Below are 55,647 nucleotides of genomic sequence, written 5' to 3'. Positions count from 1 at the left end.
CGCCGCTTCCGACCGCTTGTTTGTCGAGACCATGTGCCGGGTGCTTCACCTCAGGAATTTTCACAACATCGGCGTCGACGGGCTCGATCTGTTTTTCAACTACAATCCGTTGATCAACGACCATCCCGGGCGGGCGCTGGCCGAGATCCGGCTGATGACCAGGTATCTCGGCGATTTCGGCCTCGCGCCGGCCATGCTGGTCTGCGAAATCACCGAACAGGCGGCCGACGACGCGCTTCTGATCCGACTGGTGCGCGAAATGCGGCGCGACGGGATCCGCATCGCCATCGACGATTTCGGCACCGGCCACTCGACGGAGGAGCGGGTCAGCCTGCTCCATCCCGACATCGTCAAGATCGACGGCACCTGGTTCGCCGAGTTCTGCCGCCATGCCGCCGCCGAACGGTTCTTCCGCCCGCTGGTTTCGACCTTGCACGACCGCGGCGCCAAGGTGCTGGTCGAAGGCATCGAGCAGCCCACCCATCTGCGCGTCGCGCTCGAAGGCGGCGTCGACCTGCTGCAGGGATTTCTTCTCGCCCGCCCGGCGCTGGCCGGCACAATCTTCAACGAAGAGCCGCTCTCCGTCGACACGCTGCTTGGCAGGGATAGCAAGGTTGTGCCGCTGTTCGGCTAGGGCGCGTCGATATTCAGGTGAGGCCGGCCTGCAAACGGCAGCTTCCTGCGCTTCCGGTACTCACGTACCCAAATGTACGCTCCGTTCCGGTTCTCGGAACCCACCGTTTTCGACTCGGCCTGACCTGAATCTCGTCACGCCCTTGAACGCCCTCATGCGTTCACACATCAGCGGCGCTGATGGTCATGCCAAAACAAATCATTGGTTGAGGACGTCGCCGCAGCGATAATCGCGCCGGCAGAGGCAGCGCACGGGGCACGGCAATGATACTCTACAGCATGATCGACAGCGGCAATTGCTACAAGCCGCGGCTGCTGATGGCCAAGCTTGGCCTCGCCTTCACCAATGTCGAGGTGAGTTCGCATACGGGTGAGACGCGAAAAGCGGACTATATCGCCAAGAACCCGAACGCCATGGTGCCGCTGCTCGAGCTCGATGACGGCCGGCGGCTGGCCGAATCCAACGCCATCCTGCTCTATCTCGCCGAAGGCACGCGCTTCCTGCCGGCGGACAGGTACGAACGGGGACTGGCCTATCAATGGCTGTTCTTCGAGCAATACAGCCACGAGCCCTATATTGCCGTGCGCAGGGCGCTGCTGACCTTTCCCGAACGCGCCCGGGATGCGACGCCGGAGCGGCTGGCGGTGACGCTGGAGCGTGGCAACAAGGCGCTCGGTGTGATGAACAAACATCTGGAAACCAATGCGTTCTTCGCTGGCGGTGCCTACAGCGTCGCCGACATCGCGCTCTATGCCTATACGCATACGGCAGAGCAGGGCGGCTTCCAGCTTGATGCCTATCCAGCGGTGGCAGACTGGCTTGGGCGAGTGGAAGCGGATCCAGGGCATGTGCCGATGGACTGGGTGGGGTGAGCAACTTTGGAGATTGGCGAAAGCTTCGGCCGGAGCGTCCTTCTCCCCGTCTCTATACGGGGAGAAGATGGCGGCAGCCAGATGAGGGTTGGGCTTGGTTTGGCGATAGGCAATCTTGAGGCGTCGCGCTGCCCCTCATCGCCCTGCCGGACACTTCTCCCCGTGTAGGGACGGGGAGAAGGACGCTGTATCGCCGGTTTAGCCAATTGTCGGCGTCTCAACCCCAGACAAACAAAAAGGCGGGATAAATCCCGCCTTCCCATTTTCGGTAGCCTGATCGGGAGCGTCCGGTCCGGGCTGGCAGCTATCTGCTGATCCAGCTTTTCGGGTCTTTCCGCTCCGGCGCGCTTCTCGCGCGACTGTCAGTACATCCGTGACTTGCCGCGCGCCCCGGGCTCTCGCCCGGCGCGCGCCATTCGCAAAATCAGGCTGCCTTGCTCAGAGATCCGGCGGACGACTTGCCAGTGCGGCGGTCCTGCTCGATCTCGAAGTTGATCTTCTGGCCTTCGACCAGGGTCGACAGTCCAGCACGCTCGACAGCGGAGATGTGGACGAATACGTCCGCGCCGCCCGCGTCAGGCTGGATGAAGCCGAAGCCCTTGGTGGCGTTGAACCACTTGACCGTTCCAGTTGCCATTTAGATAGTCCTTCACATTTGCTTTAGATTGACCGGACCGAAGTCCAGCCGGTGTGCATCGAGATTTTGGAGATAGACGTCAGCAAACGCGATTATCGCGAGGCCCGGATCGATCGGCCGAAATATCAATGGAACGCATATAGGCTGCTTTCGCACGAAAAACAAGACTGCGTGAGAAGGCCGTGATCAGGATGCCGCCCAATGGCCGCCCCAATCGCGTGAGAGCGTCGCAACAGGATCGGGCCCCGGCGGTGTTCAATCCGGGAGGAGCTTGGGGGAGAGGACCATGAAAACCATTCTGCTTGCCGCCTGCCTGACGCTGGTGGCCGCCGAGGCGCAGGCGATCTCACGCTATGACCCAACGCGTATGAGCTGCGGGCGTGTGCAGTCGACGATCGCGCGGCAGGGCGCCGTCATCCTGCGTTACCAGTCGACGCGGGTGCCGGGCCTGCCGCTCTATGACCGCTATGTGCAGAGCGAGCAGTTCTGCACCATGGGCGATGTGAGAGCACGCGCCTACGTGCCGAGCGCCGACACCAGGTCCTGTCCGGTCTATACCTGCAAGCGGCCGGATTATGATCGGCATTTCCGCCGGCGCTTCTTCCATAACGACTAGAGCAACTCCAGGAAAAGCGCGTAGCGCTTTCCCCCAGGGAATTGCGTCAAAACAGAGAGATCGTTCAAAAGCCGAAGGAAACCTGCGCTGGTGGCGGCGGGCCGACGCGCACGCCTTCCATGGCCAGCATCTTCTCCTTGGTGTTCGAGCCGCCGGGTGCTGAGAAGCCGCCGATCTTGCCGCCGGCGGCAAGGATGCGATGGCAGGGAATGACCAGCGGCACCGGATTGGCGCCAAGGGCTGCACCGGTTTCGCGCGGCAGCCCGCCATGGCCGGCGCGTTTGGCCAGTTCTCCGTAGGTGGTGGTTTCGCCATAGCCGAGCTTTCGCGCCGCGTCGTAGATGGCAAGGCGGAAGTCGTCGATGCCGTCGAGATCGACGGGTACGCCTGTGAAGTCGACATCCTCACCGGCCGCATAGGCCTTGATCGAGGCGATCAGGTCGACGATCCATTGCGGCTGCGCGGTGGAGGCGGAAACGCCGGCATGGCGCATCAGCCGCCGTTCCACCGACTCGCGGCTGCGTTCGGGCAGGCAAAGCCGGATCAGGCCCTTTTTGCTCCAGGCGATGCCCATGAAGCCGATCACTGTTTCTAACACTGCGTGGCCGGCTGTGATCGAAGATGTCGTTTCCATGATGCGTTCCTTTCCGCAAAGTGGCGAAATCCGGCATTCGTCCCGGTACATATCCAGAACAATATGGCATCCCGGCCAGAGTCTCGCCACCCGAAAACCACCCGATGGCCCCGATTGCCGGTCGTGAATCGCTGGTGTAAGGAATTTCTTAATAACCCGACAAATCGGACCCGAGCGCGGCTTGCCAGCAAAACACACTCTTATCGCGATCGGCGTGTTCCTGGCTGCCGCCGGCATCAGCGGTTGCACGTCGACCTCGCAGATGAAACCCGCGCCTGCCCTGACCGAAACCGCGACTGCCGCCGGTGCTGACGCCGGCTTCACGATACCGCTGCCGGAGACGGTTTCCGTGCTGCCGGAATCATCGGGAATCGCACCCGTTCAGACGGCTGAATTGACGCCCGGACCGGCCACGCCGGCACCCGATGCCGCCGTCCAGCCGGCTGCCGCGACCGCCGCCTTCGCCGGATCGACCCCGGCAGCGCCGGCGGTACCCGCCATCATGACCGCCAATGCCTGGCAAGCGCCGCCGCCGGCGACCGCAGGCGAGACCGTCAAGACGGCCGAGACCTATACGACCGCCGGGCTCGTCATGCCCGCGACCGCCAAGGGCGACCGGAAGGTCGTGCCAGGCGTCCAGCAGGTCGCCTATATGGTGCCGCAGAACCCGGCTGCCCTCGTCCAGTTCCCGATGGCACCCGCGGAAGAAGAGCACGCGCCGGGCGTGCGTGGCGACGTCGAGCGGCTGATCGAGAAATACGCCGCCCTCTACCAGGTGCCGGTCGATCTGGTTCGCCATGTCGTCAACCGCGAGAGCACCTTCAACCCGAAAGCCTACAACAATGGCCATTGGGGGCTGATGCAGATCAAGCACGCGACGGCGCGCGGCATGGGCTATGACGGACCGGCCAAGGGCCTGTTCGACGCCGACACCAATTTGAAATACGCGGTCAAATATCTGCGTGGCGCCTGGCTGGTGTCCGGCGGCAACGCCAAGCGGGCCGACTGGCTCTACCAGACCGGCTACTATTTCGACGCCAAGCGCAAGGGCCTGCTCGAGGCGACCGGGCTTGGCCGCGACCGCCAGCGCAGCCGCCTGCAGCCCGACGCCTGAGCGCGATGCCTGAACCGCGGCCGCCGGCTCTGAACGATATCCGGCTGCGCAAGATCCTCGACGAGACGCTGGTTCCCGCGCACTGGCCGGAAGGCTTTGTGATGCGCTGCTTCGAGCCCGGTGATGCGCCGGCCCTGCATGCGCTCCTGACCGAAGTGTTCGACGACGGTGCCGACGGCCCGTTTGACGAGTGGTGGCCGCGCATATCAGGCGATCCCGAATTCGACCCGGCGCTGTGTTTCCTCGTCATCGACGCCAAGGGCCGGCTGGCGGCGGCCGCGCTGTGTTGGACGCGCGCCTTCGTCAAGGACCTCGCCGTCCATCCCGAGGCGCGCGGCAAGGGCATTGCCGAAGCGCTGATGTGGCACGCCTTCGCCACCTTTCGCGCACGCGGCGCTGACTATGTCGACCTGAAGACCAACACCGAAGAAAACGCCGTCGCAGTGCGGCTCTACGATCGGCTCGGCATGTTCGAGGTCGATTGGTACAGCTGAGCGGGGCGCTCAAATGTCCGGCGCGTTGCCGATCTTCCGCTTGAGGTCCAGCGCCCAGGCGCGGCCCTCGTCGCCGCCCCACAGCAGCCAGGCGATGTAGCCGGCCGACGGGTTTTGCTCATTGCCGTAGTTCCTGCCGCGCTTGTCGACCTCGTGGCGGGCGAAATAGCTGACCATGCGGCGGATGGTGGAGGGCGCGAGCTTTTCCCGGTTCTTCAGTTCGGTGGCGCGGGCCACGCCGATCTCGGTGCCGCCACGGCCGAATTCGCCGCGCAGGCGCAGCCCCTTGGCGGCATTGTCGGCCACCACTTGCGGGCAGCGCAGGTCGATCTCGTCGTCATCGTCGTTGTGCATTTTGTTCCCGGACTGCTGGCTTATCCTGTGGGGAGAATGCTGGGAAGAGAGCGAGGTTCCGCCACGAGGAATCGCCCGAGCGCTGCGCAAAAAAATGTCGGCACCGATCGCCGCCAAACGTCCTTGGGTCGCAGAGCAACCGCGCCGGGACGCCGGCGCCGCGACCGAAGGAGCCGATCATGATCACCTTTCCCAACGAATCCGCCAAATACCGCACCGCCCGCGAAAAACTGCTGCAGAAGGAAATCGGGCTGCGCCGCGCCATGGAAGAGGTTGCGGTCGCGCGGCGCGCGCTGCCGCCCGGTGGGCTAGTGCCGCAAGATTATGTGTTCGACGCACTGGGACCGGACGGCAAGCCCGGGAAGGTAAAACTGTCGGAGCTGTTTGCGCCCGGCAAGGATTCGCTCATCCTCTACAACATGATGTTTCCCCGCCACCCACGCGAGACGCGCGACGTGGCGACCAGCGGCGGCACGGCGAAGCTCGCACGGCTGGACCAGCCATGCCCGTCCTGCACAGCGCTGCTCGACCAAATCTACGGCGCGGTCGGCCATCTCGAAGCCGCCGGCTTCAACTTCGCCGTGGTGGCGAAAACCGCGCTCGAAAACCTGGTCACGCTCGGTCGCGACCGAGGCTGGCGCAACATGCGGCTGGTGTCTTCGGCCAACAACGGCTTCAAGCGCGACTACAATGCGGAGGCGGCCGACGGCGCACAGTCGCCGCTGCTGTCGGTGTTCCATCGCGACGCCGACGGCATCCGCCATTTCTGGAGTTCCGAACTGGATTTCGCGCCAACGGACCCAGGCCAGGATCCGCGTGGCGTCGGCACCTGCGAGCCGCTGTGGAACCTGATGGATTTCACGCCCGAGGGCCGGCCGAACTGGAACGAGCAACTGCAATATGGCGAGGCGTGCTGTCACTAGGAGGGCAGGGGCTCGTTCTGTACGGCGGGCGATCGCTTCAGGTTGGTTCGCACCTTCCGGACGCTGGCGCCGCCCCTCACCTGCCWGCCGGCATCCTCTCCCCGTAGAACGGGGAGAGGGGAGCTGTGATCGACGCTTTCGCCAATCGCCAGCGCTGCAGGAAGAGAGCCGACGTCGCGGCAGGCCCCTTTCTTGGGCGTGCCGCTGTCGCTGGTGACCAAAGCCGCCGGGCTGGTCTTCGTGTCCGGCACGCCGCCGCTCGATATCTCGACCGGCAGGCTGGTCAAGGGCGACATCGAAACGCAGACCGAGGCATCGCTGAAGGCGCTGAAGCATTGCCTGGAAGCGGCCGGCACCTCGCTGGACAACGTGGTGATGGTGCGCATCTACGCCGTCAATTCCGGCTTCTACAACGCCATCAACCGCGTCTATGCCAGGCATTTTCCCGAGAACCCACCATCGCGGACCTTCGTGCCGGTGGCGTCATGGCCGATGGAGTTCGATATCGAGATCGAATGTGTGGCGGTGGGCTGAGCCGAGCTCCCCTTCTCCCCTTGTGGGGCCCGAAGGGCGGGCGAGGCCCGTGACTCGCCCCGGGCGGTGTCGCCGAAGGCGACGGATGAGGGGTGTTCCAGGGAACGCCAACGTCTCACTCCGCTGGAGCACCCCTCATCCGTCTCGGCGCTATCGCGCCGATCCACCTTCTCCCCCAGGGGGAGAAGGTAAGGGCGTTCCCGGCGCCGCATCTGGGCAGGGGTGAGCGGCGTCAGTCCTGGACCATCGCTCCGCGCTGGCGTTCGGCTGGTGGCGCGATAAGGTCCCTGAAAACCCAGGGAGATTTGCCGTGAAGAAGGAAGTCATCGAAGTGCCTGTCATGTCGGCCAAGGTGCGGGCGCTCGGCCTTCCCTGTTCGACAGCGGTGAAGGCCAACGGCTTCGTGTTCATCTCGGCGACGCCGCCGGTGGACATGGTGACCGGCGAGATGGTGCGCGGCGACATCGAAACGCAGACCGAGGCGTCGCTGAAGGCGCTGAAACATTGCCTGGAAGCGGCCGGCACCTCGCTCGACAATGTGGTGATGGTGCGCATCTACGCCGTCAATTCCGGCTTCTACAACGCCATCAATCGGGTCTATGCGAAGTATTTTTCGATCAACCCGCCGGCGCGCAGCTTCGTGCCGGTGGCGTCATGGCCGATGGAGTTTGATATCGAGATCGAGTGCGTGGCGGTGGCGTGAGCGGCGCAGCGATTTGGAGTCCGACACCGCCTTCTGTCCGCCCATGGTGTTGAAGATGATCAGCACCTGACGGTTGCGGATGGCGTCTTCGATGTTGGGGCGGCTTTCCAGCACCTTGTTCTCGGCGACGACGCACCCCTTACAACATGATCGCCGTTTGCCTGCGCTGTGCGCCGGCGCTAGGCTGCCAATATTCACGGGCGGCCGCGGGTGGCGGCACGCGCCAAGGGCTGACCATGCTTGACGAGCCGGAGCAATGAGCACGAGCCCGCTACGTGTGGCAGTCATTGGCGGCGGCATCGGCGGCGCCGCCGCTGCTGCCGCCCTGCTTCAACGTGGCATGGACGTCCGTCTCTACGAGCAGGCTACGGCCCTGGCCGAGGTCGGCGTCGGCGTCGTGATCCAACCGAACGGTGTCCGGATGCTTCGGCGGCTCGGCCTCGGTGACGAGCTGATCCGCTCGGGCGCCAGATGGATCGACCCACAGTTTCGTCGCGCCGATGGATCCTATGCGGCTGCGATGTGGCCCCCCGAGCTTGCCAGCCAAATCGAGTTCTACGGCATGCACCGCGCCGATTTGCTGGCAATGTTCGTCGATCGGCTACCTGCCGATAGTGTGAAGACCGGCCACAGATGTATCGGCTTCGAACAGGACGATGAGCAGGCCGTCATCACTTTCGCCAATGGTTTGCGCACCACGGCCGACGTCGTGATCGCGGCTGACGGTATCCATTCTACCCTTCAGCAGTTCGTAGTTGCCCCGTCCGCCCCGCTCTATTCGGGATCGGTCGCCTATCGAGGGGTGATCCCGGCGGCTGGTGTCTCGTGGCCGCCGGGAGCGATGCGCAACTGGCTTGGTGCAGGCAAGCATTTTCTCGTCTATCCGGTGCGCGCCGGCCTGCTCATCAACTACGTCGGCTTTGTGACGACTGACGAGCCGATGAAGGAGTCATGGTCGGCACGGGGCGATCCCGCCGCCCTTGCCCGGGAGTTCGCCGGTTGGGACCCCATGGTCGAGACGGTCATTGCCCAACTGAAAACGACGTTTAGGTGGGGCCTGTTCGATCGTGAGCCGCTCGCAACCTGGACTCGCGGACGCCTGACCCTGCTGGGCGACGCCGCCCACCCAATGCTGCCGCATTTGGGACAAGGAGCCAATCAGGCCATCGAAGACGCGGTTGCCTTGGCGACGGTGCTGAGCCACGCAGACCGCAAGTCAGCCCCACGGGCGCTGCTGATTTACGAGCAGCTGCGGCGCGAGCGGACTGCCGGCGTCCAGCGCATGGCGCGCATGAACGGTGCTCGCTATGACGCATCCAGCGGCGACTTGCATGCCCGCGACCGCAAGCTTGACGCTCAGCCGCAGGAACGCGCCTGGGTCTGGAATTACGACGCCGATGCCGAAGCCATGGCAGCCGCGGCTTCGCTCTAGGCAAAGTACTCCTGCAGCGGCCTGACCTCGAGGCTCCCCGCCTTCAGCGCGGCAATCGCCTCCGCTACCGCGGCAGCGCCCGACAGCGTCGTGTAATACGGCACCTTCTGCATCAGCGTCGCGCGGCGGAGCGATTTTGAGTCCGACACCGCCTTCTGGCCATCAGTCGTGTTGAAGACGATCTGGACCTGGCGGTTGCGGATGGCGTCCTCGATGTGGGGGCGGCCTTCCAGCACCTTGTTGATCTTCTCGGCGACGACGCCGTTTTCGGCGAGGAAGCGGGCCGTGCCTGAGGTTGCCATCACCTTGAAGCCGAGACCTGCGAGGCGCTTCACCGCCGGCAATATGCCCTTCTTGTCCTCGTCGCGCACCGAGACGAACAGCGTGCCGGAGCGTGGCAGGTCGACGCCGGCGCCCAGCTGGCTCTTGGCGAAGGCCAGCGCGAAATCGCGGTCGAGGCCCATGACCTCGCCGGTCGAGCGCATTTCCGGGCCGAGCAAGATGTCGACGCCGGGGAAGCGGGCGAAGGGGAACACGGCTTCCTTGACCGCGATGTGGCCGGGGTTCCTGGGGTCGGGCATGGCGCCGTAATGGGCGAAGGCGTCTTCCAGCGTCTCGCCGGCCATGATGCGGGCGGCGATCTTGGCAATCGGCCGCCCGATGGTCTTGGCGACGAAGGGCACGGTGCGTGATGCGCGCGGGTTGACCTCCAGCACATAGACCGTGCCGTCCTTGATCGCATATTGCACGTTCATCAGGCCGCCGACATTGAGCGCGCGGGCGAGTGCCGCCGTCTGGCGCTCCAGCTCATCCACCAGCTCCGAAGGCAGCGAGTGCACCGGCAGCGAGCAGGCACTGTCGCCCGAATGGATGCCGGCCTCCTCGATGTGCTCCAATATGCCGGAGACGAAGGTTGCCTTGCCGTCGCAGAGGCAATCGACATCGACCTCGATGGCGCCCGAGAGATAGGTATCGAACAGCAGCGGGTTCTTGCCCAGGAGCGTGTTGATCTGGCCGGTCTTGTCGTTGGGGTATTTCTGCTTGATGTCCTCCGGCACCAGGCCGGGCACGGTGTCGAGCAGGTAGGATTGCAGCATGCCCTCGTCATGGATGATCTGCATGGCGCGGCCGCCGAGCACATAGGACGGGCGCACGACCAGCGGGAAGCCGAGCTCGCCTGCGACGAGGCGGGCCTGCTCGACCGAATAGGCGATGCCGTTCTTCGGCTGGCTGAGGCCGAGCTTGTGCAGCAGCTTCTGGAAGCGGTCGCGGTCTTCGGCGAGGTCGATCATGTCGGGCGAGGTGCCGAGGATTGGGATGCCGGCCTTCTCCAGCGCATCCGCCAGCTTCAGCGGCGTCTGGCCGCCGAACTGGACGATGACGCCGACCAGTTCGCCCGAGGCTTGTTCGGCGCGCAGGATCTCCAGCACGTCTTCCGCCGTCAGCGGCTCGAAATAGAGCCGGTCCGAGGTGTCGTAGTCGGTCGACACGGTCTCGGGGTTGCAGTTGATCATGATCGCCTCATAGCCGGCGTCGCGCAGCGCAAAGGCGGCGTGGCAGCAGCAATAGTCGAACTCGATGCCCTGGCCGATGCGGTTCGGCCCGCCGCCGAGGATGACGACCTTTTTGCGCGACGAGACCTGCGCCTCGTTGGCGAGGTGGCCGGCGAACGGCACTTCGTAGGTCGAGTACATGTAGGCGGTGGGCGAGGCGAACTCGGCGGCGCAGGTGTCGATGCGCTTGTAGACCGGGTGAACGTCGAGCTTTTCGCGGACCTTCGCGATCACTTCGATGTCGGTCCTGGTCAGCGATGCCAGGCGGGCGTCGGAAAAACCCATCGCCTTCAGCATGCGCAGATTGACGGCATCCCCGGGGATGCCGTGCTCGCGGATGCGGGCTTCCATGGCGACGATGCCGGCGATCTGCTCGAGGAACCACGGGTCGATCTTGCACATGGCGTGCACGTCTTCCAGCGAGGTGCCCATGCGGATCGCCTGCGCCACCATGCGCAGCCGGTCGGGCGTCGGCGTGCCCAGTGCGGCGCGGATGGCGTTGCGGTCGTCGGCATGGTTGGCGATCGCGGTCCCATGGCCGAGGCCGGGGATCTCGATCTCGTCCAAACCTGTCAGGCCGGTTTCGAGACCACGCAGCGCCTTCTGCAGCGATTCCTGGAACGTGCGGCCGATGGCCATGACTTCGCCGACCGACTTCATGGCGGTGGTCAGCACCGGCTCGGCGCCGGGGAATTTCTCGAAGGCAAAGCGCGGGATTTTTGTCACGACGTAATCGATCGACGGCTCGAACGAGGCCGGCGTGGCGCCGCCGGTGATGTCGTTCTCCAGCTCGTCCAGCGTGTAGCCGACGGCGAGTTTCGCCGCGATCTTGGCGATCGGGAAACCGGTCGCCTTGGAAGCCAGGGCGGAGCTGCGCGAGACGCGCGGGTTCATCTCGATCACCACCAGGCGGCCATCGGCCGGGTTGACGGCGAACTGCACGTTGGAGCCGCCGGTCTCGACGCCGATCTCGCGCAGCACCGCGATCGAGGCGTTGCGCATCATCTGATATTCTTTGTCGGTCAAGGTCAGGGCAGGGGCGACGGTGATCGAATCGCCGGTGTGCACGCCCATCGGGTCGATGTTCTCGATCGAGCAGACGATGATGCAATTGTCCGCCTTGTCGCGGACGACCTCCATCTCATACTCCTTCCAGCCGAGCACGCTTTCCTCGATCAGCACTTCGGTGGTCGGCGAGGCATCGAGGCCGGACTGGACGATCTCGTAGAATTCGGCGCGGTTGTAGGCGATGCCGCCGCCGGTGCCGCCCATGGTGAAGGACGGACGGATGATGGCCGGCAGGCCGACATGGTCGAGCGCCTGGGCGGCGATCGCCATGCCGTGGCTGATGTAGCGCTGCTTGCGGTCGCCTTCGCCGAGGTTCCAGCGGGTTTCCAACGCGTCGAGCGCGGCGTCGAGATCGGCCGGGGCTTCGGCCTTGACCGCGGCGCGCTCGGCCTCGTGCGTCTTGCGGTCGGTGTTCTTGACGTCGGTGGCGTTGGCCAGCATCGACTTCGGCGTTTCCAGCCCGATCTTCTTCATCGCCTCGCGAAACAGCGCGCGGTCCTCGGCCTTGTCGATCGCTGTGGCGTCAGCGCCGATCATCTCGACATTGTAACGGTCGAGCACGCCCATGCGGCGCAGCGACAGAGCGGTGTTGAGCGCGGTCTGGCCGCCCATGGTCGGCAGCAGCGCGTCGGGCCGCTCCTTGGCGATGATCTTGGCCACGACTTCCGGCGTGATCGGCTCGATATAGGTGGCGTCGGCCAGTTCCGGGTCGGTCATGATGGTGGCCGGGTTGGAATTGACCAGGATGACGCGAAAGCCCTCTTCCTTCAGCGCCTTGCAGGCCTGGGTACCGGAATAATCGAACTCGCAGGCCTGGCCGATGACGATGGGGCCGGCCCCGATGATCAGGATCGACTTGATGTCAGTGCGTCTTGGCATGGGCGATAAGTTCCGTTCGGCGGGCGGCTTGCACAAAAAACCGGGACGGGAAGACCCGGCCGGTTGTGCTCGCGATTCTGGTATCAGGCTAGGAGGGCCTTATAGGGAAGAGTTTTGCCCGATGTAACCCCGAAAATGAGGGGAGTAGGGGAGTAGGTAGAGTTTGGAGCGCGCTGCAAACATACTGCCTTACTGCCCTACTCCCTTACTCCCCTAAGACTAATCCCCCAGCGCCAGCTGATCCGTGATCTCGAAGCGTTCGGACACGCCGATGCGGATCATGTTCAGGCTGCCTTCACGGGTGAAGCGGAAGTCGCTCTGCCCGTCGGACCCGGCCGGCTTGCCGGCGACGAAGGAGATGACGCGGGTGCCGCCGTCGGGCCAGGTGACGGTGACGTCGGCATTGTCCGTGCCGGCGCGCATGACGCTGACCGCGCAGCGGGTCATCGGCTCGCCGACATAGCGGGCGCAGGGAATTTCATTGGTGGCGTGGTCAGATGGGGTGGCATGCTCAGATGGCGGCTCCAGCCGCGCGACGGCTTGTGAGTCAGGCGGCGGGGCAATGGATGCCGCGGCCGGCGGCTTTTCGATCTCGCCGGTCGTCGGGTTTTCCTGCACCGCGAAGGCCAGGCCGTAGGCATCCCGCATGGCCGTTTGGCCGATTTCGACGGCTGATTTCTGCGTGCTTTCGGCGCCAGCCTCCGGACCCGCGCCACCCAGACGCGCCGCCAGGTCGGGCGGCGGTGCGATCGGCGGCTGGGGCTTGGCGGGGTCGCCGGTTTGTGGTTTGTCCAGCGCCGATGCCTGATCGGCCTCATTGCCAGTGGAGGCGACCATCGGTGCGTCGGCCGGTCTTGCCTGGCCTTCGACATAGGGAGCCGGATTGAGGGGGATGAGGTAGCGCGCCGGCGCCCATCCGCTCAGCTTGTCCTTGCCCATGCTCTCGACCTTGCACCATTTGTTGCCGTTGACGTCGTTGCAGCCGAGATTGGTGACGCTTGCGCCTCCAGCCAGACGCGCTTCGACCGTGGCGACCGGCGATGCTGCTGTGCGGATATTGAGAAGGTCATCCGGCGCCAGGCCGGTGACGATGGAGATGACGAGATCCGGCGATTCTTCGGCCATGGCGGGGCCAACAGCCGGCCAGGCCGCCATCAGAAGCGGAGCCGCAATCAGCGCATGCAGGGTTGTTCGGAGCGTAACGGTGCGCCTCATCATTTGGCCGTGCGCTGATACTCAAAGACACCGTGCACGCGACGGATCGAGCCCGTCGCATGCCCGGCCGGTTTTATAAGCGACGACGCGCCGCCATGTAAGCCCGAAAATTCGAGCGAACCATGGTGCTGGGCGGACGGGAGAAACCCTGCTGCTCCTTGCGAAGCCCCAGCTGATCCCCTCGCCAGGTCAATCCTCCCGGCCTGGCTGAGGGCATTTCGTGTCTAGCCGCGGCGGCTTGGCGTTGCAAGTTTACGGGTCAGGGAGGCTGGCGGCATCAACGAGTTCAGCCCGGCATGAGCTACGCTCAGCCCGGCATGAACCCCGTCCTGAGCGCGTGGGCCCATTCCGGGCGTCCCGCCTGTTCGGCCTGTCTGGCCGCCGCCTCGCGGTTGTAATCGACGGCGATGGCCTCGAAGCGGTCGGGCTTGCCGGCGCTGCCTAAGGTAACGATGCCGTAGCGCGCATGCGGCGAGCCCTGCTCCGAGACATGCGCCGGTGGCGTCGCATCGTCATAGGCGGGGCAGCCGATGCTGCCGGGATTGAAGACGACCGGACCACCGGGAATGCGGATCAGCTCAGGCCGGTGGCTGTGGCCGCACAGAGCGATGCGGCAGGCGGGGTCGAGCGCCTTCAGCCGCCGTCGGATCGCCGCCAATGGCGCGCGCACCAGCTGGCCATCGGTGATCGCATCGAGCAGATATTTCTCGTCATGGTCGGGACGGGCGTGGAAGGCTATGATGCCGGGCGCGATCTCCAGCGTCAGCGGCTGCGCGAACAACGCCTCGCGCTGCGCCTGCGTCAGCCGCTGCTGCGCATAGGCGTCGGAAGGCCACATCTCGTCACTGGCCGGATCGGCGGCGACGCGGCGGTCGTGGTTGCCGCGCACCGTCGGCAGGTTGAGCGCCTCCAGCCGCGCAAACGTCTCGCGCGGCCACAGCGGGCCGGAAACGCTGTCGCCGAGATTGACGGTCAGGTCGGCGCCGCCGCGCTGCTTCAGATCGTCAAGCACGGCGTCCAGCGCCAGCACATTGCCATGGATATCTGCGAGGACGGCGATGCGCATCTTGGGTGGCTCCGAACGTGGGGCAGCGTTTTCTCTTTCCCCGCTATGCGGGGCGAGGAACCCAATTCCTGCAAGGGTCAGGCGGAAACTTCAAGATCGTGGCCACCGACCGCGGGCAGCGCGGGATCGTCTCCGGCGGCGGCGATGACACTGTCGAGCAGGCCGGGGAAGCGGGCGTCGAGGTCGGCGCGACGCAGCGTGATCATGCGGTTGGTGCCAACGACTTCGGCGCGGGTGACCCCGGCCTCGCGCAGTTTGGCCAGATGATAGCTCAGATTGGTCTTGGAGCCGAGGTCGAGGAACTGGCTGCAGTTCAGCGCCACGCCCTCCTTGCTGGCGAGATAGCGCACGATGGCGAGCCGCGTCGGGTCACCGAGCACGCCGAGCACGATCGGCAGGCTGATCTGGTCGGTATTGGGGTGTGGCAAGGTCATGGCTGGAAACTAAGCACAGTTCGGGCCGATTTCAACGCATCCATCCTGCTCTGCGCATACGCGCCGTTCTTCCGTTGCGATCCGTGCTGACCGACTGTGCTGACACAGGGCTGTCAGGAGGGTGCTGCTATTTTTCCCTGGCTTCATTGACATCATGCCCTGTCATGTCCAATTGTTCAATAACTTTTGAACTAAGGACACGCCCCATGGACAAACGCCTCTTTTGGCTTGCGCTCGGATCGTTCACGATCTCGACCGAAGGCTTCGTCATCTCCAGCCTTTTGCCGGACATCGCGGCGGACGCGGGCATCTCCATTCCGTTGGCCGGCACGCTGATCACCGCCTTTGCGCTCGCCTATGCGGTGGGCACGCCGATCCTGGCGACGCTGACCGGCGAATGGGACCGGCGCCGTGTCATCCTGTGGACGCTGGTGTTCTTCGTCATCGGCAACATTGCCGCCGCGTTGAGCTCCTCCTTCGAACTTCTGCTGATCGCACGCATCGTCATGGCGCTGTCGTCGGGCCTGTTCGCCGCGACCGCGCAAGGCACGGCGGTGGCGCTGGTTGATGACCATCACCGGGCCCGCGCCATTGCCGTCGTCGTCGGTGGCACCACGGTGGCCGTCGCGGTCGGCGCGCCGCTTGGCGCTCTGGTCGCTGCCTTCGCCGGCTGGCGCGGCACGTTCTACGCCATTGCCGGCCTTGGCGCGCTTGCCGGCGCGATCCTTTGGTACCGGCTGCCGCGCGGCATCGTCGGCACCAGGCTGCCCCTGAAGCGCAGGCTGGCAGCGGCGCTGCGGCCCGGCGTGATGCCGATCCTCCTGACGACGCTTCTGGCGCTGACCGGCGCCTTCACCGTCTTTGCCTATGTCGCGCCGCTCGCCATCGAGGGCGGCGGGCTCAGCCAGATCGCGCTGCCCGGCATGCTGCTCGCCTTCGGTGTCGGCGCCGTCATCGGCAACATCGCCGGCGGCCAGGCAGCCGACCGTTTTGGCGCTACGCGCACCGTCGGCTGGTCGCTGACGCTGAGTGCGGCCATGCTGGTGATGCTGTCGGTCATCCCGACCTTCCTGCCGCCCCACATTGCCGGGCCGGCGCTGATGGCGATGATGGTGCCGTGGGGCATCGTCGGCTGGGCGTTCCCGCCGGCGCAGGCCAGCCGTATCATCAAGCTGGCGCCCGACGCCGCGCCGATCGTGCTGTCGCTCAACGGCTCGGCGCTCTATCTCGGCGTGGCGCTGGGCGCCGTGGTCGGGGGCGCCGTGCTGCGCTACGGCGCGCCGGCCGATCTCGGCCTGGTCGCCGCAGCCTTCCCGATCATCGGGCTCGGCATCGTGCTGGCCGGTCGCTGGGCGGCGCGGCCGGTTGCCATGCCGGCTGAGTAGTCTTCTCGGAAGCCCGTCGGCTGCCTTAGCTGGCCGGCGGCAGCTCGAAATCCAGCGCGGCGATGTCATCCAGCGCAGCGCGCAGTTTTGCCGCCTGATCCTTGCCGACCACGTCCTCGAAACGCTGCTGGGCGACGTGCCACAGCTTCATCGCCTCATCGAGTTTGACCAGACCCTGCGGCGTCAGCCGCACGCGCTTGATGCGGCGGTCGTCCGGATCGGCGAAAGTCTCGACATAGCCGTCGCGGATCAGTGGCTTCAGCGTGTGGCCAAGCGCCGACAGGTCCATGATCAGGGACGCGGCAATGGCACCCATCGCCGGCTCGTTGCCGATATGGATCTGGTAAAGCAGGCCCTGCTGCGTGGCCTTGAGGCCCGAAGGCGCAAGCACATCATCATAATACTGGCCGAGCTTGCGTGCCGCGCGACGCAGCATGGCGTTGTTGCACAGCGTCAGGCCGGGTAGGGCATCTTTTGACATGTTTTTCTCTCGGCTCTTTCTCTCGGCGACGGCTGCATCACGCCCGACCGCTTACCCCTAAATAATCTCAGTCCCGATCATTGACAAGATAGTGGCATATGCCTATTTCAAGGATAGTGGTATATGCCACTAAATGAAATCAGATGGCTTTGGCGGCAAGGCAAGGGCAGTTGCCCACGGTGCCGGCGGCAAAAGTCGAAGCGAAGCAATCAGTCGAAGAAGGAACAGGACAATGAGTGGACAGAGCAACAAGGGCACGGCGGTGGTCACCGGAGCTTCGGCGGGCATCGGTGCGGTCTATGCGGATCGGCTGGCAGGGCAGGGCTATGACCTGCTGCTGGTGGCGCGGCGCGCCGACCGGCTCGAGGAACTGGCGGAGAAGCTGCGCTATGCCTACGGCCGCAAGGTCAGCGTGATCAGCGCCGATCTCGCCGACGACAATGATGTCCGCCGCGTCGAGCAGGCGATCGCCGCCGACGACAGCGTGACGGTGCTGGTCAACAATGCCGGCATTGGCGGCCAGCAGGTGGTGGCGACAGCCGATGCCGACGCCGTCGAGCGCATGATCAAGGTCAATGTCATCGCCTTGACGCGGCTGACCCGTGCCGTGCTGCCAGGTCTGGTGGCGCGCAACCGTGGCGCCATCGTCAACATCGCCTCGGTGCTTGCCTTCGACACCTCGTTCGGCGGCATCTACAGCGGCACCAAGGCTTATGTCGTCAACTTCACCGAAGCCCTGCAGCGCGAAGTTGCGGGTACGCAGGTGAAAGCGCAGGTGGTGCTGCCAGGCGCGACCCGGACCGATTTCTGGGAGATCGCCGGCAGCGATATCGATAGCCTTCCGCAGGAGATCGTCATGACGGCGGACGATCTGGTCGATGCCGCACTTGTCGGCCTGGCCAAGGGCGAAACGGTTACCGTGCCGGGGCTTGCCGACGCCACCAAGCTGGACACTTTCCTCGGCGCGCGCCAAGCCTTCTACGGCAGCCTGCATGCCAACAAGCCGGCGGCACGCTACGCGGCTTGAGCCCGTGTGTGGCGGTTGGCGTTCAGGCCGACCGCCACATTGGAATGGTCGAGGCGGCAAGCACCAGCGCCAGCACGATGTTGAGCGCGCGCCATTGCCATTCTGTCTTGAGCAGCCGGGCAAGCAGCATCCCGGCCACGCACCAAAGCGACAGCGAGGCAGCTGCTGCCAAGCCGAAGGTGGCGCCTAGCAGCAGCGCAAGCTGCAGCGGGCCGCTGGCCAAGGCCGCGAACGAGGCTGCCGCGCCTAGCCCCATCGCCCAGCCCTTGGGGTTCATCCATTGAATGCCGGCACCGCCGAGAAAGCTGTTCGGACTGGCCATGGTGACGTCCAGGTTGGGCGGTCCGCTGCGACCGATCTTGATCGCCAGCCAGACGAGATAGAGCGAGCCGACGACCTTCATCGCCAGTTGCAATGAGGGCACCGCAAGCAGCAGGCCGGCGAGCCCGCCAGCGGCCGCTCCCGTCACCGTGGCGAGGCCGGCGGCGCTGCCGACCAGCAAAGGGACCGAACGGCGAAAGCCGAATTGCGCGCCGGACGCCGTCGACAAGGTCGTGGCGATGCCGGGCGTGGTCGTGGCAACGATCGCAAACAGGACGAGGGGGATGATCGGCTCGAGCATGCGGCTTCCTTTGAAGCGTGTCGACACGCTTCAAGTTTTTGTTTCTGCATTTCGTTCTCCCAAAACCGCTGCGCACTTTTGGGCGACATGCATTGTCGGACACCGCCATCCTAGCCGCGCATGAACTTCAGTAAATGCAATGTTTGCTATGCTTGGCATTAGCAGACATAATGCGGTTATGATCCGAAATCTCGACATGGCGCTGATCCGCACCTTCATCACCGTCGCCGACAAGGCCAGCATGACGGCGGCTGCCAATGCGCTGCACCTGACGCAAGGCGCCGTCAGCCAGCAGGTCAAGCGGCTGGAGGAGGCGCTCGGCGCCAGCCTGTTCGAGCGCGATCGGCGCGGCCTCAGGCTGACGCGCGCCGGTGAGCGGCTGTTCGGCAAGGGCAAGCGGCTGCTGGCCTTGAATGACGAGATCTGGACCGACATGGCGGGTACCCCGGTGGCCGGCCAGGTGCGGCTCGGCGTGCCCTACGATCTTGTCGGCACCCTGCTGGCGCCGGTGCTGAAGCGCTATGCCGAGACCTATCCCCAGGTCGAGATATCGCTGATCTGTGCCTCATCACCGGAGATCGCCGCTGCCCTCGCGGCCGGCACCATCGACCTTGCGGTGATCGAGGAACGGGTCGGCCCGTCGGCCGGCGAGTGCCTGGCCATAGACCGGCTGGTCTGGGTCGGCGCCAAGGGCGGCGTTGCCCGTGCCAAGCGGCCGCTGCCGGTTTCGATCGTTGCCGACACCTGCGCCTTCCGGCCGGCGGTGCTGTCGGCGCTCAGTGAGCACGGGCTGGAATGGCGCACCGTGTTCGAGAACGGCAACATCGACGCGACGACGGCGACAGTGCGTTCCGATCTCGCCGTCACCACATGGCTGGCCTCCACCGTGCCGGCCGATCTCGACATATTGCCGTTCGGTTCAGGCCTGCCGCCGCTGCCGAGTTTTGCCATCAATCTGCATTTGCCGAGGCACGGTGTCGGACCCGCGGCACAGGAATTCGCGCGGCATATCCGTGAAGGGTTGGCGCGGCGGCTGGTGGCGGCTTGAAACCAGATCCAGCTACTTCCAGTTCTTGCGCCGCTCGATCTCTGCCTTGGACGGCTTTTCCGGCGCGAACGATCCGGTCTTGATCTCGCCGCCACGCTCATAGGTCGCCATGATGACGCCGGTGCTGGAGGCCTGCGAGCGGGTCAGCTTCAAGGCGGAAGGCATGGTGCCGTTGCCGAACAGCCGCTTGCCCTTGCCCAGCACCAGCGGGAAGATCAGCAGGCCGATCTCGTCGATCAGGTCATTGGCGAGCAGGGTCTGGATCAGGTCGCTCGAACCCTGGATGAGCAGGTCCGAGCCGTCTTGCTCCTTCAGTTTGCGCAGCGTTGCCACGACGTCGTCGCCCAGCGATTGGCTGTTGTTCCAGGTCAGCGTGTCGTGCCGGTGCGTCGCCACATATTTGGTGACGGCGTTGAAGCTTTCGGCGATCGGATCGTTGTCCTGGTACGGCCAGTGTGCTGCGAAGATGTCGTAGGTCTTGCGGCCGAGCAGCAGGTCGAAGGGCTTGGTGAAGGTCTCGCCCATGAACGCGCCCATGGCGTCGTCCCAGTAATGGAACGTCCAGCCGCCGAATCTGAAGCCGCCGGCCGGATCCTCTTCCGGACCGCCTGGGGCTTGCATGACGCCATCGAGGCTGACGAATGTCGCGGCGATGATCTTTCTCATTCCAATGCTCCGGTTTCTTCAATCCACGCCGTCGCGGCTGGACTTCAGCCCAAGGACGCGCGGATCGCCGCCCGTCCGACACCGCTGGCAAGATTTTGACAGGTCCGCCATCGATGCGTCACCTGCGAGACCTGGCATCGAGGACGCGCGAGGAGAACCAGACCTCACCGAAGATCGCCGTGGCGGTGCGGTCCGGCAGCTTGTCCGACGTCAGCCAGATCGAGCGGCTGCGCGCGGCCTGGTCGCGCGTCGGGATCTTCGCCGCAGGGTCTGCAACCGAGGCGCCGACACATGGAATGAACCATGAGCGCATGAAGGGGTCGCAGGCGAAGCCTTTTTCTGTGCGGGTCACCATCACTGCCAGCGGGACGCGCTCGGCCGGGCGCCAGGGAAAGATCATGCGACCGCCCGCCCGCAACGCCTTCAGCCATCCCACCGGTGGCGCGGCGACGCCGGCATTGACGTAGATGATGTCGGATGGCGGCAAGGGCGACGTCACGGCATCGCCATGGACGACGGTTACATTGCCATAGGTTTCGAGATTTTGTCGTGCGAGCTCGGCCAGGTTTTTGTCGAGTTCGAAAGCGGTGACGGTGCCGCCGGGCGAAACCAGTTTGGCCAGCGCCGCAGTGTAGTAGCCGGTGCCGGCGCCGATGTGGCAAACGGCTTCGCCGGGTTTGGGCGCAAGTTTGCCGATCCACATGGCGTGCAGGAACGGCTCGCCATTGTTGATGCCCTTGTCGCTGTCGAGCGCCACCAGCACGTTCTGGTAGATGTGAGCCGGATCCGCGCTCGGCGTCGTGATCTTGCCGTTGCCGGCGATGATCGTCCACGGCCCAGGACCGAGGAAGGCTTCGCGCGGCACCTCGGCGAAGACCGCCTCCAGGCGCGGATCGGGCGAGCCGGCATTAGCGGCCATCAGCCTCGCGTAGAACTTCCTGGCGTCTTCGATCCCGGTCATGACGCGGGAGAAGATAGCGCGGATTGCCGATTTGTCGCCGGACTATCTCTCAGCAGAGCAGTCGATGTCGCGTCTCAGCCGACCCCGAACATGGTGTCGTAGAGCAGCTTGAAGTTGAGCACCAGGATGATCGCGGCGACCACCCAGGCCAGTGCCGCGACGCCGCGCGGAATGGCGAGGTTGCCCATCTTCTTCCTGTCGGAGACGAACTGCACCAGCGGGACAACCGCGAAGGGCAGCTGCATCGACAGGATCACCTGGCTGAACACCAGCAACTGGCCGGTGCCTTTTTCGCCATAGAGCGCGGTGACGATCACCACCGGGATGATGGCGAGCCCGCGCGTCAACAGGCGGCGTGCCCAGTTGGGGATGCGCAGGCGCAGGAAACCTTCCATGACGATCTGGCCGGCCAGCGTCGCCGTCACAGTCGAGTTCAGGCCGGAAGCCAGCAGCGCGACGGCGAACAGGATCGAGGCGATGCCGAGGCCCAGCAGCGGCGACAGCAGCTCGAAGGCCTGGCCGATCTCGGCGACATCCTGGTGGCCAGTGTCGTGGAAGGCGACCGCCGACACGATCAGGATCGAGGCGTTGACGAACAAGGCGAGCATCAGGGCGATGGTCGAGTCCGTCGTCGCCCATTTGATGGCGTCGCGCTTGCCCTTGTCGGTGCGCTCATAGGCGCGGGTCTGCACGATCGAGGAGTGCAGATAGAGATTGTGCGGCATGACGGTGGCGCCGATGATGCCGATGGCGATGTAGAGCATTGCCGGATTGGTGACGATCTCGGACGACGGAATGAACATGGCATGTAGGATCGAGCCGGCCGGCGGGGCGGCGACAAAGATCTGGATGGCAAAGCAGCTGAAGATGATGATCAGGAGCGCGATGACGAAGGCTTCGAGATAGCGAAAACCCTTGTTCATCAACAGAAGCACGAGAAAGGCATCGAGCGCCGTGAGCACGGCGCCGCCGATCAGCGGAATGCCGAACAGAAGCTGCAGCGCGATCGCGGTGCCGATGACTTCGGCCAGGTCGCAAGCAATGATGGCCAGTTCGCACGCGATCCACAGCATGAAATTGACGGGGCGCGGATAGTAGGCGCGGCAGGCCTGGGCGAGGTCGCGGCCGGTGGCGATGCCGAGGCGGGCAGCCAGCGCCTGCAGCAGGATCGCCATCAGGTTAGAGAGCATGATGATGAAGAGCAGCGTGTAGCCAAACTGCGCGCCACCGGCGAGGTCGGTCGCCCAGTTGCCCGGATCCATATAGCCGACCGAGACCATGTAGCCGGGGCCCATGAAGGCGAACAGCCGGCGGAACCAGACGCCCGAATTCGGAACCGCGATGGAAGAATTGACCTCGCGCAGGCTGGGCTGGTCGTCCTCCTCGGGCCTGGCGAACCGCCAAGTGGATTGGGAGGCTGTGGCTTCGACTTCAGACATGAGGGGCTTTCCGCGAGACGTGTCGATGTTGCCCTAGGCTATGCCATGGCTCAACATTATGCAATATGCTATATTTCATTGTCGGTGCTTTTTGTTCGGGCCGTGACCTGGCGCGGGAACGGTCGCCGACAACGCAGGTTGCGCCTGTGGCGGAATGCAAATAAACGGCCTGAAGAATCAGAGCCCGTGCTATGAATGCATGGACGGCTAAACTCCCAGGAGGGGCGCGCATTGGCGCTGAAGAACAGACCGGTCCCGCGCGAAAAGCCGCTGCCTGACGCCGACGTCCATTCGGAAGGGTTCAGGCACACGCGCGAAGCGCGCCGCAGCGCGTTGGTCGAGGATTATGTCGAGCTGATCGCCGACCTGATCGAAGACGGCAACGAGGCGCGTCAGGTCGATATCGCCGCACGGCTCGGCGTCGCCCAGCCGACGGTGGCCAAGATGCTGACCAGGCTGTGCGCCGACGGCCTGGTGTCCAGAAAACCCTATCGCGGCGTGTTCCTGACCGATGCCGGCCGCAAGGTCGCGGTGGAGAGCCGCATCCGCCACCAGACGGTGGAAGCCTTCCTGCGCTCGCTCGGCGTCAGCGCCGAGACCGCGCGCATCGATGCCGAGGGCATCGAGCACCATGTCAGCGCCGAGACGCTCGAAGCGTTTCGCAAGGCGATGACGGCGGCGCGCTGAGCTGCGTCAGCGCCGCGTTTCCCGAACGACGAAGCCGCGCGGGAACCACCTGATGTTACGCACGTTGCTCCTCACACCGCGCGATTGACGTGCGCGCCAAAGGGAGGAAGCGATGGGCGTTGAACAGGCACCGACCGCAAAGGGCAAGCAGGCGGCCAAGGGACTGAAGCAGGCGGCGGCCAAGGATGAGCGCAAGACCGAGGCCGAGACCGGTCATCCGCTGAAGAAGGGCGCCGCGCGTTTCGAGGAGCGCTCGAAGAGCTCCGATGGCAAGAGCGCCGGCGCCAAGCAGAGGGATTAGGCGCCCGCCGGGCAGACATCGGCAATTGTCGGCGAAAGCCGTTTGCTGAGAGGTAGCAACGGCGCCTTCGTTGTGGCAGCACCGCTTGTCCCTAGGCTATGGCCCGGGCGTTCGAGCCCTTTGAACGGACCACTGGGTCTATCAATTTGCCTGCGGCAAAACCGGGCTCTCACTCCCTGACATCTTGCACCCAGCTTCTGGGGTGGCCGTCGACGCGGAACTGGAAGATGAAATACGGCGGGATGCAGGTGCCTTCGCCGGCTTTTGCTTCCGTCAGGTCGTCATAGCCGGCGGTGCAGATATAATCCTCGCGGCAGGGGTGCGCCTTGTCGCATGCACGCAGGCCGGCGGTCTTGGTGAATTCCTTGGTGCAGAATTTGTGGTCCTTGCCCGACGCAATGCAGTCGTTGAATCCGGTTTTGGCCAACCGGCCGCACGTCGCCTCGTCGGGAAGCTTGTCGCAGCTCGCCTTGCGCAGCATGCCGCCGGGAAAGCCGCCGGTCTTCTGCTGCGGATTGTCGTAGCGCTGGCGTGCGGCGCCATAGCCGGCGAGCTTGACCGTCGGCTTCTTGTCCCGCGCCGGATCGATGGCGCATGCCTTGGCGGTGGCCGGTGACAGCCGGCAATACCGGTCGTTGCCCCATGTCGACATTTTTATCTCGCCGAACTCGACGGGGTCACCGACCGCCGTCCCGGCCTCGCTGACGCAGGTGCCGAACCCTGGATGGATGGCGCTTTCATGGACGCCGGCGCAGCGCAGGCCTTCGCCGCAGCTCCAGTCCTTGAAGCTCAAATCCTCGCCGCGATAGCAGATCGAGCCCCAGCCATTGTAGAGGTCCGTGCCCTTCAGCGCCTCGGTGTATTTCTGGTCCGGACGGGCGGCAAAGCCACGCGTGAAATCCGGATGGCCGCCGGCGGCGAACTGCTCGACGATGGCGAGTCGACGCGGCAGGTCGGCAAAGAACACGGCGGAGCCCGGCACGAAGACGGCGTTGCGGCGCGGCTCGCTGGCCGGGTCGGCGCCGGTGTAGTGGAAGCCGGCAATGCCATGCGTCTGGTGGCAGCCGGTGCAGGTCATCTCATTGAGCCGCAATTCGAAGCCAGCCACCGACTTGACGGAGGAGAGCGTGTTGCCCCTGGCAACGTAGTCCTTCAGCGCCTTGTCGATATCGGCGTCGTCGACCAGCCCGTAGGCGATGTTGTTCTGCGACCGGCTCAGGCCGCCGGGTGCTACGGAGACGGCGCTCTTGGCCAAGAACTTTTCGTCGATGACCAGCCGCCCATGATCGAGGTCGTAGATGTTGCGGTCGGTGAGCAGCCACTTGGCGAAGGACGGCTTGTCGGCCAGCACGATCGCCCGGTCGATCTGGTTCTCCATTTTCGATTCGTAGAAGCTCGAGGTGGCCGGATTCCATTTGAAGATCTTCAGCAGATATTCGGCGTGGCCGCCGAAATCGCGACGCGTCGAGGCCGATAGCCTGAGCACCTGCATGTTGAGTTCGAGCCGCATGATCTGTGACGAGTTCAGCATGGCGCCGGAGAGCGGCCCTTCGTCGGAGCGCAGCCACGCCGCCAACTGGTCGGGCGGCAGATCCTTCTGCCCGGCGGCAAGCCAGCGCTTGGCGATTTCGGCGCAGGACACGTCGGTAGCGCTCGGCAAATCCCTTGAAGCGCGGGCCTGGGCCCGCGTGGGCTTGGCGTTGAACACCAGGCTCATGGTCAGCGGCAGGCGCGAGGAAATGCGCTGGCCGGCCTTTCCCTTCAGCGGCTTTTCCGCGACCGAATAGTGGAAGCGATAGATCAGCCGGATCTCGCCGCATTCGGTGTGGCCGAGATAGCCGCGATCCATGCGGTTGACGACGCCGGTCAGGTCGAGCGTCGAGCCGTCGTCGTCGATGTATTTCGGATTGAATTTCTGGCTGGTGTCGGTCGACCTGGCCATGGCCGCGACATAGGGGTCGGGACTGGTCTTCGGTTCGTCGGCGATCTCAAGCTTGACGGTGTCGCGGACGGTGGCCAGCGCCGGCACCGAAAACAGGCCGCGATTGTCGACCTCGCGGGTAAGGCCGAGTGCCGGACCGAGCAGGCGGCTGATCGACAGGCCGCCACGCTCCAGTGCCTGCAAAGTGGCTGGATCGGTGACGGCGACACTGGAATCGAGCGTCACCGCGCCGGCACTGGCGAGACCAAGGCAGAGCAGGGCCGCGAGCAGCGACACGAATTCACCGATCGTCTTCAAGCCTCGCGTACCCCCTCCGTTTGCAGTGATGCTACAGGCCTTCCGTGGTCTGGGCCAGAGCAGCGAGGCGGCCATATCGGCAGGGGTGCAGTCTCGAAAAATGCTGTGACTTGGTGCAACCATTGGGATAATTGTTTGTTGGGTTGAACCGGCCATGCCGGAACAATGGGGAAGTTCGCAGCGCGAGGAGTTGCCATGCTCTGGAGAGGCCGTCGTCAGAGTGACAATATCGAGGACGACCGCAGCGACAGCGGCGGCGGGCTCGGCGGCGGCAGCCCCGGTCAGTTCCGCATTCCGATTGGTGGTCGCGCCGGGGGCGGCGGCAGCATCTTCCTCGTCATCCTGGTGGTGCTGGCCGGATGGTATTTCGGCTTTGATCCGTCGACGATCCTGGGTGGCGGCGACGGCGGCCTGCTGCCGGGCGGCGGCGGGCAGATCACCGACGACAGCGGCGGCCAGGACAGCGGCGCGGGTGCGCCCGCCAACGACGAGATGAAGCAGTTCGTCGCCACCGTGCTGGCCGAGACCGAAGACACCTGGACCGGCATCTTCAAATCGCAGGGCCTGACCTACGAAGACCCGAAGCTGGTGCTGTTCAGCGGCCAGGTCCGCTCGGCCTGCGGCTTTGCCTCCGCAGCAGCCGGACCCTTCTATTGCCCCGGCGACCACAAGGTCTATCTCGACATGACCTTCTTCCAGCAGCTCGACCAGCAGTTCGGCGCCTCGGGCGAGTTCGCCCGGGCTTACGTTGTCGCGCATGAGGTTGGCCACCATGTGCAGAACCTGACCGGCATCATGTCTAAGTTCAACCAGATGCGGCAAGGCATGAGCGAAGCCGATGCCAACCAACTGTCGGTTCGCATCGAGCTTCAGGCCGATTGCTTCGCCGGTGTGTGGGCACATTACACCGCGCAGAAAGGCATATTGGAGCAGGGCGACATAGAGAGCGCGCTGAACGCCGCCAAGCAGATCGGCGACGACACGCTGCAGAAGAAGACGCAAGGCTATGTCGTGCCGGAAAGCTTCAACCATGGCACCTCGCAGCAGCGGCAAACCTGGCTGGCGCGCGGCTACAAGAGCGGCAAGCTTTCGGATTGCAACACGCTGAGCGGCCCGATCTGAGAGACCGTTTTCCGAGATCGACCTGACGGCGAACCGCCGTCAGGGGATGTCAGGATGAAAATATCAAGCCTGTTCCCTTATTGTTCCGGGCGACAAGCTCGCCTATAAGGTGCGTCCGCCTGCGCCCCAGGGCGAGCAGAGGAGCTTGACCCTTTATGATCGACCCCAAAACCGCCAGATGGGGCCTTGCGCTCGTCTTCACGACGCTGCTGCTCGATATCATCGGCTTCGGCATGATCATGCCGGTGCTGCCGGCCTATCTCAGGGAGTTGACCGGCGTCAGCATCAGCGGAGCGGCGATCGAGGGCGGTTGGCTGTTCTTCGTCTATGCGGCGATGCAGTTCTTCTTTGGGCCCATCATGGGTGGCTTGAGCGACCGTTTTGGACGGCGGCCGATCCTGCTCGCCTCGGTGCTGACCTTTTCCATAGACAACCTGATCTGCGCCGTCGCCTGGTCCTTCCCGATGCTGTTCATCGGGCGCGTGCTGGCCGGCATTTCCGGCGCTAGCTATTCGACCACATCCGCCTTCATCGCCGACATCTCCAACGATGAGAACCGGGCGAAGAATTTCGGCCTGCTCGGCATCGCTTTTGGCGTCGGCTTCGTCATCGGGCCGGTTCTGGGCGGCCTGCTCGGTACGTTCGGGCCGCGCGTACCGTTCTATTTCGCCGCTGGGCTGGCTTTCGTGAACTTCCTGATTGCGCTGTTCCTGTTGCCGGAAACGCTCGACGACAAGCATCGCCGCCGCTTCGAGTGGAAACGCGCGAACCCGGTTGGGACGCTCCTGCAGATGCGCCAATACAAAGGCATCGGCTGGATCGGGCTTGTCTTCTTCCTGATGACGCTCGGGCATATGATGTATCCGGCGGTATGGTCCTTCGTCTCCAACTACCGCTATGGCTGGAGCGAGCAGCAGATCGGCTTTTCGCTCGGCGCCTTCGGCCTGTGCGGGGCGATCGTCATGGCGACGGTGCTGCCGCGCGTGATCCCCAGGCTTGGCGAGTGGAAGACGGCAGCCATCGGCCTTGCCTTCACGGCGCTCAGCGCCTTCGGCTACGCCTTCGCGTCGCAAGGCTGGATGATCTATGCGGTGATCGTCGTCGGCTGTCTGGAAGCGCTGGCCGACCCGCCGCTGAGGAGCCTCGCCGCCGCCAAGGTGCCGCCTTCGGCGCAAGGCGAACTGCAAGGCGCGATGACCTCGATCTTTTCGATCACCTCGATCATCACACCGCTGCTCTATACGGCGATCTTTTCTTGGTTCACCGGGCCGAGCGCGCCCGTGACCTTCGGCGGCGCGCCCTATCTGGTTGGCGCGTTTTTCCTGACGCTGGCACTCATCGTCTTCGTCACCAAGGTGGCAAAGCCGGTGGCGGTCAGAAACGTCACCACCAGCGTGGCGGAAGATGGAGCGCAGATATGAGCGACGACGGGCGCGTGAGGCGCGCGCCGCTTCCGGTTAAGCCCGCTCCGCCAGCAATTCTTCGCCGCGCTTTTCGCGGATCAGATTGACGAAGCGGCGGAACAGATAGTGCGAATCCTGCGGGCCGGGCGAGGCCTCGGGATGATGCTGGACCGAGAACACCGGACGGCCGGTCAGCGTGATGCCGCAATTCGAGCCGTCGAACAGCGAGACATGGGTTTCCTCGACGCCTGATGGCAGCGAGTCCGCATCGACGGCAAAGCCGTGGTTCATGGAGACGATCTCGACCTTGCCGGTGGTGTGGTCCTTGACCGGATGGTTGGCGCCGTGATGGCCCTGATGCATCTTGGCGGTCTTGCCGCCCAGCGCCAGCGCCAGCATCTGGTGGCCAAGGCAGATGCCGAACACCGGGATGTCGGTCTTCAGCAGGTCCCGGATGACTGGTACGGCATAGTCGCCGGTGGCTTCGGGATCGCCGGGGCCGTTGGAGAGGAAGATGCCGTCGGGCTGCATGGCAAGGATTTCTTCAGCGCCGGTCTTGGCCGGCACCACGGTGACCTTGGCGCCGAGGCCGGCGAGCAGGCGCAAGATGTTGCGCTTGACGCCGTAGTCGATGGCAACGATATGCATCGAAGGCTCGGCCTGTTCGCCAAAGCCTTCGTTCCAGACCCATGGCGTCTCGCGCCAGACCGAGGACTGACCTGACGTGACTTCCTTGGCGAGATCGAGCCCGATCAGGCCAGACCACGCGGCGGCGCGCTGCTTCAGGTCGTCGAGGTCGAAGACGCCGTCGGGCGCATGCGCAATGACTGCGTTGGGCATCCCCTTTTCACGGATCAGCGCGGTGAGCGCGCGGGTGTCGATGCCCGACAGGGCGACGATGCCGCGCTTCTTCAGCCATTGGTCGAGACCGGTACCGGCGCGGTAGTTGGACGGGTTGGTGACATCGGCCTTGAACACGGCACCGACAGCGCCGGCGCGTGCAACCGGATTGAGATCCTCGATGTCCTCTTCATTGGTGCCGATGTTGCCGATATGCGGGAAGGTGAAAGTGACGATCTGGCCGGCATAGGATGGGTCGGTGAGGATTTCCTGGTAGCCGGTCAGCGCCGTGTTGAAGCAGACTTCGGCGACGGCGGAGCCGGTGGCGCCCAGGCCGCGACCCTCGATGACGGTGCCGTCGGCCAGCACCAGAAGGGCGGTCGGCCTTTCGGTTGCCCAAGCGGGGGTCATCTCGGCCATGGCGGCGCTCCTATCAGTCTGCACGCTGCAATCGGCCTGGCGGACCATCTGCGCGGCAAATAGCGCGAAGCGGCGATTTCGCGGCTTCCACGCAGTCAAGCTTCAGTTCATGCAAGGCCCAGTACATAGGGGAAGGGCGCAAAGCGGTCAATGATCATGCGCAATCCCGCTCCGATTTATTTCATCTAGCAATATCAGTGGCTTGCCTGGCAATATCAGGGTTTGCGTTGGCCTGTCCCCGGCGCTATTGTCCGCGCCGATCGAAGGAGAAAGCACCATGCGTGGCAAAATCGCCGAATCCCTGAAGAGCGCGATGAAGGCGCAGGACAAGCACCGGCTGCCGACATTGCGGCTGATCCAGGCGGCCATCCACGACCGCGACATCGCCAATCGTGGCGCCGGCAAGGGCCCGGCCGGCGATGAGGAAATCCTGCAGATCCTGGCCAAGATGGTGAAGCAGCGCGAGGAATCGGCCAAGGCCTTCGACGATGGCAAGCGGCCGGAACTGGCCGCGCAGGAGCGCGGCGAGATGGAGATCATCCGCGCCTTCCTGCCAACGCAGTTGGATGATGCCGCGGTGGCCGTGGCCGCGCGCGAGGCGATCGCGGCGACGGGTGCGGCCAGCCAGAAGGACATGGGCAAGGTGATCGCCGCGCTGAAGCAGAAATATGCCGGCCAGATGGATTTCGGCAAGGCGAGCGGCATCGTCAAGGGCCTGCTGCAGTAGGCTTGCCGCCCATCGCTAACCGGGGCTTGCGACCGTCAGCGGTTGCCAATTCGGCCTGACCGTTCACCAATGCCTTCGACAACGATGCGGATCAGGTGCCTGATCTCGTCTTGCCTGAAAGGCTCTCCCGGGAGCGCCGAAAGCATCGCCTGGCTGGGCGGCAGCCTATCCGGGTGCGGAATTCAAGACCCCTTGCAGATCGGCAGTGGCTGGGGCGGTGGTGCCGGATGATCCGTCTTGTATTGGGCGATGATCGGCTCGAGGGTTTTTCTCGGCCAGAATTTCGGCGCGCCGATTTCCTTCAGGCAGGATGCGTTCCAGTAGGGCATACCGCCCGACTGCGAACGGTGTGCCACTACCGCGGCAATGTCGCGTGATTCCGGATAGATGTAGAGCGTCGTCGGGTTGTCCTTCACCATCGAGATGATCTGCCGCGCATCCGCCGGCGACCAGCTGGTGCAGCCATTGCTGCGACCGCCAGGATAGTCCACCAGCTTGCCGAACGGCACCAAACCGTCATGATCGGCATATGAGCTGTTCGGATTTTTGCGCATGCACTGGGCGCGCAGCACCTGCGCCGCATGGCCGCCGATCACCCGCTGCCTGGCATTGGCAGCTTCGCCTTCGCCGTCGAACTGTATGAAGGTGCGCAGGAAAGCCGCGTCCTGCTTCGCACCGGTGCGATAAAAGCCTTTGAACGAAGTTTTCGCCTCGCGGGTCATATAGGCGCCGCCTGCGGTCAGTTCCGAATCCATGGCATTGCCGAAGTTCTTCGAGCATCGCCTGCCATTTGAAAAATCGACAGTGCCTCTGAGGTTGCGGCCGCCGCCGTGACCCGACGGAATTGCGCGAAACGACTGGCTGGCTTCGCAGATGACATAATACCGGCGCCCGAGCACGCCATTGCCGAGATCGCCGGGTCGTGTCGCGTCCATGGCGAAATAGCAGGGGTTTCTGACCGCACCTTGCGCCACCTTTTTCAGGTAAAGCGCGCGGGCCCGCTCCAGGACCACTTGCGAGATCTGACCATCGCTGTCGCCGACATGGGCCTGCAACCAGGCGGGAACATCGGGAAGCGCGGCCAACGACCGCGCCGACACTGTCAAAGCGATCACAGCAAGGAGGAGGCTGGCGACGACACCTAGAGGGACAGATCTCAACCGCACCTGATCAACTCTCCCACCCGTTCGCAATTCCTTGCGGTGTTGCCGCCGCGAATCGATCATAAATCGCCTCGCGCCAATCGGCGAAACACATCTTGTTTAGCAGGCCGCCCAAGCGGTGTTTTGAAAATGGTCAGGCAATCCGCAAGCTAACCACGCGAAGCCGGAAACCAAGGCGCGTTTGTCAGGCGGTTGCCGTCAGGTTCAGCAGGTGCGCAATCGGTGTCGGATTGTGCTGTGCGCGCAGTGCGTCGGCCGACTGCCGAACGACTTCCGAAATCCGCAGCAGCTGTTTGGCGATCGGGCTGGTCTTGCGCCAGACCATGCCGATCGTCCGCGAGGGCTGGGGGCTCCTGAAGCGCGCAATGGAGACCGACGCGGAGCGCGTCTCCACCGGCACGGCCATTTCCGGGATCAAGGTGACGCCGATGCCGGCGCTGACCATCTGGACCAGGGTCGACAGCGAGCTGCCGTCCAGCAACTCGCGTGGCCGTGCTGAATGCATGTTGCAGAAGGAGAGTGCCTGGTCGCGGAAACAATGGCCTTCTTCCAGCAGAAGCAGCCGCATTTCACGCAGCATTTCGCGATTGGGCACCGGCTTTCCCTCGTCTTCGCCGGGCCGGACCAGGACGAAGGCCTCGGCAAACAGCACGATTTCCGTCAGCGACGGTTCGGACACCGGCAAGGCAACGATGGCCGCATCGAGCCGACCGTCCGCCAGTTCCTGGATCAGCTTCTGCGTCTGCGTCTCGCGCACATGGATATCGAGGCCATCATGCATGCTCGAGAGCTTGCCAATGATCGTCGGCAGGAGGTAGGGCGCGATCGTCGGGATGACGCCGATGCGGAGCCGGCCGACCAGCCTGTCGCGCGAGGAACGCGCGAGATCGGCGAGTTCGTCCACCGAACGCAGGATGTCGCGGACGCGCAAGGCAAATTCTTCGCCGAAATTGGTCAGCCGGACCTGTCTAGCGCCTCTTTCGAAAAGCTCCGTGCCCAGCGTTTCCTCCAGTTCCCTGATTTGCACCGAAATGGCAGGCTGGGAGATCGCGCAGGCGTCGGCCGCGCGCCCGAAGTGGTTGTGCCGCGCCAACGCCTCGAAATAGCGCAGCTGCTTCAGCGTCAGGTTTGTCATAATGTCACCTTATCGCTGTAATCAGGAAATCCAACTTAAATTAATCGCGCAGCTTTGCTATAGGAGCTGCAAGGGAGATGAGGAGCAGCCGGGACGGCTTCGTCCGGGGCGTGCCCGCAGCGACAGGAACATCCAAGATATTCGGTCGCGTATCTGGCATACGGTCATGCGCCAGCCATGAAACGGACCGCTTCCAGGGACATCCTTTGTCCTTGTTCACGCAGCAGTTGAAACAGCTCAACACAGCCACGATCGGAGAAAAACATGGACGCACAAACAGACGACCCCAGCACGGGCAAATGCCCGGTCGTGCACACAGCCGTCGGCAGGGTCAACCGCGACTGGTGGCCGAATCAGCTCAATGTCCAGATTCTCCACCAGCAGTCGCCGCTGTCCGATCCGATGGGTGAGGCGTTCGACTATGCCGAGGAATTCAAGAGCCTCGACCTCGACGCCGTGATCAAGGACCTGCATGCGCTGATGACGGACTCGCAGGAGTGGTGGCCGGCCGATTTCGGCCATTACGGGCCGCTGTTCATCCGCATGGCGTGGCACAGCGCCGGCACCTACCGCATCGCCGACGGTCGCGGCGGCGCCGGTGCCGGCCAGCAGCGTTTCGCGCCGCTGAACAGCTGGCCGGACAACGTCAACCTCGACAAGGCCCGCCGGCTGTTGTGGCCGATCAAGCAGAAGTACGGCCGCAAGATCTCCTGGGCCGACCTTCTGATCCTGACCGGCAACGTCGCGCTGGAATCGATGGGCTTCAAGACCTTCGGCTTCGCCGGCGGCCGCGCCGACGTGTGGGAGCCCGAGGAGGACATCTATTGGGGTCCGGAAGGCAAGTGGCTGGCCGACGAGCGCTACAGCGGCGACCGCGATCTCCAGGATCCGCTCGGTGCCGTGCAGATGGGCCTGATCTACGTCAACCCGGAAGGACCGAACGGCAAGCCTGATCCGCTGGCCTCGGCGCGCGATATCAGAGACACCTTCGCGCGCATGGCCATGAACGATGAGGAAACCGTCGCGCTGATCGCCGGCGGCCACACCTTCGGCAAGACCCATGGTGCCGGCGATGCGACGCTGGTCGGCGTGGAGCCGGAAGGTGCCGACATCGAGCAGCAGGGCCTTGGCTGGGCGAGCACGTTCGGCACCGGCAAGGGCGGCGACGCCATCGGCAGCGGCCTGGAAGTCACCTGGACGACGACGCCGACGAAGTGGAGCAACAACTTCTTCGACAATCTGTTCGGCTTCGAATGGGAGTTGACCAAGAGCCCCGCCGGGGCGCACCAGTGGACGCCGAAGGGCGGCGCGGGTGCGGGCAGCGTGCCGGATGCGCACAACGCCGGAAAGCGCCACGCGCCCTCCATGCTGACCACCGACCTCGCTTTGCGGTTCGATCCTTCCTACGAGGCGATCTCGCGGCGCTTCCATGAGAACCCGGCTCAGTTCGCCGACGCATTTGCGCGCGCCTGGTACAAGCTGACCCACCGCGACATGGGCCCGCTGGTTCGTTATCTCGGCCCGTTGGTTCCAAAAGAGGAACTGCCCTGGCAGGACGTCATTCCGGCGGTCGATCATGTGCTGATCGACGAAGAGGACGCTGCAGCACTGAAGGCCGAGATCCTGGCGTCCGGCCTGTCGGTGTCGCAGCTGGTGTCGGCGGCGTGGGCGTCGGCCTCGACCTTCCGTGGCTCCGACAAGCGCGGCGGCGCCAATGGCGCGCGCATCCGCCTTGCGCCGCAGAAGGACTGGGCCGTCAACCAGCCGGCGGAACTCGCCAAGGTGCTCGACAAGCTCGAAGCGATCCGCAAAGCGTTCAACGCTTCGCAGACCGGCAGCAAGAAGGTCTCGCTTGCCGACCTGATCGTTCTCGGCGGCGGTGCCGCCGTCGAGAAGGCTGCGAAGGACGCTGGCCACAGCGTCGACGTTCCCTTCTGGCCGGGCCGCATGGATGCCTCGCAGGAGCAGACGGACATCCACTCCTTCGCACCGCTGGAACCGACCGTTGACGGTTTCCGCAACTATGTCAGCGGCAAGCAACGGCTGACCGTCGAGGAGGCGCTGGTCGACCGCGCGCAACTGCTGACGCTGACGGCGCCGGAGATGACGGTTCTCGTCGGCGGCCTGCGCGTTCTCGGCGCCAATGCCGGGCAGTCGAAGCACGGTGTCTTCACCAAGCTGCCGGAAACGCTGAGCAACGACTTCTTCGTCAACCTGCTCGACATGGGCACGGAGTGGAAGGCGACCTCGGACGCCAAGGACGTGTTCGAAGGCCGCGACCGCAAGACCGGTGAAGTCAAGTGGACCGGCACCCGTGCCGACCTCATCTTCGGCTCGCATTCGCAGCTGCGCGCGCTGGCCGAAGTTTATGCGACCGCAGACGCCAAGGCGAAATTCGCCAGGGATTTCGTGGTGGCATGGACCAAGGTGATGAACGCCGACCGTTTTGATATCGCCTGAGCTCGGCAAAAGGCACTGGCGCGGCCTGGGAATGGTTGCGCCAGAGCGTCGGTTCCTCCCAAGGGATAAGACCAGGGCCGCGTTTCCAGCGATGGGAATGCGGCCTTGTCGCAAGAGGGTGCGCCCTGGTGGACCGTGCCTTCCCAGGCAATGCTGCTATTTTACAGGCGCAGCTCTTCCGCCGGTGCACCATGGTCGAACTCGTCAAACCCGCGCTTGAACATTTGCCATCCTACAAGGCGGCGCTCGAGCGCGGCTGGTCGCCGGACAATGTGCGGCTCGAGCGAGCGACGCGCGAGCAGCTTGCGGCCATCGAAAAGGATCCGGTGGCCTTTCTCGCCGACCTCGATGACCCCCTGGCCAAGGGCGGCCCTATAACCTTGCCCGACGGCAGAAAGGTGCCGCGCCTGCCGGGCTTTCGGCGCTGGATCTGGGACGGCGAAGCTTCAGGTTCGATCGGCTTTCGCTGGCAGCCAGGTACGGCTGCGCTACCGCCGCATGTGCTCGGCCATATCGGCTATGCGGTGGTGCCGTGGAAGCGACGGCGTGGCTACGCCACCGAGGCGCTGCGGCTGATGCTGGACGAGGCGAGGGCGGTCGGCTTGCCTTATGTCGAGATCACCACCAAGCCGGGCAATCCGGCGTCGCACAAGGTGATCCTGACCAATGGCGGCAAGCTGGTCGAGCGTTTCTTCGAGGATGCCGCCTATGGCGGAGCGGAAAGCCTGCGGTTCCGGATCGAGCTGTAGCGGGCGCGCGAGCCCTCCTCACCCGTGCTCGTCGGCGCACAGCGCGTGGTCGGACAAGGCGCGGATGACGTAGCAGTCGCCGACCGTATTGCCGTGGCAGCAAGACGCGATGCGTTCGAGTTCGGCCTCCAGCCGCTGCAGCTGGGCAATCTTTTCCCGCACCGAGATCAGTTGCTCCCCGGCGATCCGGTCGGCATGGCCGCATGGCTGCTCGGGGTGGCCGCTCAATTCGATGAGCGAGCGGATATCCTCGACGGCGAAGCCGAGGTCGCGGGCGTGACGGATGAAGGCCAGCCGCTCGAGCTCCTGCCGGCCATAGCGGCGCTGGTTGCCTTCCGAACGCTCGGGTGCGGCAACCAGGCCCATCTGCTCGTAGTAGCGGATGGTCGGCACCTTAACCCGGGTGCGGCGGGAGAGATCGCCGATCGAAAACATGATTTTGCCTCTTGAAGCTCTAGTGACTAGAGCAATTACAGTGTCCGACATCAGGGTTCAAGACCCACGCGGCGGCACGCCACGCGGGCAAGGCAGACAGGTGAAGCGATGACGGCGCCCCTCAAGCAACCAAGTATCAGGCAGACACGGTTCAAGATCGACGGCATGGACTGCGCCTCCTGCGCGGCCAAGATCGATACGGCGGTGCGCCGTCTCGATGGCGTCGCCGACGTCTCGGTTTCGGTGACCGGCGCCAGCATGACGGTCAGCCACGGCGGCGTACTGCTCGAAGACAAGGTGCTTCAGCAGGTGACGCGGCTTGGCTACGCCATCGCCAGGGCGGAAGCCAAGATCGACGGGCGCGCTTCAGTGGCCAAGGCACATGATCATGCTGATCACGATCATGAAGGCCACGACCATGGCGGCGAGCCGGTCGGCGAGCGGACCGTCGGTTCCGCCCATCTCCACCGCGATGCCGAGCCGGGGCAACCGTGGTGGCGCAGCCGCCGCGCTGCGCTGACGCTGGCCGGTGCTGCAGCGCTTCTTGCCGCCTACGGCATCGGCCATCTGTTCCCGGCGGTCGAGCGCGGGGTTTTCCTGGCCGCGCTGCTGGTCGGCCTGGTGCCGATCGCCCGGCGTGCGCTGATGGCGGCACTGGCCGGCACGCCGTTCTCGATCGAGATGCTGATGACCATCGCCGCCGGCGGTGCGGTGATGATCGGAGCCACCGAGGAAGCCGCCGCCGTGGTTGTGCTGTTCCTGATCGGCGAAATGCTGGAAGGCGTCGCTGCCGGCCGGGCACGGGCCAGCATCCAGGGCCTTGCCGACCTGGTGCCGAAGACGGCAATTGTCGAGCGTGCAGGCGGCACGGTCGAAGTCCCCGCCGAAGACCTTGCCGTCGGCGACGTGATCGTAGTGCGGCCAGGTGATCGTATCCCGGCCGATGGCGAGATCGTCGAGGGAGCGAGCGCTATCGACGAAGCACCTGTGACCGGCGAGAGCACGCCGAAGCGCAAGGGTGTCTCGGACGGTGTCTTCGCCGGCACGATCAGCACCGACGGCGTGCTCAAGGTTCGGGTGACGGCTGCCGCGTCGGACAACACAATCGCTCGGGTGGTGCGGCTGGTGGAGGAAGCGCAGGAAGCCAAGGCGCCGACCGAGCGCTTCATCGATCGCTTCTCACGGTACTATACGCCTGCTGTGCTGGTGGTTGGGGCGCTGGTGGCGCTGCTGCCGCCGCTGGTTGCCGGCGGCGACTGGAACGAATGGATCTACAAAGGCCTGGCGATCCTTTTGATCGGCTGCCCCTGCGCGCTGGTCATCTCGACGCCGGCGGCGATCGCCGCGGGCCTGGCGACCGGCGCGCGGCATGGCCTGTTGATGAAGGGCGGTGCCGTGCTGGAAGGCTTTCGCCGGATCACCGCCGTCGCCTTCGACAAGACCGGTACGCTGACCGCGGGCAAACCGGTGGTTACCGACATCGTGGCCTATGGGCTCGACGAACGCACCGTGCTGGCGCTGGCGGCAGCACTTGAGCAGGGCTCCAGCCATCCCCTGGCGGTGGCGATACTGGACAAGGCCAAGGCCGCCAAGGCGCCGGTGCCGCCGGCCCTGGCCGCGAAGGCGATTTCAGGCAAGGGCGTCGAGGGCAGCGTCGGCGGCGTCGCGGTCTTCCTCGGCTCCGGTCAGGCGGCGGGCGAACGTGCTGCGATGACCGAGGCGCAGCGGCTTGCTATCGACAGCCTCAACGGCCAGGGCAAGACCGTCTCGGTGCTGGTGGCCGATGGCGTGGTGGCCGGGCTGATCGCCATGCGCGACGAGCCGCGGCCGGATGCGGCGGCCGGCATTGCGGCGCTAAAGGCCGAAGGCATCCGCGCTGTGATGCTGACCGGCGACAACCGACGCACGGCCGAAGCCATCGCCGCTTCGCTCGGCATCGAGGCGCGGGCTGAGCTCTTGCCTCAGGACAAGCTGCGCATCGTCGGCGAATTGCAGCGCGGGGGGCTGAGGGTGGCCAAGGTTGGCGACGGCATCAACGACGCACCGGCGCTCGCCGCCGCGGACATCGGCATCGCCATGGGCGGCGGCACCGATGTGGCGCTGGAAACGGCCGATGCGGCGATCCTGCATGGCCGGGTCATGGATGTCGTGCGGATGGTGCGACTGTCGCGGGCGGTGATGGCCAACATCGGCCAGAACATCACCGTGGCGCTCGGGCTGAAGGCGGTGTTCCTGGTCACCACCATTGCCGGCATCACCGGCCTGTGGCCGGCGATCCTGGCCGACACCGGCGCCACCGTGCTGGTCACCGCCAACGCCATGCGCCTGCTGCGCTGGCGCGGCTGACGCGCTTTTGTCTTGTGCTCTACTCGGCTGGGGCCGTGAGCGGCGGCGTGGCGTTGCTGCGTCCTTCCCAGACATAAGACGCGAGCGCCACCGCAATGGCGACCAGCATGGCGATGGCGCCAAGCAGCGGCAGGCTGCGGTAGCCGTAGCCAGCATTCAGCATCGCCGAGCCCAGCGATGCCGCAAGCGCGATGCCGACATTGAAGCCGGATGGAATGAGCGACGAAGCGAGATTGGACGCATCGGCGGTCCAGGCCAGGATACGGGTCTGGATCGGCGTGCCGATGGCGAAGTTGAGACCGCCCCAGACGACAATCGCCACAACCATCGGCAAGGGGTAGGGGCTGACGGCATAGATCACAGCCAGCGTCACCGCCTGCAGGGCTAGCATGGTGATCAGCGACGGCATCAGCTTCCAGTCGGAGAGCTTGCCGCCGAGGAAGACGCCGAGCGTGGCGCCGACGCCGTTGAGCAGCAGCACCCACGGCACCAGGCTTTCATCTAGGCCGGTGATTTCGAGCAATGTCGGCGTGATGTAGGTGAACAGGCCGAACTGGCCGATCATCAGCATCAGCATTAGGATCAGCGAAGTCCAGACCTGCTGGCGCGCCAGTACGCGAACTTCGCGCGCCAGGCCGGCGGGCTTGACCTGATATCCGGTGGTGCGCGGCAAAAGGGCTGCCATGGCAAGCGTTGCCGCGACACCCAGCGCACCCATCACCCAGAAGGTCGCGCGCCAGCCCCAGATGTTGCCGATCGCGGTGCCGGCCGGCACGCCGATCACGTTGGAGACGGTAAGCCCCGACAGAATGACGGCGACCGCCATGCCGCGCTGGTCCTCGCGCACGAGACCGACCGCCACGACCATGGCGACGCCGAAATAGGCGCCATGCGCTATCGCAACGGCAATGCGCAGCAACAGCATTGAGGTGAAATCGGGCGCCAGAGCGCAGGCCGCCTGGCCGATGGTGAAGGCGACGGCAAGGCCGAGCAGCAAGCTCTTGCGCGGCAGCGACTTGGTGGCGAGCGCCAGCAGCGGACCGCCGATGGCGATGCCGCAGGCATAGCCCGAGACGAGATAGCCGGCCGATGGAACCGAGACGCCAAGCCCCTCCGCAACCTGCGGCAGCACGCCGGCGATGACGAATTCGGTGGTGCCGAAAGCGAAGGCGGCAATGAACAGGGCGATGAGCGGAAGCGACATGGGAAGGCCCTAGCTGGAACGGCCTCAAACCACGGATGGGCGTTGCGGGCAATCCAGAAATCTTTGTCGCCACTTTAGGTTTTCTTGAGTGGAACGTGCGGGCGTGGAACGGCCGATCTCCCTCGCGGGGAGACCGGCAGGGTCAACCTCCGCTCGCCTTAAGCCGCGATCCAGTGAGGAGACCGCGCTCTTCGAGCACCGGATAGGCCATCGACGCCAAAAGCGAATTGATCTGCTTCAGGTCGCGGATGGTGTCGAGATGGATCGAGCTGGTCTCGACGCTCTTGGCGGTGCCGTCGCGCAGCCGCACGAAATGGCTGGCGCTGGTTTCCTTCTCGCGGTCGCGCAGCTGGTCCTTTTCCAGCACCAGCTGGCGGGCGGTCTCGGGATCGCGTGATACCAGCACGTTGAAGGCGAGCCGAGCATTGGCCAGCACCGAAGCGTGGAAAGCGCACAGTTCGCGCCAGCCCTCGGGAGTAAACTCCAACCCGCGCTCGAGCTTCTTCTTCACATGCACCAGCATGTTGCGCACGATGATGTCGCCGACCTGCTCCAGCTTGACGCAGGCGCCGATCAACTCCTGGCAGCGCAGCGCCTCGTCCTCGGTCAGCGGGTTCCTGGTAAGCTTGGCCAGATAGAGCTTGATCGCCGCGTGCTTGCGGTCGACGCGGTCGTCGAGTGCCGCCAGCGCCTTGATCTTGTCGGCATCGGCGCTCTCGTACAGCTCGATGATGCGCTTGAGCATGATCTCGACGGTCTCGCAGACCCGCACCACCTCGCGCGTGGCATTGGCCAATGCCTGGCTTGGAACGTCCAGCGCGCTCTCGTTGAGCGCGGAAAGCTCGACGACATCGAGTGTGGCAGCCGGCGCCGGTTTGGTGCCGAGTGCCACGATCTTCTCCGAGGCGCGGTAGACGAACCCGGCCAGCGGCAGGCCGGCGAGAAGGATCAGCACATTGAACAGGATGTGAGCGTTGACGATCTGGTCCGCCGCCGTCGCGCCAAGGAAGGCGACGTGCGGCCTGAAGGTCATGAACAGGATCAGCACGACCAACGAGCCAAGCCCGCGCATCAGGAGATTGCCGATCGGCACGACGCGCACGGCAGGCCCGGCCGAACGGGTCAGCATCGGCGCGATGATCGAGGATCCGAGGTTGACGCCGAGGATGAGGACGACGCCGAGTTCCGGCGTGATCAGGCCACGGCCGGCCAGCGTCGCCATCAACAGAACCGCCGCGATACTCGACTGGAACAGCCAGGTGATCAGCGCCGCCAGCAGATATGCGGTAATGGAATCGCTGGAGAAGTAATTGATGATAACCGGCATGAGCTGGCTGTTGCGCAGCGGCTCCGATGCCTGGCCGATCATTTCCAGCGACAGGATCAAAAGGCCGATACCGACCAGAATGCGGCCGGACTGGCGCCAGTCGCGCCGCTCGGTGGCCATGAACATCACCGTGCCGGTGATCAGGCAGAGCGGCACCAGCAGGGTGAGATCGAAGGTCAGCAGCTTGACCACCAGCGCCGAGCCGATTTCCGCACCGCGCACGGCAAGCTGCCCTGCGGCGCCCGAGACGATGCCAGAGCCGGCGAAGGAGCCGACCAGCAGTGTGACGGCGGTGGAGCTTTGCAGGGCGATGGCGAGGCCGGTGCCGGCCAGCACCGCCATGATCGGATTGCGCATGGTGGCGCGCAGACGGTGGCGCAGCACGTCGCCATAGGCACGCTCGACGCCGGTTTTCACCATGCGGGTGGCAAACAGCATCAGCGCCACGGCGCCGGCCAGATGCAGTAGGACGACGGAACCGCTCATGTCGCCTTCCGCATGCGGACAACGGGGTGCGCGATGCGATCAGCGCGGCGATCAGTGGGGGAAACGAGGGTGCGAATCATGTTCATAGCAGTGACCAGAATGACGATATTACATTAGCCGGGTAATAAAATCTTGTCGATTTCAAGGGCCGTTGCGCCGCGACAGGCGGTGTCGGAAAATGGACGGACGCGCAAATGGTTGCATTGCGAGGCTGCTGTGTCGCTGCGGATCGCGCACGTTTGGTTGCGATCTTTGCGAGGATGTTCAACTCTCCTAAATAAGCTAAGGAATTCATTACGCAATTGTAATGCAGGTGTTCAGTTTCGGTTCATCGGTGGGTCACTATCCCTTGGGCATCGACAACCAAGGAGACTTCCAATGAAACGCATTGTCCTTTCCGCTCTCGCTTTCTCGATGCTGGCCGCCACGTCGCTCGCCGGCCAGGCCGCGCCGATGAATGCGCCGAACGCCCCGCAGTCGACCTACAGCCAGGTCGACTGGCAAAAGCCCGGCAAGCACGTCGACGTCAGGAAGCGTGTCGTGAAGAAGAAGATCGTCGTGAAGCGCAGCCATTGGCGCAATGGCCAGAAGTATTCCGGTTGGAGGCAGCACCGGCCGATCCGCGACTATGGCCGCTATGGCCTGCATCGCCCCGGCCGCGGCCAGGAGTGGATCCGCGTCGGCAACGACTATGTGCTTGTCGGCGTCCTCTCCGGCGTCATTTTCGGCGCGCTTGCCGGGCAGTAAGTCCCGTCTGGGCCAGCATCCTGCTGGAGGTGAAAGAAAGGCGACCCGCTACGGCCGCCTTTTTGCCCTGTGGAAACCGGGCATCGTCCGCATTAGGGGTCGTCGGATTCCGCGGGCATGATTATATGGTGGGGAAACGAGTTTCCCGATGCGCTTTCCGCCCGCCTTCCTCGACGAGATACGCGACCGCGTGCCGATTTCATCGGTGATCGGCCAGCGCGTCGCGTGGGACAGGAAGAAGACCAACGCGCCGCGCGGCGATTATTGGGCCTGCTGCCCGTTCCATGGCGAGAAGAGCCCATCCTTCCACTGCGAAGACAAGAAGGGCCGCTACCATTGTTTCGGCTGCTCGGTTTCGGGCGATCATTTCAAGTTCCTCACCGAACTCGACGGCATGAGCTTTCCCGAAGCGGTCGAGAAGGTCGCCGACATGGCCGGCGTGCCGATGCCGGTTCGCGATGCGCAGGAGGAGCGGCGCGAAAAGGAACGCGCCAGCCTGACGGACGTCATGGAGATGGCGACCGCCTTCTTCCAGGAGCGCCTACAGGGGCCGGAGGGCGCGAAAGCCCGCGCTTATCTGCGCGATCGTGGGCTGACACCGGCGACGCAGCAATCGTTCCGGCTCGGCTTCGCGCCCGACAGCCGCAATGCGCTGAAGGAGCATCTCGCCGCCAGGGGTGTTCCCAAAGCCGATATCGAGGCCTGCGGGCTGGTGCGGCATGGCGACGACATTCCGGTCTCCTATGACTGGTTCCGCGACCGCATCATGTTCCCGATCCCGGATTCGCGTGGCAAGATCATTGCTTTCGGGGGCCGCGCGCTGGCGCCGGATGCGCTGGCCAAATACATGAACTCGCCCGACACAGAGCTCTTCCACAAGGGCAACGTGCTCTACAATTTCGCCCGCGCCCGCAAGGCGCTTGCCAAGGGCGGCACGGTCATTGCCGTCGAAGGCTATATGGACGTGATCGCGCTGGCGCAGGCCGGCTTCGAGAATGTCGTGGCGCCGCTGGGCACGGCGCTCACCGAAAACCAGCTCGAGCTGTTGTGGCGCATGGCCGGCGAGCCGGTGTTGTGCTTCGACGGTGACAAGGCCGGCCTGAAGGCTGCCTGGCGGGCCGCCGACATGGCGCTGCCGGCGGTGCAGGCAGGGCGCTCGGCGCGCTTTGCACTGCTGCCGGAAGGCAAGGATCCCGACGACCTGGTCAAGGCCGAAGGGCCGGACGCTTTCCGTTCCGTGCTGGCCGATGCGCGGCCGCTGGCCGACCTTCTGTGGATGCGCGAAACGGCCGGCGGCGTCTTCGACACGCCGGAGCGGCGGGCCGAGCTCGAAAAGACGTTGCGCGAACTGACCAGCCGCATCCGCGACGAAAGCCTTCGCTATCACTATCAACAGGAAATGCGCGAGCGCGTGCTGAGCTTCTTCGGCGCGCAGCGCGGTACAAGGCAAGGCCGCCAGGATGGGCGCCCGGGCCAAGGCAAGGCGCCGCCGCCGGGCGGACAATTCGCCAAGGCCGGCGGCGGACGCACGCCGATCACCGAGAGCCTCGGCCGCTCGGCGCTGGTCAAGCGCGGCAGCGAGGGGATGTCGATGCGCGAGGCGACGATCATCGTCGCGCTGGTCAACCATCCGGTGCTGATCGACGAGAATTTCGCACATATCGAGTTTCTCGATCTCGCCAACTCCGATCTGAGGCGGCTGCACGCCGCCATCCTCGACGCGATGGCGCATGACATGGCCAACGACCGTCAGGCCGTGGTGGCAATGATCGAGCGCGCCGGCTGCGCCGAGATCTGGGAGCGGGCGGTCGGGCTGATCCGGCGAATGCGGCATTGGCCGGCGCTGGAAACCGCAGCCCTCGAGGATGCCCGCGACGCTTTCAGCCAGGCCCTGCACTTGCAGCGCAGCGCGCGCACCTTACATAAGGAGCTGAAACAGGCGGAAGCGGCGCTCGCCACCGATCCCACAGATGAAAACTATCGGCACCTGATCGAAATTCAGGCGCAATTTCAGGATGTACAAGCGACGGAAGCGCTGATCGAAGGATTCGGTGTATCCTCGGGCAGGGCCGGGCGGGCTTAAAGCATGATCCCGAAAAGTGGGAACGGTTTTTCGGACAAACGGAAACCGTTTGTCCAGAGATCGTGCTTCCACCAAAAGAAAGACAGAGCCTTTGCCGGCCGATAGGGCAGGACGGGCTCGGCAAGAGAGTGAAATGTGAAAGCGCTGTTGCGCGTCCAAATGGCGCTTGGCGGGGCTAAGTCGGGTAATTGATTCGCTTTTTTCATGCGAATCATGCGAGAGGCGCTTGACCTTCCGGCAGAATGGCGGAATCAGGACGATTCGAAACGTTAACCCGCACCCGCGTCGACGGGAAATAAACGATGTGAGGTACTGGTCACTGGACAGGCAAGCTGCCTGCCACAGATATCAGGGTTAATCTGGACTTAACGAGAGATGCAGTTACTGGCCCGGTGAAGCGCGACTCATAAGCGAGTGCATCCGATTTGACTGGTCCGACAGCTTACGCGGCTTTGATGTTCGGCCGCTAGGAGAAGATAAAGACTATGGCGACAAAGGAAAAGGAAGAGGTCGAAACCGAACGCGAAGGTGCCACCGATGGCCCTCTGCTCGACCTTTCCGATGATGCTGTCAAGAAGATGATCAAGGCCGCCAAGAAGCGCGGCTATGTCACCATGGACGAGCTGAATTCGGTGCTGCCCTCCGAGGAAGTGACCTCAGAGCAGATCGAGGACACCATGGCGATGCTGTCCGACATGGGCATCAACGTGGTCGAGGACGACGAGCAGGGCGAAGAGCCCGAGGCCGCAGACACTGCGGCTGATGCCGAGGAAGACGCCAACGAGCTGGCCGAGCAGACCGGCACCGCCGTTGCTGCCACCACCACCAAGAAAGAGCCGACCGACCGCACCGACGATCCGGTGCGCATGTATCTGCGCGAGATGGGCTCGGTCGAGCTTTTGTCGCGCGAGGGCGAAATCGCCATCGCCAAGCGCATCGAGGCCGGCCGCGAGACGATGATCGCGGGCCTGTGCGAAAGCCCGCTGACCTTCCAGGCCATCATCATCTGGCGCGATGAGCTCAACGAATCCAAGATCCTGCTGCGCGAGATCATCGATCTCGAAGCCACCTATGCCGGCCCCGAGGCCAAGCAGGCGCCGGTGGTGGAGCGCATTGAGGAAGCCAAGGTCGAGGACAAGCCGCGCCGTTCGCGCGACGAGGAAGACGACGTCACCAATGTCGGCGCCGACACGCGCGGGCTGGTCGATGACGACGAGGAAGACGAGGACGAGGCCAGCCTGTCGCTGGCGGCGATGGAAGCGGAACTCCGCCCCCAGGTGATGGAGACGCTCGACGTCATCGCCGACACCTACAAGAAGCTGCGCAAGCTGCAGGACCAGCAGGTCGAGAACCGGCTGGCCGCGGCCGGCACGCTGTCGCCCAGCCAGGACCGCCGGCTGAAGGAGCTGAAGGACCAGCTGATCAAGGCGGTGAAGTCGCTGTCGCTCAACACGGCGCGCATCGAGGCGCTGGTCGAGCAGCTCTACGACATCAACAAGCGCCTGGTGCAGAACGAGGGCAAGCTGCTGCGGCTCGCCGAAAGCTACGGCGTGCGCCGCGAGGAATTCCTGAAGGAATATCAGGGCTCGGAGCTCGACCCGAACTGGACGCGCGCGATCGGCAACCTGACCTCGCGCGGCTGGAAGGAATTCACCAAGAACGAGAAGGACGCCATCCGCGACCTGCGCGCCGAAATCCAGCATCTGGCCACCGAAACGGCGATCTCGATCCTGGAATTCCGCAAGATCGTCAATCAGGTGCAGAAGGGCGAGCGCGAAGCCGCGATCGCCAAGAAGGAAATGGTCGAGGCCAATCTGCGTCTCGTCATCTCCATCGCCAAGAAATACACCAATCGCGGCCTGCAGTTCCTCGACCTGATCCAGGAAGGCAATATCGGCCTGATGAAGGCGGTCGACAAATTCGAATACCGCCGCGGCTACAAGTTCTCGACCTACGCGACATGGTGGATCCGGCAGGCGATCACGCGTTCGATCGCCGACCAGGCGCGCACCATCCGTATTCCGGTGCACATGATCGAGACGATCAACAAGATCGTGCGCACCTCGCGCCAGATGCTGCACGAGATCGGCCGTGAGCCGACGCCGGAAGAGCTGGCCGAAAAACTCGCCATGCCGCTCGAAAAAGTGCGCAAGGTGCTGAAGATCGCCAAGGAGCCGATCTCACTCGAAACGCCGGTCGGCGACGAGGAGGATTCGCACCTAGGCGATTTCATCGAGGACAAGATGGCGATCCTGCCGATCGACGCGGCGATCCAGGCCAATCTGCGCGAGACCACCACCCGCGTGCTGGCCTCGCTGACGCCGCGCGAGGAGCGCGTGCTGCGCATGCGCTTCGGCATTGGCATGAACACCGACCATACGCTGGAAGAGGTCGGCCAGCAGTTCTCGGTCACCCGCGAGCGCATCCGCCAGATCGAAGCCAAGGCGCTCAGGAAACTGAAGCATCCAAGCCGTAGCCGGAAGCTCAGGAGCTTCTTGGACAGCTGAGCAGGGACGGCGTCGTCGCCGGCCAGCTCAATTGACGCCGATACCGATGCCTGCTGCGGTGTGCTCTTCGAAGGGCATCAACGCCGCGAAGGCCTGGGGCGTCCGCCCGTTGTCGATCTACCACAACGGCACGTTCAGCCGCGTCCCCTTGACGATGATGCCGCCCCGGTCGCCGATCTCTATCGAGCCATAACGCTGCCTGAAGCACTCGGGCAGCGGTCGGTCGCCCGGCACTGACAACCACAAACGCAGCATATGGCGCCGCTTGTCCGGGTCTGGCCAATCCCGAAAGCCGCTGCGGTCGTGAAGCAGCGAATGATTGTAGACGAACTGCATGTCGCCGGGCCGCAGGCGCATCGACAGGTTTAGTCTGGGATCATTGGCAAGGCTGTCGAAGAGATCCAGCGCTTCGATATGTGTGGTGCTGAGCCGCATGGCATCCGGAAAGCGTTGCGCGCTGTCGATGTACTGGCGCTGATAGATGCCGGTCAGCAATCCCGCATGCCAGTTGAGAACCGGGATTTCGAAGTAGGGTTTTTCCCCTTCCGGTATCTCGCCGCGCCGGTCGGTGGCGATCGGATCAAACAGCAGGCGGGTGAGATCAGGCCGCTTCCTGCGCATCACGTTGTAGATCGTCGCTGTGCTCACCAGCAGGGACTCGCCGCCTTGCATGGCATCGCGCCGGCAGAGCAGACCGACGACATCGGCGGAGTCGGTGTGAAACGTCTGGCGCTCAGAGGTCTGGTAGATGCGCGTCGTGGCGTCCCTGGCGTCGGCGCCTATGTCGCGGACGTGGCCGAGGATATGGCCCTGGGCATTCTGGGATCGTGCGCTTCCCAGATGCGCGCCAATCCCGCAGAAAATCGTTGCCGCCCTTTGCGCTGAATATCTCTCGACCGGGAGACCGCGAAGCACCTCGAAGCCAATGCCGGCGATCAGTTTTTCGCGAAGGGCGGCAAGATGGCCGACAAGCCGGGGCAAGGGGAAGTCAGCCTTGGTCAGGTTGCCGATGTCCTGCGAGCGGGCGAGAAAGCCGGTTGCCGCCAACTCCAGTTCCGCGACGTCGCGCGCATCCAGTTCGACCAGCCAACGCTCAGGATGTTTCGCCATGTCCTCGCCGGTCCATGCGGCAGGACTCTCGATCGATTCCGGCGGCAGGTCGATGGTTTCGCGCATGAAGCTCTCCGGCGGCTGGATCGGTCTCGGTTGCCGGCCGGGGATTTCCGCCAGATCGACGGCCACGACCGAGATTGCCGCAATCGGGCGGGTTTTAAAACCGGCTTTCCCCGGTCGGTGCGCCGACCGTCTTACGGCCGTCGCTTTGCCGCCGCCTCGCGAGGCTCGTCTTTACCCAGCAACAGGGCGTCGGCGCGGTAGTCCTTGCAGGATGTTCGCTGCGGGAGGATAATTTCGACGTCGGATGCATTTTCTGGGCGACAAACCCGGATGCCCGCCCCGGCGAAGCCGCCGTGCTCCGTGGCCCGGAGGGAGGTGTGCATGACAAGCTATATCGTGCTGATGAACTGGACGGAACAGGGCGCCAGAAATGTGCGCGATTCACCGAAGCGACTCGACGCCGCCAGGAAGCAGCTGGGAGACATGGGCGGATCGTTCAAGGCGTTCTACCTGACCATGGGTGAATACGACATGGTGGCCGTGGTTGAAGCGCCCGACGACGCGGTCCTGGCTCGCTTCTCGCTGATGCTGGCGGCGGCCGGCAACATCAGGACGCGGACGCTGAAAGCCTTCCCCGAATTTGCCTACCGCGAGATCATCACCTCGCTCGGGTAGTGCTCTCAGAACAGCGCCGAGGCTGAAGCGCTTCAGGTCCTTGTGTAATGCATGTCGCCCAAATCCGCTGCGCAGTTTTGGGCGACATGCACTAGGATGGGGCCATGTCCGAACCGAATTCACATGCGCATCTGTGGCCCGGCGTGCCGCTCGCTCTTGGCTCCGCCATCCTGTTCGGCGCTGCGCCGCCGCTGTGCAAGCTGCTGCTCGACAGCGTCAATCCCTTCATGCTGGCCGGTCTGCTCTATCTCGGCGCCGGCGCCGGGCTGGCCCTCTATCGCTCGGCTCGCGGCGGCGGCGGCGGCGAGGCGCAACTGACCGCCAGGGACATACCATGGCTGCTGCTGGCGATCGGCGCCGGCGGCATCGTCGCGCCGGTGCTGCTGATGTTCGGCCTCGGCCTCAACACCGCATCCAGTTCCGCGCTGCTGCTTAATCTCGAAGGGTTGGCGACGATGGCGATCGCCTGGCTCGTCTACCGCGAGAATGTCGACCGCCGGCTGCTCCTGGGCGCCTTCGCCATCGTGGCCGGCGCCGTTCTGCTGTCGTGGCAAGGTGAGGGCGTTGCCTTCAACCTTGGTGCCGTGCTCGTCGCCGCGGCGTGCCTGGCGTGGGGGCTGGACAACAATTTCACACGCAAGATCTCGGCCACCGACCCGGTGGTGATCGCCATGCTCAAAGGGCTGGTGGCTGGTGTCGTCAATGTCGGGTTGGCGCTCGCCGGCGGGGCTTCGTTTCCGCCAGCGTCGATCGTCGCAGTCACCGCGGCCGTCGGCTTCTTTGTCATCGGGGTCAGCCTGGTGATGTTCATCGTGGCGCTGCGTCATCTCGGCACGGCACGGACAGGGGCGTATTACTCGCTCGCCCCCTTTATCGGCGCGCTGCTGGCAATCGTCGTCCTGGGTGACGCCGTCACGCTCAAGCTTGCGGTTGCCGGGCTTCTGATGGCCTTCGGACTCTGGCTGCATCTGTCGGAACGCCATGAGCACGAGCACGACCACGAGGAACTGGAACACGAGCACAGCCATGTGCATGACGAGCACCACCAGCACCGTCATGACGGACCGGTGAGCGAGCCGCATTCGCACTGGCACCGGCATGCGCCCATGCGCCACCGGCATCCGCATTATCCCGACCTGCACCACAGGCATGGCCACGGTTGAGCATGATCCCAGGAAACAGGTACCGGTTTTTGGAGGAATCATGCCCGAGCAACGGGCCAAGCCTTTGCTGACCGTCTGGTACAACACACGCTGCCCGGTTTGCGATGCCGGTATCAGCCGGCAAAAGCGGCGGCTGATCGAAGCGGTCAAGGCCGGGCGGATCGCGTTTCGCGACATCAATCTTGAACCGGCAGCACTTGCTCGATTTGGTGCGTCGCTTGAGGATGTCCGCCGCCGGCTGCACGCCACCGACGCCGACGGCCGACTGCTGGTCGGTGCCGATGTCGCGATTGCCGTGTGGCTGATAACGCCGGGCGAGGGCTGGCTGGCGACGGTGTTAGGCAATCCGGTCGCCTTGCCGTTGACGCGCTTTGCCTATGATCAGTTCGCCGACCTGCTCTACGCCTGGAACCGGCGCAACGGCCGCTGGTAGCGGTTCCTCGTCGGTGACCGGGGCGAATGGAGGTCCCGAACCATTTGCGGACCTCCCTTCGCCAGGCCCTATCGGCCGGCCGGCTCGCAGAGTGCGCCGACGATGCGGCGCACCATCGGCAGCACCAGCAGCAGCGTTGGAAACGCCACCAGCCAGGACAAACCCCAGGCCGTCATCCAGATCGTCGGCAGGCCGGGGTGGAAACCGAGGCTTTTCAGCGTCGAGATGAATGAGACAATGAAGGTCATCAACAGCGACAGCACCAGCGGGCTGAGGATGGCAGCATAGCGCGCAGGCAGCTTCCTGCGCCGATTTCTTGCAGTCATTTTGGGAGTTTCCCTGAAGTGTCCGGTCCGTCGCATTTGGCATCCATTCGCCGGTTTTCGGCGCAATTGCCCGGAAGGACCGGGGTTGGATGCGTTGCCTGACGTCAGACGCTTACGGAGCAGCCGTGGCGCTCGCGGGCCTTCTAGCGGCGCGTTCCGGCAAAAGCAAGCCTCTGGCGCGGCATTCAGATACATCGTAAGATATATCTTGACTCCAGCGATTGGTGCGCCTAGTTAAGATATATCGTAAGATAGAACTCAAGGAGCAATCAATGCACAAGCAATTCGGGCACAATCATTTCGGCGAGCGCATATTCATGCACATGGCCGGCAAGTTCGGCGGCCGTGGCGGCGGCTTTGGCCCGTTCGGCCATGGCGGTCGTGGCGGCGGACGCGGCGGGCCGGGCGACATGTTCCGCGCCGGGCGCATGCTGGCCGACGGCGATCTCAAGCTGATCACGCTGTCGCTGCTGGCCGAGGCACCGCGCCACGGCTACGACATCATCAAGGCGCTTGAAGAGCGCACCAGCGGCATCTACAGCCCGAGCCCGGGCGTGGTCTACCCAACGCTGACCTTCCTGGAAGAAGCCGGCTATGCCGCTTCCGCGGCCGACGGCAACAAGAAGGTGTTTTCGATCACCGAAGCCGGGCAGGCGCATCTCAACGACAACCGCGAGATGATCGACGGCGTGCTCGACCACCTCGAGCGCTTCGGCCGCAAGATGGCCAAGGCGCGCGACTGGTTCGGCTGGAACGACGAGCGCGAAGAGGGCGGGCGTCGCGGCGGTCGTGGTGGCCGCTCGGAAGCGCGCGACGAATTCCGCGCCGTGCGTCACCGGCTGCGTGCGGCTCTCGGCGATTTCGTCGATGCCCCGGCCGACAAGCAGGCCGAGGCGATCGCCATTCTCGAAGGTGCCGCCGAGGCGCTGGAAGCGCTGTCGCGCGGCTGAGGCCGCCCGTCCAGTACCGCCAAAAGCCAGAACAGACAAAAGCTCGGGAACCCCCGGGCTTTTTGTCATTTCGATTGACCGGCTGCGGCAGGCTGACGAGATCGATCTGCCAGCCGACGTCTTCATCAGGGGGCTGGAATGCGGCGGCACATTCGCGCATTCTGGAACGACAGCGTCGTGAATCGCGAACAGGGCAGGCCGCGATTGCAGGGCGAACAGGGAGATTTGAGCGATGTCTTTTCTAAAACGTCTTTTCGGTGGCGGTGGCGAAGCCGAGGCAGGTGAACCAAAAAGTGCAGCGCCGGCCAAGCAGGTCGAGCACAAGGGGTTCCTGATCAGCGCCACGCCCTACAAGGCCGAGGGCCAGTACCAGACCTGCGGCGTCGTCTCCAAGGAGGTCGATGGCGTCGTCAAGGAGCACAAATTCATCCGTGCCGACCGCTTCGCCGGGCTCGACGACGCCGTCGACATCTCGATCAAGAAGGGCATCCAGCTGGTGGACGAGCAGGGCGAGCGGATCTTCCGATAGGGCAGGACCGGTCGAGGCGACGATCGTCGGCTTTGCGCCAGCTGGTTGACCTTTACTTCCCCTACGCGGGGCTGCCTTTGACCGCTCTATTGAGTTCCTGTTCCAGGTCGACCAGTTCCTTGCCGCCGGCCATCAGATTGAGCAACTGATCGCGATCAATTTCGCTTTTCGCGTAGGTGCCGGTGCATCTGCCGCGCTTCAACAAGGTAAAGCGGTCGCCGACCACATAGGCGTGATGAACGTTGTGGGAAATGAAGATGACGCCGATGCCGCGCGCCTTGGACTGGACGATGAGCTTCAGGACGACAGATGCCTGATGGACCCCCAGCGCCGATGTCGGCTCATCCAGGATCAGCACCTTGGCGCCGAAATAAACGGCGCGGGCGATGGCCAGGCACTGCCGTTCCCCGCCCGAAAGCGTGCCGACAGGCTGTTCCGGATCGCGCAGCTGGATGCCCATCGCCGACAATTCGTCATACGCGGTGCGGTTGGCGAACTCGGCGTCAAACTGGCTGATCGGGCCGAACTTGCGCATTGGCTCGCGCCCGAGAAAAAAGTTTCGCGCCACGCTCATGAGCGGCACCAAAGCCAAGTCCTGATAGACCGTTGCGATGCCGCTGTTGCGCGTATCGGCCGGTGACGCAAACCTCGTCGGCTTGCCCTGGACGCGGATTTCACCCTCGTCTGGCGCGTAGACGCCGGACAGCGTCTTGATCAGCGTCGACTTGCCCGCGCCGTTGTCGCCGAGCAGGCAATGGACTTCGCCCGGACATACGTCGAACGACACATCCTTCAGCGCAACGACCGATCCGAAATACTTGCTGACCGACTTCAGTTCGACATAGGGCTCGGCCATCACCGGCTCCTCATGGCGCGGTTGCGCACATAGCTGTTGAACAGCACGGCGATGACCATCATGGCGCCCATGAACAGCTTGAACCAGTCCGTGTCTATGCCGGTGTAGAAGATGCCCATCTGCACCACGCCGAAGATCAATGCGCCGAACATGGCGCCGACGGCCGATCCGTAGCCGCCGGTGAGCAGCGTGCCGCCGATGACGACGGCTATGATGGCCTCGAATTCCTTCTGGGTGCCGCGCAGCGTGTCGGCCGAGCCGGTGACCAGGACCTGGATCGCAGCAAAGAGCGCGGCCGCCATGGCCGTCATGACGAACAGCGTGATCTTGGTGCGCGCCACCGGTACACCGAGGTTGCGCGCGGCGTTGGCTTCACCGCCGGCGGCGAAGATCCAGTTGCCGAAGCGGCTGCGCGTCAGCAACCAGGTGCAGATCAAGGTCAATGCGATCCACCAGACGATCGACACCGGAATGCCGGAAATCGACGGCAGTCCGTCCGCCCGCTTGCCGACCAGGCCGATGTCCGAAAGCCAGGCGATCAGGCCGGAAAACACCTGGCCTGAAAACAGGCTGTTGAGAGGATCGTTCAACGCCAGTTCATGCACGCCCGAAACCTGGGTCCGCCCGGATATGCCGCGGGTGAGACCGAGCGTCAGGCCGCGCAGCATGAACAGGCTTCCGAGCGTCACGATGAAGGAGGGCAGCCCGGTCTTGACGACGGCGAGCCCGTTGAGCGCACCGATACCGCCGCAAACAGCGAAGGAAAACAGCAGCGAAAGCCAGATGGGCCAGCCCCAGAATACGGAAGGGATCGCGATCAGGATCCCGGCAAAGCCAATCATCGAGCCTACCGACAGGTCGAACTCGCCCGCGATCATCAACAGGGCCACGGGTGCGGCGAGAATGCCAAGCTGGGCCGAGACCTCGAGGAAATTGATGATCCCCTTGGCACTGAAAAGTCCCGTATTTCCCGCCGTGATGGCGAAGAACACAAAGACCAGAACGGTCCCGGCCGCCGCGCCAAGTTCCGGCCTGCTCAACAGGCGGCTCAGGCGGGAGACGGACCGGATCCGCTCGTCGCGAACCTCTGCAGCCATGGATGCGTTACCTTCATCGGTGAAAGCGGCCGGGCCGGAGCCCGGCCGCCAGCGGTTAACGCTTGCCCTGTTTTGCCAGATCGATGACCGAGGCGGCAGTATCCTTGGTGACGAAACCGGGGCCAGTCGGATAGTCGGCGATCGGCATGATCTTGTACTTCTTCCAAAGGTCGAACATCGCGACCGGGATATAGCCCATGGCATATTGCTGGGCGTCGATGCCCCACTCCATCTTGCCGGCAACAACGGCCTGCAGGATGGTGGGAGACAGATCGAACGTGCCGGTTTTCACCTTGCCCGCGAGGCCCATTTCATCGAGCGCGGCCAGCGTTGGTTCGGCACCGCTGGCGCCGACAGCGAGAATGAACTGCGTATCGGCATGGGCGGTCATATAGGCGATCATGCGGTTCTTCATTTCGGTCGGGTCGATGACGCCGTTCATCACCGGAACATCGACGCCCAGCCCCTTGGCAAAGCCCGCGCAGCGATCGTCAAGGCTGGAATTGCCCACCTCGTGATTGGCGCAGACCGCCTTGGTGAGGCCGAGTGCCTTGATGCGCTCGCCGGCCATGACGCCCGCCTGAAATTCGTCCTGTCCCATGAACAGCAGGCCGCCAAGATCATGAGTCAGCTTCGAGCCGCCGGAGTCGATGACGATGACCGGGATGCCGGCGGCAACGGCATTCTTGACCGGACCTGAAAGGGCCGCGGCGTCGGGGATCGAAACAACCATCCCATCGGGCTTCGAGGCTGTAATGGCGTCGATCATTTGCGCCATCTTGGCCATGTCGAATGTTTCGGGCGCCAGATATTCGGCCTTGACGCCCAGGGTCTTGGCCGCATCGTCCATGCCGTTCTTCACGACCGACCAGTAGGGGTCGCCGCTCTGGCCATGGGTTACAAACACCACGTGCGTATCATCGGCGGCCGCAAGACTGGTGGCCGCCGCCATCATCGTGACGCCGGCCAGCAGGCCGAGCGCAGGCTTTATTAACTTCGCAAGCGAAAACATAACAACCTCCTGTTTGTTTTCCGCCGCCGCAGTTACGGTCGGCAGTCCAGTTGCCCCTTCAAGGTGTGTTGTTATTCCATGACCTGAATCTTCGCACACCTCTGTCCAGTTTCATTCATCAGCACTGGTTCCTTGGAGACCAAATAGTGGCCTCGATCATTCCCTGACAGTAAATCCGGCTTCCCCAGCCATGCGCGACAAATTCCGGAATCCCATCGTCGCATAGGTCAGCGGGTTGGCCTTGCTGGGATCCTGCTCGGCCTCGACGACCAGCCAGCCGCTGTAGCCGTTGTCGGCAAGCACGCGCAAAATGGCCGG

At 64.2% G+C, this 55,647-nt stretch carries 53 protein-coding genes (2 of these 53 only partly in view); 28 read left to right on the top strand and 25 right to left on the bottom strand.

Features of this window, described 5'->3' with window-relative positions; translation table 11 throughout:
• Both AC1D08_RS20895 and AC1D08_RS20890 read left to right on the top strand, forming a co-directional pair.
• A protein-coding gene (locus AC1D08_RS20895; protein ID WP_457152237.1) for an EAL domain-containing protein crosses the window boundary here: on the top strand, positions 1–634 show its 3' portion. 215 nt of this gene lie to the left of the window's left edge; the window shows 634 of its 849 coding nt (coding positions 216–849); its start codon lies beyond the left edge, outside the window; it ends in the stop codon at positions 632–634.
• A gap of 263 nt (positions 635–897) precedes the next feature.
• Entirely contained in the window at positions 898–1,506 is a 609-nt protein-coding gene (locus tag AC1D08_RS20890) for a glutathione S-transferase family protein (protein WP_457153707.1), read from the top strand.
• A gap of 424 nt (positions 1,507–1,930) precedes the next feature.
• Here the strand turns inward: AC1D08_RS20890 and AC1D08_RS20885 are convergent, their stop codons facing one another.
• Positions 1,931–2,143: a cold-shock protein gene (locus AC1D08_RS20885; protein WP_010910991.1), complete on the bottom strand. Its 213-nt coding sequence runs from the start codon at positions 2,141–2,143 to the stop codon at positions 1,931–1,933.
• Between the two features lie 286 nt (positions 2,144–2,429).
• Here AC1D08_RS20885 and AC1D08_RS20880 point away from each other — a divergent pair, with 286 nt between their 5' ends.
• On the top strand, positions 2,430–2,759 hold the full coding sequence (locus AC1D08_RS20880; protein ID WP_457153706.1) for a hypothetical protein: 330 nt from the start codon (positions 2,430–2,432) through the stop codon (positions 2,757–2,759).
• Positions 2,760–2,823: 64 nt separating this feature from the next.
• On the opposite strand, the gene AC1D08_RS20875 is transcribed toward AC1D08_RS20880, so the two are convergent.
• Positions 2,824–3,393 (bottom strand): methylated-DNA--[protein]-cysteine S-methyltransferase, encoded by a 570-nt coding sequence (locus AC1D08_RS20875; protein WP_457153705.1) that lies wholly within the window; start codon positions 3,391–3,393, stop codon positions 2,824–2,826.
• Between the two features lie 181 nt (positions 3,394–3,574).
• On the opposite strand from AC1D08_RS20875, the gene AC1D08_RS20870 reads away from it, so the two are divergent.
• Positions 3,575–4,507: a transglycosylase SLT domain-containing protein gene (locus AC1D08_RS20870; RefSeq protein WP_457153704.1), complete on the top strand. Its 933-nt coding sequence runs from the start codon at positions 3,575–3,577 to the stop codon at positions 4,505–4,507.
• A 5-nt stretch (positions 4,508–4,512) separates the two neighbouring features.
• A complete protein-coding gene (locus AC1D08_RS20865; RefSeq protein WP_457153703.1) occupies positions 4,513–5,001 on the top strand; it encodes a GNAT family N-acetyltransferase in 489 nt (162 codons plus the stop codon).
• A gap of 9 nt (positions 5,002–5,010) precedes the next feature.
• Here the strand turns inward: AC1D08_RS20865 and AC1D08_RS20860 are convergent, their stop codons facing one another.
• Complete coding sequence (locus AC1D08_RS20860; protein ID WP_457153702.1) at positions 5,011–5,355, bottom strand: hypothetical protein; 345 nt, start codon at positions 5,353–5,355, stop codon at positions 5,011–5,013.
• A gap of 179 nt (positions 5,356–5,534) precedes the next feature.
• Between AC1D08_RS20860 and AC1D08_RS20855 the strand changes: the two genes are divergently transcribed.
• From AC1D08_RS20855 to AC1D08_RS20840, 4 genes are all read left to right on the top strand, one after another.
• Positions 5,535–6,278: a DUF899 family protein gene (locus AC1D08_RS20855; protein WP_457153701.1), complete on the top strand. Its 744-nt coding sequence runs from the start codon at positions 5,535–5,537 to the stop codon at positions 6,276–6,278.
• A 192-nt stretch (positions 6,279–6,470) separates the two neighbouring features.
• Positions 6,471–6,812 carry a RidA family protein gene (locus tag AC1D08_RS20850; RefSeq protein WP_457153700.1) on the top strand — a complete coding sequence of 114 codons (342 nt, stop codon included), beginning with the start codon at positions 6,471–6,473 and terminating at the stop codon, positions 6,810–6,812.
• A 310-nt stretch (positions 6,813–7,122) separates the two neighbouring features.
• Entirely contained in the window at positions 7,123–7,515 is a 393-nt protein-coding gene (locus tag AC1D08_RS20845; protein WP_477228145.1) for a RidA family protein, read from the top strand.
• Between the two features lie 256 nt (positions 7,516–7,771).
• Positions 7,772–8,947: an FAD-dependent monooxygenase gene (locus AC1D08_RS20840; RefSeq protein WP_457152515.1), complete on the top strand. Its 1,176-nt coding sequence runs from the start codon at positions 7,772–7,774 to the stop codon at positions 8,945–8,947.
• Here AC1D08_RS20840 and carB read toward each other — a convergent pair.
• The 4 genes from carB to AC1D08_RS20820 form a co-directional block, all read right to left on the bottom strand.
• On the bottom strand, positions 8,944–12,447 hold the full coding sequence (carB, locus tag AC1D08_RS20835; protein WP_477228144.1) for a carbamoyl-phosphate synthase large subunit: 3,504 nt from the start codon (positions 12,445–12,447) through the stop codon (positions 8,944–8,946). The two genes, AC1D08_RS20840 and carB, sit on opposite strands and share 4 nt — an antisense overlap.
• Positions 12,448–12,666: 219 nt before the next feature.
• The gene (locus tag AC1D08_RS20830) at positions 12,667–13,572 is read right to left on the bottom strand and encodes an SH3 domain-containing protein (RefSeq protein ID WP_457152517.1); all 906 of its coding nucleotides are present in this window, start codon (positions 13,570–13,572) and stop codon (positions 12,667–12,669) included.
• Between the two features lie 397 nt (positions 13,573–13,969).
• On the bottom strand, positions 13,970–14,728 hold the full coding sequence (locus AC1D08_RS20825; protein ID WP_457152518.1) for a metallophosphoesterase family protein: 759 nt from the start codon (positions 14,726–14,728) through the stop codon (positions 13,970–13,972).
• Positions 14,729–14,805: 77 nt separating this feature from the next.
• A complete protein-coding gene (locus AC1D08_RS20820; RefSeq protein ID WP_457152519.1) occupies positions 14,806–15,162 on the bottom strand; it encodes an ArsR/SmtB family transcription factor in 357 nt (118 codons plus the stop codon).
• 206 nt (positions 15,163–15,368) lie between these two features.
• On the opposite strand from AC1D08_RS20820, the gene AC1D08_RS20815 reads away from it, so the two are divergent.
• Positions 15,369–16,547: an MFS transporter gene (locus tag AC1D08_RS20815; RefSeq protein ID WP_477423890.1), complete on the top strand. Its 1,179-nt coding sequence runs from the start codon at positions 15,369–15,371 to the stop codon at positions 16,545–16,547.
• Positions 16,548–16,572: 25 nt separating this feature from the next.
• Here AC1D08_RS20815 and AC1D08_RS20810 read toward each other — a convergent pair whose 3' ends face one another.
• The gene (locus AC1D08_RS20810; RefSeq protein WP_457152521.1) at positions 16,573–17,028 is read right to left on the bottom strand and encodes a MarR family winged helix-turn-helix transcriptional regulator; all 456 of its coding nucleotides are present in this window, start codon (positions 17,026–17,028) and stop codon (positions 16,573–16,575) included.
• Between the two features lie 232 nt (positions 17,029–17,260).
• Here AC1D08_RS20810 and AC1D08_RS20805 point away from each other — a divergent pair, with 232 nt between their 5' ends.
• On the top strand, positions 17,261–18,055 hold the full coding sequence (locus AC1D08_RS20805; protein ID WP_457152522.1) for an SDR family NAD(P)-dependent oxidoreductase: 795 nt from the start codon (positions 17,261–17,263) through the stop codon (positions 18,053–18,055).
• 22 nt (positions 18,056–18,077) lie between these two features.
• Here AC1D08_RS20805 and AC1D08_RS20800 read toward each other — a convergent pair whose 3' ends face one another.
• On the bottom strand, positions 18,078–18,677 hold the full coding sequence (locus AC1D08_RS20800; RefSeq protein ID WP_457152524.1) for a LysE family translocator: 600 nt from the start codon (positions 18,675–18,677) through the stop codon (positions 18,078–18,080).
• A gap of 178 nt (positions 18,678–18,855) precedes the next feature.
• Between AC1D08_RS20800 and AC1D08_RS20795 the strand changes: the two genes are divergently transcribed.
• Complete coding sequence (locus AC1D08_RS20795; RefSeq protein ID WP_457153169.1) at positions 18,856–19,725, top strand: LysR family transcriptional regulator; 870 nt, start codon at positions 18,856–18,858, stop codon at positions 19,723–19,725.
• 12 nt (positions 19,726–19,737) lie between these two features.
• Here the strand turns inward: AC1D08_RS20795 and AC1D08_RS20790 are convergent, their stop codons facing one another.
• The 3 genes from AC1D08_RS20790 to AC1D08_RS20780 all read right to left on the bottom strand — a co-directional run bounded on the left by AC1D08_RS20790 (position 19,738) and on the right by AC1D08_RS20780 (position 22,791).
• Complete coding sequence (locus AC1D08_RS20790) at positions 19,738–20,391, bottom strand: dihydrofolate reductase family protein (RefSeq protein WP_457153168.1); 654 nt, start codon at positions 20,389–20,391, stop codon at positions 19,738–19,740.
• Between the two features lie 118 nt (positions 20,392–20,509).
• Entirely contained in the window at positions 20,510–21,352 is an 843-nt protein-coding gene (locus tag AC1D08_RS20785; RefSeq protein ID WP_457153167.1) for a protein-L-isoaspartate O-methyltransferase family protein, read from the bottom strand.
• 74 nt (positions 21,353–21,426) lie between these two features.
• Positions 21,427–22,791, bottom strand: coding sequence for an Nramp family divalent metal transporter (locus AC1D08_RS20780; protein ID WP_457153166.1), 1,365 nt, complete (start codon positions 22,789–22,791; stop codon positions 21,427–21,429).
• Between the two features lie 231 nt (positions 22,792–23,022).
• Here AC1D08_RS20780 and mntR point away from each other — a divergent pair, with 231 nt between their 5' ends.
• Both mntR and AC1D08_RS20770 read left to right on the top strand, forming a co-directional pair.
• Positions 23,023–23,478: a manganese-binding transcriptional regulator MntR gene (gene mntR, locus AC1D08_RS20775; RefSeq protein WP_167392353.1), complete on the top strand. Its 456-nt coding sequence runs from the start codon at positions 23,023–23,025 to the stop codon at positions 23,476–23,478.
• A 112-nt stretch (positions 23,479–23,590) separates the two neighbouring features.
• Positions 23,591–23,779 carry a hypothetical protein gene (locus tag AC1D08_RS20770; protein WP_095090960.1) on the top strand — a complete coding sequence of 63 codons (189 nt, stop codon included), beginning with the start codon at positions 23,591–23,593 and terminating at the stop codon, positions 23,777–23,779.
• A 169-nt stretch (positions 23,780–23,948) separates the two neighbouring features.
• Here AC1D08_RS20770 and AC1D08_RS20765 read toward each other — a convergent pair whose 3' ends face one another.
• The gene (locus AC1D08_RS20765; protein ID WP_457153164.1) at positions 23,949–26,018 is read right to left on the bottom strand and encodes a hypothetical protein; all 2,070 of its coding nucleotides are present in this window, start codon (positions 26,016–26,018) and stop codon (positions 23,949–23,951) included.
• 195 nt (positions 26,019–26,213) lie between these two features.
• On the opposite strand from AC1D08_RS20765, the gene ypfJ reads away from it, so the two are divergent.
• Positions 26,214–27,140, top strand: a complete 927-nt coding sequence (ypfJ, locus tag AC1D08_RS20760; protein WP_477228134.1) for a KPN_02809 family neutral zinc metallopeptidase — start codon at positions 26,214–26,216, stop codon at positions 27,138–27,140.
• A 155-nt stretch (positions 27,141–27,295) separates the two neighbouring features.
• Positions 27,296–28,561, top strand: a complete 1,266-nt coding sequence (locus AC1D08_RS20755) for a TCR/Tet family MFS transporter (protein WP_457151326.1) — start codon at positions 27,296–27,298, stop codon at positions 28,559–28,561.
• Positions 28,562–28,597: 36 nt separating this feature from the next.
• On the opposite strand, the gene carA is transcribed toward AC1D08_RS20755, so the two are convergent.
• On the bottom strand, positions 28,598–29,803 hold the full coding sequence (gene carA, locus AC1D08_RS20750) for a glutamine-hydrolyzing carbamoyl-phosphate synthase small subunit (RefSeq protein ID WP_457151325.1): 1,206 nt from the start codon (positions 29,801–29,803) through the stop codon (positions 28,598–28,600).
• Between the two features lie 277 nt (positions 29,804–30,080).
• Here carA and AC1D08_RS20745 point away from each other — a divergent pair, with 277 nt between their 5' ends.
• The gene (locus AC1D08_RS20745) at positions 30,081–30,530 is read left to right on the top strand and encodes a GatB/YqeY domain-containing protein (protein ID WP_457151324.1); all 450 of its coding nucleotides are present in this window, start codon (positions 30,081–30,083) and stop codon (positions 30,528–30,530) included.
• A 182-nt stretch (positions 30,531–30,712) separates the two neighbouring features.
• Here the strand turns inward: AC1D08_RS20745 and AC1D08_RS20740 are convergent, their stop codons facing one another.
• Positions 30,713–31,696, bottom strand: coding sequence for a hypothetical protein (locus tag AC1D08_RS20740; RefSeq protein WP_477423887.1), 984 nt, complete (start codon positions 31,694–31,696; stop codon positions 30,713–30,715).
• A 181-nt stretch (positions 31,697–31,877) separates the two neighbouring features.
• Positions 31,878–32,828, bottom strand: coding sequence for a hydrogen peroxide-inducible genes activator (locus AC1D08_RS20735; RefSeq protein WP_457151322.1), 951 nt, complete (start codon positions 32,826–32,828; stop codon positions 31,878–31,880).
• 264 nt (positions 32,829–33,092) lie between these two features.
• On the opposite strand from AC1D08_RS20735, the gene katG reads away from it, so the two are divergent.
• Positions 33,093–35,288 carry a catalase/peroxidase HPI gene (katG, locus tag AC1D08_RS20730; protein WP_477423885.1) on the top strand — a complete coding sequence of 732 codons (2,196 nt, stop codon included), beginning with the start codon at positions 33,093–33,095 and terminating at the stop codon, positions 35,286–35,288.
• Between the two features lie 191 nt (positions 35,289–35,479).
• Positions 35,480–36,037, top strand: coding sequence for a GNAT family N-acetyltransferase (locus tag AC1D08_RS20725; RefSeq protein ID WP_457151320.1), 558 nt, complete (start codon positions 35,480–35,482; stop codon positions 36,035–36,037).
• A gap of 18 nt (positions 36,038–36,055) precedes the next feature.
• Here the strand turns inward: AC1D08_RS20725 and AC1D08_RS20720 are convergent, their stop codons facing one another.
• Positions 36,056–36,472, bottom strand: coding sequence for a MerR family transcriptional regulator (locus tag AC1D08_RS20720; RefSeq protein ID WP_457151319.1), 417 nt, complete (start codon positions 36,470–36,472; stop codon positions 36,056–36,058).
• Positions 36,473–36,580: 108 nt separating this feature from the next.
• On the opposite strand from AC1D08_RS20720, the gene AC1D08_RS20715 reads away from it, so the two are divergent.
• The gene (locus AC1D08_RS20715; RefSeq protein ID WP_457151318.1) at positions 36,581–38,818 is read left to right on the top strand and encodes a heavy metal translocating P-type ATPase; all 2,238 of its coding nucleotides are present in this window, start codon (positions 36,581–36,583) and stop codon (positions 38,816–38,818) included.
• Between the two features lie 19 nt (positions 38,819–38,837).
• Here AC1D08_RS20715 and AC1D08_RS20710 read toward each other — a convergent pair whose 3' ends face one another.
• Entirely contained in the window at positions 38,838–40,022 is a 1,185-nt protein-coding gene (locus AC1D08_RS20710; protein WP_457151317.1) for an MFS transporter, read from the bottom strand.
• A 142-nt stretch (positions 40,023–40,164) separates the two neighbouring features.
• Entirely contained in the window at positions 40,165–41,835 is a 1,671-nt protein-coding gene (locus AC1D08_RS20705) for a Na/Pi cotransporter family protein (RefSeq protein ID WP_477228123.1), read from the bottom strand.
• A gap of 378 nt (positions 41,836–42,213) precedes the next feature.
• Between AC1D08_RS20705 and AC1D08_RS20700 the strand changes: the two genes are divergently transcribed.
• The 3 genes from AC1D08_RS20700 to rpoD all read left to right on the top strand — a co-directional run bounded on the left by AC1D08_RS20700 (position 42,214) and on the right by rpoD (position 47,172).
• A complete protein-coding gene (locus tag AC1D08_RS20700; RefSeq protein ID WP_457151315.1) occupies positions 42,214–42,582 on the top strand; it encodes an RcnB family protein in 369 nt (122 codons plus the stop codon).
• A 148-nt stretch (positions 42,583–42,730) separates the two neighbouring features.
• Positions 42,731–44,665: a DNA primase gene (dnaG, locus tag AC1D08_RS20695; RefSeq protein WP_477228122.1), complete on the top strand. Its 1,935-nt coding sequence runs from the start codon at positions 42,731–42,733 to the stop codon at positions 44,663–44,665.
• Positions 44,666–45,150: 485 nt separating this feature from the next.
• A complete protein-coding gene (rpoD, locus tag AC1D08_RS20690) occupies positions 45,151–47,172 on the top strand; it encodes an RNA polymerase sigma factor RpoD (RefSeq protein WP_095090975.1) in 2,022 nt (673 codons plus the stop codon).
• A 117-nt stretch (positions 47,173–47,289) separates the two neighbouring features.
• Here the strand turns inward: rpoD and AC1D08_RS20685 are convergent, their stop codons facing one another.
• A complete protein-coding gene (locus AC1D08_RS20685) occupies positions 47,290–48,348 on the bottom strand; it encodes a TauD/TfdA family dioxygenase (RefSeq protein ID WP_457152535.1) in 1,059 nt (352 codons plus the stop codon).
• 321 nt (positions 48,349–48,669) lie between these two features.
• On the opposite strand from AC1D08_RS20685, the gene AC1D08_RS20680 reads away from it, so the two are divergent.
• The 3 genes from AC1D08_RS20680 (at position 48,670) to AC1D08_RS20670 (ending at position 50,559) form a co-directional block, all read left to right on the top strand.
• On the top strand, positions 48,670–48,963 hold the full coding sequence (locus AC1D08_RS20680) for a GYD domain-containing protein (protein ID WP_095091717.1): 294 nt from the start codon (positions 48,670–48,672) through the stop codon (positions 48,961–48,963).
• Positions 48,964–49,067: 104 nt separating this feature from the next.
• Positions 49,068–50,126 carry a DMT family transporter gene (locus AC1D08_RS20675; protein ID WP_457152536.1) on the top strand — a complete coding sequence of 353 codons (1,059 nt, stop codon included), beginning with the start codon at positions 49,068–49,070 and terminating at the stop codon, positions 50,124–50,126.
• 40 nt (positions 50,127–50,166) lie between these two features.
• Complete coding sequence (locus AC1D08_RS20670) at positions 50,167–50,559, top strand: thiol-disulfide oxidoreductase DCC family protein (RefSeq protein ID WP_457152537.1); 393 nt, start codon at positions 50,167–50,169, stop codon at positions 50,557–50,559.
• Positions 50,560–50,627: 68 nt separating this feature from the next.
• Here the strand turns inward: AC1D08_RS20670 and AC1D08_RS20665 are convergent, their stop codons facing one another.
• Positions 50,628–50,885, bottom strand: a complete 258-nt coding sequence (locus AC1D08_RS20665; protein ID WP_457152538.1) for a DUF2798 domain-containing protein — start codon at positions 50,883–50,885, stop codon at positions 50,628–50,630.
• A gap of 272 nt (positions 50,886–51,157) precedes the next feature.
• Between AC1D08_RS20665 and AC1D08_RS20660 the strand changes: the two genes are divergently transcribed.
• Together AC1D08_RS20660 and AC1D08_RS20655 are read left to right on the top strand one after the other, a co-directional pair.
• Entirely contained in the window at positions 51,158–51,835 is a 678-nt protein-coding gene (locus tag AC1D08_RS20660; RefSeq protein WP_457152539.1) for a PadR family transcriptional regulator, read from the top strand.
• 232 nt (positions 51,836–52,067) lie between these two features.
• Entirely contained in the window at positions 52,068–52,364 is a 297-nt protein-coding gene (locus AC1D08_RS20655; RefSeq protein ID WP_457152540.1) for an HlyU family transcriptional regulator, read from the top strand.
• Between the two features lie 61 nt (positions 52,365–52,425).
• Here AC1D08_RS20655 and AC1D08_RS20650 read toward each other — a convergent pair whose 3' ends face one another.
• The 4 genes from AC1D08_RS20650 to iolE form a co-directional block, all read right to left on the bottom strand.
• Positions 52,426–53,220: an ATP-binding cassette domain-containing protein gene (locus tag AC1D08_RS20650; RefSeq protein ID WP_477228121.1), complete on the bottom strand. Its 795-nt coding sequence runs from the start codon at positions 53,218–53,220 to the stop codon at positions 52,426–52,428.
• Positions 53,220–54,317, bottom strand: coding sequence for an ABC transporter permease (locus AC1D08_RS20645; protein WP_457152542.1), 1,098 nt, complete (start codon positions 54,315–54,317; stop codon positions 53,220–53,222). Before AC1D08_RS20645 ends, AC1D08_RS20650 begins: the two co-directional genes overlap by 1 nt.
• 55 nt (positions 54,318–54,372) lie before the next feature.
• On the bottom strand, positions 54,373–55,329 hold the full coding sequence (locus tag AC1D08_RS20640) for a rhizopine catabolism ABC transporter substrate-binding protein (RefSeq protein WP_457152543.1): 957 nt from the start codon (positions 55,327–55,329) through the stop codon (positions 54,373–54,375).
• A gap of 156 nt (positions 55,330–55,485) precedes the next feature.
• Positions 55,486–55,647, bottom strand: the 3' end of a protein-coding gene (gene iolE, locus AC1D08_RS20635) for a myo-inosose-2 dehydratase (protein WP_457152544.1). Its footprint extends 738 nt past the window's final position; 162 of the gene's 900 nt are visible here — the last part of the coding sequence; the start codon falls outside the window, past its right edge — the gene reads right to left on this strand; the stop codon is at positions 55,486–55,488.

This window comes from Mesorhizobium sp. P2_E6 (assembly GCF_056403835.1).
Note: the sequence above shows the minus strand (reverse complement) of the source record. Positions and strands in the feature narration are given on the sequence as shown.

Excerpts from the sequence above, each read along its gene's own strand:
- AC1D08_RS20890 (WP_457153707.1), top strand. The coding sequence starts at position 898 with ATGATACTCTACAGCATGATCGACAGCGGCAATTGCTACAAGCCGCGG.
- AC1D08_RS20770 (WP_095090960.1), top strand. The coding sequence starts at position 23,591 with ATGGGCGTTGAACAGGCACCGACCGCAAAGGGCAAGCAGGCGGCCAAG.
- AC1D08_RS20705 (WP_477228123.1), bottom strand. The coding sequence starts at position 41,835 with ATGAGCGGTTCCGTCGTCCTACTGCATCTGGCCGGCGCCGTGGCGCTG.
- AC1D08_RS20660 (WP_457152539.1), top strand. The coding sequence starts at position 51,158 with ATGCACAAGCAATTCGGGCACAATCATTTCGGCGAGCGCATATTCATG.
- AC1D08_RS20790 (WP_457153168.1), bottom strand. The coding sequence starts at position 20,391 with ATGAGAAAGATCATCGCCGCGACATTCGTCAGCCTCGATGGCGTCATG.
- AC1D08_RS20815 (WP_477423890.1), top strand. The coding sequence starts at position 15,369 with ATGGACAAACGCCTCTTTTGGCTTGCGCTCGGATCGTTCACGATCTCG.
- AC1D08_RS20735 (WP_457151322.1), bottom strand. The coding sequence starts at position 32,828 with ATGACAAACCTGACGCTGAAGCAGCTGCGCTATTTCGAGGCGTTGGCG.
- AC1D08_RS20665 (WP_457152538.1), bottom strand. The coding sequence starts at position 50,885 with ATGACTGCAAGAAATCGGCGCAGGAAGCTGCCTGCGCGCTATGCTGCC.
- AC1D08_RS20645 (WP_457152542.1), bottom strand. The coding sequence starts at position 54,317 with ATGGCTGCAGAGGTTCGCGACGAGCGGATCCGGTCCGTCTCCCGCCTG.
- AC1D08_RS20655 (WP_457152540.1), top strand. The coding sequence starts at position 52,068 with ATGTCTTTTCTAAAACGTCTTTTCGGTGGCGGTGGCGAAGCCGAGGCA.
- AC1D08_RS20710 (WP_457151317.1), bottom strand. The coding sequence starts at position 40,022 with ATGTCGCTTCCGCTCATCGCCCTGTTCATTGCCGCCTTCGCTTTCGGC.
- AC1D08_RS20855 (WP_457153701.1), top strand. The coding sequence starts at position 5,535 with ATGATCACCTTTCCCAACGAATCCGCCAAATACCGCACCGCCCGCGAA.
- AC1D08_RS20805 (WP_457152522.1), top strand. The coding sequence starts at position 17,261 with ATGAGTGGACAGAGCAACAAGGGCACGGCGGTGGTCACCGGAGCTTCG.
- AC1D08_RS20875 (WP_457153705.1), bottom strand. The coding sequence starts at position 3,393 with ATGGAAACGACATCTTCGATCACAGCCGGCCACGCAGTGTTAGAAACA.
- AC1D08_RS20830 (WP_457152517.1), bottom strand. The coding sequence starts at position 13,572 with ATGGCCGAAGAATCGCCGGATCTCGTCATCTCCATCGTCACCGGCCTG.
- AC1D08_RS20700 (WP_457151315.1), top strand. The coding sequence starts at position 42,214 with ATGAAACGCATTGTCCTTTCCGCTCTCGCTTTCTCGATGCTGGCCGCC.
- AC1D08_RS20840 (WP_457152515.1), top strand. The coding sequence starts at position 7,772 with ATGAGCACGAGCCCGCTACGTGTGGCAGTCATTGGCGGCGGCATCGGC.
- AC1D08_RS20715 (WP_457151318.1), top strand. The coding sequence starts at position 36,581 with ATGACGGCGCCCCTCAAGCAACCAAGTATCAGGCAGACACGGTTCAAG.
- AC1D08_RS20725 (WP_457151320.1), top strand. The coding sequence starts at position 35,480 with ATGGTCGAACTCGTCAAACCCGCGCTTGAACATTTGCCATCCTACAAG.
- dnaG (WP_477228122.1), top strand. The coding sequence starts at position 42,731 with ATGCGCTTTCCGCCCGCCTTCCTCGACGAGATACGCGACCGCGTGCCG.
- AC1D08_RS20680 (WP_095091717.1), top strand. The coding sequence starts at position 48,670 with ATGACAAGCTATATCGTGCTGATGAACTGGACGGAACAGGGCGCCAGA.
- carB (WP_477228144.1), bottom strand. The coding sequence starts at position 12,447 with ATGCCAAGACGCACTGACATCAAGTCGATCCTGATCATCGGGGCCGGC.
- AC1D08_RS20810 (WP_457152521.1), bottom strand. The coding sequence starts at position 17,028 with ATGTCAAAAGATGCCCTACCCGGCCTGACGCTGTGCAACAACGCCATG.
- AC1D08_RS20865 (WP_457153703.1), top strand. The coding sequence starts at position 4,513 with ATGCCTGAACCGCGGCCGCCGGCTCTGAACGATATCCGGCTGCGCAAG.
- AC1D08_RS20670 (WP_457152537.1), top strand. The coding sequence starts at position 50,167 with ATGCCCGAGCAACGGGCCAAGCCTTTGCTGACCGTCTGGTACAACACA.
- carA (WP_457151325.1), bottom strand. The coding sequence starts at position 29,803 with ATGGCCGAGATGACCCCCGCTTGGGCAACCGAAAGGCCGACCGCCCTT.
- AC1D08_RS20795 (WP_457153169.1), top strand. The coding sequence starts at position 18,856 with ATGATCCGAAATCTCGACATGGCGCTGATCCGCACCTTCATCACCGTC.
- AC1D08_RS20800 (WP_457152524.1), bottom strand. The coding sequence starts at position 18,677 with ATGCTCGAGCCGATCATCCCCCTCGTCCTGTTTGCGATCGTTGCCACG.
- AC1D08_RS20720 (WP_457151319.1), bottom strand. The coding sequence starts at position 36,472 with ATGTTTTCGATCGGCGATCTCTCCCGCCGCACCCGGGTTAAGGTGCCG.
- katG (WP_477423885.1), top strand. The coding sequence starts at position 33,093 with ATGGACGCACAAACAGACGACCCCAGCACGGGCAAATGCCCGGTCGTG.
- AC1D08_RS20755 (WP_457151326.1), top strand. The coding sequence starts at position 27,296 with ATGATCGACCCCAAAACCGCCAGATGGGGCCTTGCGCTCGTCTTCACG.
- AC1D08_RS20820 (WP_457152519.1), bottom strand. The coding sequence starts at position 15,162 with ATGACCTTGCCACACCCCAATACCGACCAGATCAGCCTGCCGATCGTG.
- AC1D08_RS20685 (WP_457152535.1), bottom strand. The coding sequence starts at position 48,348 with ATGCGCGAAACCATCGACCTGCCGCCGGAATCGATCGAGAGTCCTGCC.
- AC1D08_RS20825 (WP_457152518.1), bottom strand. The coding sequence starts at position 14,728 with ATGCGCATCGCCGTCCTCGCAGATATCCATGGCAATGTGCTGGCGCTG.
- AC1D08_RS20885 (WP_010910991.1), bottom strand. The coding sequence starts at position 2,143 with ATGGCAACTGGAACGGTCAAGTGGTTCAACGCCACCAAGGGCTTCGGC.
- AC1D08_RS20675 (WP_457152536.1), top strand. The coding sequence starts at position 49,068 with ATGTCCGAACCGAATTCACATGCGCATCTGTGGCCCGGCGTGCCGCTC.
- ypfJ (WP_477228134.1), top strand. The coding sequence starts at position 26,214 with ATGCTCTGGAGAGGCCGTCGTCAGAGTGACAATATCGAGGACGACCGC.
- AC1D08_RS20650 (WP_477228121.1), bottom strand. The coding sequence starts at position 53,220 with ATGGCCGAGCCCTATGTCGAACTGAAGTCGGTCAGCAAGTATTTCGGA.
- AC1D08_RS20640 (WP_457152543.1), bottom strand. The coding sequence starts at position 55,329 with ATGTTTTCGCTTGCGAAGTTAATAAAGCCTGCGCTCGGCCTGCTGGCC.
- AC1D08_RS20745 (WP_457151324.1), top strand. The coding sequence starts at position 30,081 with ATGCGTGGCAAAATCGCCGAATCCCTGAAGAGCGCGATGAAGGCGCAG.
- AC1D08_RS20880 (WP_457153706.1), top strand. The coding sequence starts at position 2,430 with ATGAAAACCATTCTGCTTGCCGCCTGCCTGACGCTGGTGGCCGCCGAG.
- rpoD (WP_095090975.1), top strand. The coding sequence starts at position 45,151 with ATGGCGACAAAGGAAAAGGAAGAGGTCGAAACCGAACGCGAAGGTGCC.
- AC1D08_RS20785 (WP_457153167.1), bottom strand. The coding sequence starts at position 21,352 with ATGACCGGGATCGAAGACGCCAGGAAGTTCTACGCGAGGCTGATGGCC.
- AC1D08_RS20860 (WP_457153702.1), bottom strand. The coding sequence starts at position 5,355 with ATGCACAACGACGATGACGACGAGATCGACCTGCGCTGCCCGCAAGTG.
- AC1D08_RS20780 (WP_457153166.1), bottom strand. The coding sequence starts at position 22,791 with ATGTCTGAAGTCGAAGCCACAGCCTCCCAATCCACTTGGCGGTTCGCC.